Source organism: Rhodoferax antarcticus ANT.BR (assembly GCF_001938565.1).
Classification (GTDB): domain Bacteria; phylum Pseudomonadota; class Gammaproteobacteria; order Burkholderiales; family Burkholderiaceae_C; genus Rhodoferax; species Rhodoferax antarcticus.
Genome location: NZ_MSYM01000013.1, coordinates 1,016,769 through 1,059,282 on the forward strand (window position 1 = coordinate 1,016,769; position 42,514 = coordinate 1,059,282).

Genomic DNA, 42,514 nt, shown 5'->3' on the forward strand with positions numbered 1-42,514 from the left:
GCGCAACGCTGCGCCTAAGCTTGCTTGACCCGCAGTTGGTTCTGCAACGCGGCTACGCTTGGCTGAGCGACAACGCTGGCTGCGCTATCACCCGCACGGCACAGACTCACGCTGGGCAATCGATTGCCGCCACCCTCATGGATGGCACGGTTGATTTGACAGTAACGCCACAAAAATCGTTGAAACTTCCTACAATTTGACTTTTCGCAACCCACCCAAGAGGAATCCATGGAACACACTTTGCCCACTCTGCCTTTTGCCATCGACGCGATGGCCCCGCACTACTCCAAAGAAACACTGGAATTCCACCACGGCAAGCACCACAACGCCTATGTGGTGAACCTCAACAACCTGCAAAAAGGCACTGAGTTTGAAGCGATGGATCTGGAATCCATCGTCAAAAAAGCCAGCGGTGGCATCTACAACAACGCCGCTCAAGTGTGGAACCACACCTTCTTCTGGAACTGCATGACCCCCAATGGCGGCGGCGAGCCCACCGGCGCATTGGCTACTGCCATCACCGCCAAGTGGGGCAGCTACGCGGCTTTCCGTGAAGCGTTTGTGAAATCGGCCGTGGGCAACTTTGGCTCTGGCTGGACCTGGCTGGTGAAAAAAGCCGACGGCTCGCTCGACATCGTCAACATGGGCGCCGCTGGCACCCCGCTGACCACCGGCGACACCGCCATCCTGACCGTGGACGTGTGGGAGCACGCCTACTACATCGACTACCGCAATGCGCGCCCGAAGTTTGTCGAAACCTACCTCGACAAGATGGTGAACTGGCCTTTTGCACAAGCCAACTTCGCCTGATCTGGTCTGATGGCCACCAAAAAAGCCACTATAAGGTGGCTTTTTTATATGCATTTTTGGCCTCTAACCCTTATGGAATAAGCGCTAATAGCTTCATTTATAATAGCATTATTGACCGCTAAACGGCACGCCACCCAGCTTCGCGCCGGCCTTGATACCTTTTTTCTCGAACCAACCCTGGTTCATTTCCAGCACATAACGCACCGGTTTTTTGGAGCAGTGCGAGTCGGTGGTCTGCGGCTTCATGTCGGCCAAATTGACAATCGTGCCGTCGTCCGCCACAAAAGCGGCCGTCAGCGGCAGCAGGGTATTTTTCATCCAGAAACATTGCTCGCCGGGCCGATCAAACACAAACAGCATGCCTTCGCCTTGGGGCATGTTCGCGCGGTGCATCAGGCCGATCTCGCGCTGCTCGGGGGTGGCGGCCACCTGGGTATCAATCAAATACATGCCGGCGCTGAGTTTGGTACGCAGCAAATCAAGCTGTGGCGCCCCTTGTGCCCAAGCGGCGCTGGCAGCCAGCCAGCAGGTGAGGGTGATGAGTAAAGTCTTCATGGCTGTATTTTCTCTGCAAACGACAGAGGTGGTTATTGCTGAGTGGTGCAGGGCGAACGTGCAGTGGCGCTGATAGTGACGAACAACTATTGCGACTAGAATGATTTTTCGGCTCATGCCCGGGTGCATGGGCCGTGTTTTTTGATCCATTCACGGAGACATATTTCAATGTACCAGCACATCAAGGTTCCATCAGAAGGCCAAAAAATCACCGTCAACAGCGACTATTCGTTGAACGTTCCTGATCAGCCGATCATCCCGTTCATTGAGGGTGACGGTATTGGCCAAGACATCACCCCGGTGATGATGAAGGTGGTGGACGCCGCAGTGGCAAAGGCCTACGGCGGCGCAAAAAAAATCCATTGGATGGAAGTTTACGCCGGCGAAAAATCCACCAAAATTTATGGCCCCGATGTCTGGCTGCCCGAAGAAACCCTGGCTGCACTGCGCGAGTACGTGGTGTCCATCAAGGGCCCGCTGACCACGCCCGTGGGCGGCGGCATTCGCTCGCTGAACGTGGCGCTGCGCCAAGAACTCGATTTGTATGTCTGCCTGCGCCCCATTCAGTACTTTGAAGGCGTGCCCAGCCCCGTGAAAGAGCCGCACAAGACCAACATGGTGATCTTCCGCGAGAACTCGGAAGACATTTACGCCGGCATCGAATTTGAAGCCGAGTCGCCCAAGGCGCTCAAGATCATCAAATTCCTGCAGGAGGAAATGGGTGTCACCAAGATCCGTTTTCCCGACACCTCGGGCATTGGCATCAAGCCGGTGTCACGCGAAGGCACCGAGCGCTTGATGCGCAAAGCCGTGCAATACGCCATTGACAACGACAAGCCCAGCGTAACTATCGTGCACAAGGGCAACATCATGAAGTTCACCGAAGGCGGCTTCCGTGACTGGGCCTATGGGCTGGCACAAAAAGAGTTTGGCGCCGAACTGATTGACGGCGGCCCCTGGTGCGCGTTCAAAAACCCGAAAACGGGCAAAGAAATCACCATCAAGGACAGCATTGCTGATGCCTTCCTGCAGCAAATCTTGCTGCGCCCGGCTGAGTATTCTGTGATCGCCACGCTCAACCTGAACGGCGACTACATCTCTGACGCACTGGCCGCGCAAGTGGGCGGCATCGGTATCGCACCCGGCGCCAACCTGTCTGACTCGGTGGCCTGCTTTGAAGCCACCCACGGCACGGCTCCCAAGTACGCTGGCAAAGATTACGTGAACCCGGGGTCGGAGATTTTGTCCGCTGAAATGATGCTGCGCCACATGGGCTGGACCGAAGCCGCTGACGCCATCATTCACTCAATGGAGCGATCCATCAAGAGCAAGAAGGTCACCTATGACTTCGCCCGATTGATGGACGGCGCTACCCAAGTGAGCTGCTCCGGCTTTGGCCAGGTGATGATCGACCACATGTAAGTCCGTCTGCAACAGCGCTGGCGCTGTTCGCGGTTCAAAAAGCCCGGCTCTGGTCGGGCTTTTTTTATGGGCGCTTTGCGCTTGATGCGGGCGGACCGCACTCAGGCGGTGTCGCGCATCAGGTTCATCAGCAGACCATGGCGTAAACCCCCTTGTGCCTGCTCAAGCCGGGTTATGTTGAGCAGCGCAAACAGCGCGCGCAGCACACTCAAGCCGCCGCCAATGATGGCTTTGCGGTCCTCGCGCAGTCCCATCATGCTGAGCTGACCGGCACTGTGCGCCAGCAGTAGCTTGGCCAGCAGCCAGTCCAGCCCACCTTGGCTGAGGTGTCCCGCTGGCCACCCAGCGGCGGCCAAAACGTCGACAACGGCATTCACCGTGCCCGCCGAGCCGTAGGCCACATCCCACTGGTGCGGTGCACAAAATGCGCAGGCCGGGGTCAGTACCGCCCTGGCAGCTTCTTCGGCCGTAGCAAAGGCGGCTGCGGTCAAGTCGCCTTTAGGAAAATACAACATGGACCAGATAACGCTGCCCACTGGGTAAGACGCCATCTGCTGTATGCGGGCACCGTTGCCGACAATCAATTCGGTAGAGCGCCCGCCAATATCTATGACTAGGCGGCGCTCATGGGCGTCAGGCAGCGCTTGCACCACGCCCTGGTAGATCAGGCGGGCCTCTTCGTCCCCAGAAATGGTTTCGATCCGGAATCCCAGCAGTTCGCTGGCTTGGTTAAGAAATTCAGCGCGGTTGCTGGCTTCGCGCAGGGTTTGTGTGGCTACCGCGCTGACAGCCTGCGGGGAAAATGCGCGCAACCGTTCACCGAATCGCGCCATGCAGTCCCAACCTTTGCGCATGGCCTGGGGCGTCAACCGCGACTGATTGTCCAGCCCGCTGCCCAGGCGCACGGTTTCTTTCAGATAATCCGAGCGGGCAAACTGGCCAGCCGCCGCCTGAACGATTTCAAGGCGAAAACTGTTGGAGCCCAAATCCACCGCTGCCAGGCGTGATCCATCTTGCATGTTGATTTTTTAAGTCGTTTCAGGCTGCCAGCATAGCATCCGAAACAACTGCGCTGCGGACTGCCGCGGCTTGACGTGCAGGGGTCAGCGCTGATCCGCACCAATCCGCACTGAGTCAGGCTTTTGCAGGCGGCTGGGGTGGGGTGTTGGCTGCGTTGAATTCCTGGACAAAGGTGCTGGAGTCGATCAGGCGTAGTTTGCTGGCGTAGTGCCTGTCCAGCCGCCACTCGTCGAGTATTTCCAGAGCCAGCTTAAAGCGTTTGTCATCGAGTTTGTACAGTTGGGCCACCGAGATGCTGGTTTCACTCTCAAGCGCCAACACCAGTGCGGTAATGATTTGTGCTGCTGGCTCGCCAGGGTTGGCTTCGATGAGTTTGCGGGCTTTCTTGATGGCGAGCATGTCAATTTCCAATGGCTATGGTTAATGCAGATGTCCAAACGCGTTGGCAATCGCTATAGGTTAGCTCAGCAGGGGCGGAATTTTGATGACGATGGCGTGACAGACACATGAAGTATCCAAAACGCCAGACACGAATGTCTGTTATGTCACAGTATTGACACATTGATGTCTTAAATTCACTGTTGTGCAGGACGCACATCCTGAGTTTCACTCTCAACTTTTATAGGATCTTTCATGATGACAAATGCATTCAAGTCCGTTTTGGCAACCTCAACTTTGGCCTTTTTTGGCGCTCTGTCGGTCTCCAGCCTGGCCAATGCCCAGGAAATCACTGGCGCAGGCGCCAGCTTTCCAGCACCTCTGTACTCCAAGTGGGCGGCTGACTACAACAAGGCCACCGGTGTCAAGGTGAACTACCAGTCGGTGGGCTCGGGCGCTGGCATCAAGCAGATTGATTCCAAAACAGTGGATTTCGGCGCGTCCGACATGCCCCAGACAGATGAAGTGCTGCAAAAAAAGGGTCAGTTCCAGTTCCCTACCGTGATCGGTGGCACGGTGCCGGTGATCAACATCAAAGGGATTGCACCAGGGCAAATGAAGCTTGACGGTCAGGTTCTTGGTGATATTTACCTAGGCAAGATCACCAAGTGGAATGACGCCGCCATCAAGGCGCTGAATCCTGGCCTGGCGCTGCCAGATGCTGACATTGCCCCGGTGCGCCGCGCTGACGGCTCTGGTACCACTTTCAACTTCACCAACTATCTGAGCAGTGTCCACCCCGAGTGGAAAACCAAGGTGGGCGAAGGCACCGCGGTGAACTGGCCAGTGGGTGCAGGTGGCAAAGGCAATGAAGGCGTGGCCTCGTTCGTCAACCGCCTGCCCAATTCAATTGGCTACGTGGAATATTCCTACGTCAAGCAAAACAAAATGACTTACGTCATGATGAAAAACAAGGACGGTTCTTTTGTTGAGCCCAGCGAAGAGGCTTTCAAGGCTGCTGCTGCCGGTGCTGACTGGAACAAAACTTTCTACCAGTTGATCGTCAATCAGCCTGGCAAGGGCACTTGGCCCATTTCTACGGCGACCTTTATCCTGATGCACAACGTGCAGGATAAACCCGCCAACGCCACCGAAGCCTTCAAGTTTTTTGCCTGGGCGTTTAAGAACGGCGACAAAGCTGCTGGTGATCTGGACTATGTTGCACTGCCTGATTCAGTGGTTGCCACCATCGAAAAGGGTTGGGCCAATGTCAAGGATGCTTCCGGCAAGCCGGTTGCTTTGAAGTAATGTGTGGTTGGGCCTGGGTTTGCCGGAAGAAGGAGAATTAAAACGTGGCAGCTACACTTTCGCCAAAGGCACCCTCAGGCCCAACACCAACTGCGGTTTCGCGTGACATGATCAAACCTCCACCGATGAAACAGGCGCGGTCTGGCCCATTGGCCGACCGCATCTTTGGCTGGCTGGCTCAAGGGTCAGCCTGGTTGACTTTGGGCACGCTGCTGGCCATTTTGGTGTCGCTAACCATCAGTGCCTGGCCAGCCATCCAGAAATACGGACTCGGCTTTTTGACTTCTACCACCTGGGATCCGGTCAAAGAGGATTTTGGTGGCCTGGTGATGATTTATGGCACGTTGATGACCTCATTCATCGCGCTGTTGATTGCCGTACCGATCAGTTTTGGTATTGCACTGTTTTTGACCGAGTTGTCACCTGCATGGCTGAAACGGCCCTTGGGAACAGCTATCGAGTTGCTGGCGGCCATTCCGTCCATCGTTTACGGCATGTGGGGTTTGCTGGTCTTTGGCCCGATTCTGGCCACTTACGTGCAGCAGCCGCTACAAAAAATGTTCAAGGGCGTGCCCTACCTGGAAGCGCTGTTTTCTGGTCCACCTGTCGGCATCGGCATTTTGTCCGCGGGCATTATTTTGGCGATCATGATTATTCCGTTCATCGCGGCCGTGATGCGCGATGTGTTTGAGGTGACGCCGACTTTGCTGAAGGAATCCGCTTACGGGCTAGGGGCCACCACGTGGGAAGTGGTTTCCACGGTGGTGCTGCCTTACACCAAAGCGGGTGTGGTTGGCGGCATCATGTTGGGCTTGGGGCGCGCCATTGGGGAAACCATGGCGGTGACGTTTGTGATTGGTAATTTCAACCAGCTTGACTCGCTGAGTCTGTTTCAGGCGGCCAACAGCATCACCTCCGCGCTGGCCAACGAATTTGCCGAGGCCGGTGAAGGGCTACACCAGGCATCACTGATGTACCTGGGTCTTATCCTGTTTTTCATCACCTTTGTGGTGTTGTCGCTGTCCAAGTTGTTGCTCTCCCAACTGCGCAAAAGCGAAGGAGCTAAAACATGACCACCGGTGAAGAACTTTTGCAGGCTCAAGAACTCACGCAAATGCGTGCCAGTCTCTATGCCAAACGCAAGACGGTCAATATCGTCGCGCTGGTGTTGTCGCTCTCGGCCATGGCCTTTGGCTTGTTCTGGTTGTTCTGGATTTTGTATGAGACCGTGCGGTTGGGCACCGCCGGGCTGACCATCGCCACTTTGACGCAGATGACCCCAGGGCCCAATGATGAGGGTGGCCTGCTCAACGCGATTTACGGCTCTTTCCTGATGGTGATGTTGGCGACGTTTGTCGGCACGCCCATCGGGGTGATGGCGGGCATCTATCTTGCCGAGTTCAAGACCAAAGGCTGGCTCGCCAATACCACGCGGTTTGTCAACGATATTTTGTTGTCTGCGCCATCGATTGTGATTGGACTGTTTGTTTATTCTGTGGTGGTGTCCCGATTTAAATCGTTTTCGGGCTATGCCGGCATCCTGGCGTTGGCGCTGATCGTGATCCCCGTGGTGATCCGCACCACCGAAAACATGTTGCAGTTGGTACCGCCGGGCCTGCGTGAAGCGGCTTACGCCCTGGGTGCACCCAAGTGGAAGGTGATTTTGAGCATCACCATGCGAGCGGCTCGAGCCGGGGTGGTGACCGGCGTGCTGCTGGCAGTAGCGCGGATTGCGGGTGAGACAGCACCGTTACTGTTTACCGCCCTGAGTAACCAGTTCTGGACTTCCAATCTGAGCGGACCTATCGCCAGCTTGCCGGTTACCATCTTTAAATTCGCTATGAGCCCGTATGAAAACTGGCAGCAACTGGCTTGGGCCGGTGTGTTTTTGATCACTCTTGCGGTGCTGGGGCTGAATATTCTGGCGCGGGTGTTAACGCGCCAAAAGATCTAGGCTCGCTAATAAACTCTATCCATAAGGCTTGCAAACCATGCTGACCGACACTGAAAAAGTATCCCCTGTCAAGATCGCGGTGAAAAACCTTGATTTTTACTATGGCAAATTTCATGCGCTCAAAAATATCAACCTGGATATTCCTGAAAAGAAAGTCACGGCTTTTATCGGTCCGTCGGGCTGTGGCAAGTCCACACTGTTGCGGGTTTTTAACCGTATGTTTGAGTTGTATCCCGAGCAGCGCGCCCAAGGCGAAGTCGTGCTGGATGGCGAGAACCTGCTGACCAGCAAACAAGACGTGGCTTTGCTGCGTGCCAAGGTTGGCATGGTGTTTCAAAAACCGACGCCGTTTCCGATGTCTATCTTTGACAACATTGCTTTTGGCGTCAAACTCTTTGAAAAACTCAGCGCAACCGATATGGAAGAGCGGGTGGAGTGGGCCTTGCGCAAATCGGCACTTTGGAATGAAGTCAAGGACAAGCTCAAGCAAAGCGGCTCCAGCCTGTCTGGCGGTCAGCAGCAGCGGCTATGTATTGCGCGCGGTGTGGCCATCAAGCCGGAAGTCATTTTGCTGGACGAACCGTGCTCTGCGCTGGACCCGATCTCAACCGCCAAGGTGGAAGAATTGATCGTTGAACTCAAACAGGATTACACCGTGGTCATCGTCACCCACAACATGCAGCAGGCAGCGCGCTGCAGCGACTACACCGCTTATATGTATTTGGGCGACCTGATGGAGTTTGGTGCCACCGAGCAAATTTTCTTCAAGCCGAACCGGCAGGAAACTGAAGACTACATCACCGGCCGGTTTGGCTAGTCACCTTTGAGGTAAACCCATGTCTGATAAACACTTGTCTTCCCAATTTGACAGCGAATTGGGTTCCGTTTCTTCGCGTGTCATGGAGTTGGGTGGTCTGGTGGAGTCGCAAATCCGACAGGCCATCTACGCCCTGTCAGAGTTCAGCGTCGAAGCCGCCAATCAGGTCACCGCTTCCGAGGCCAAAGTCAATGCGATGGAAATCGAAATTGACCGCGAACTCTCCAGCATCATTGCCCGGCGCCAACCCACCGCCCGCGATCTGCGCTTGCTTATCGCCATCTCCAAGGCCACCGCCAATCTGGAACGGGTGGGTGATGAAGCCGAAAAAATCGCCCGCATGGTCTTGTCCATCATTGGTACTGGCGCGCCGCGCGCTTTGCCATCGCTGGAGCTCAGGGTGGCTGCCGATCTGGCATCGGGCTTGCTGCGCAAGGCATTGGATGCTTTCGCCCGACTCGACACCGCCGCAGCGCTGGCTATCCTGAAGGAAGATGACCTGATCGACAAAGAGTTCGACGGTTTTGTGCGCAAGCTGATCACCTACATGATGGAAGATCCGCGCATGATCTCCCCCAGCCTTGACTTGCTGTTTCTGGCCAAGGCCATCGAGCGCATTGGCGACCATGCCAAAAACATTGCCGAGTTGATCATCTACATTGTCAAGGGTGCTGATGTGCGGCATTCGCCTTTGGACCAGATCGAGCTGGTGGTGAAATGAGGCGAGTGCCCGCGGTTCTGATCGTAGAGGACGAGCCTGCGATTGCTGAGTTGATCTCGGTGAATTTACGTCACAGCGGTTTTCGGCCCATATGGGCGATGGATAGCTTAACCGCCCAGGCTGAGCTGGATGCGGTTCTACCAGACGTGATATTGCTGGACTGGATGCTGCCAGGCGAGTCTGGGCTTGTCCTGGCCAAGCGCTGGCGGGCACATCCGCGAACCAAAAGTATCCCGATCATCATGCTTACCGCGCGCGGCGACGAGTCTGACCGGGTGGCCGGGCTGGACGCTGGCGCAGACGATTACATCAGCAAGCCTTTTTCGACCAAGGAACTGCTGGCACGCATTCGCGCGGTGTTGCGCCGGCGTGCCCCAGAGCAGGAGCCCACGCTGGTGATCATGGGGCAGCTCAGCCTGGATGCTGCGACCTACCGGGTCGCGTTTGATGATCAGCCAGTGAAGCTGGGCCCCACCGAGTTTAAGTTGCTGCACTATTTGATGACCCATGCCGAGCGCGTGCACAGCCGCTCGCAGCTGTTGGATCAGGTCTGGGGCGACCATGTGTTCATTGAAGAACGCACAGTTGATGTGCATGTCAAGCGCCTGCGTGAAGCCCTGGGCGAGCGCGCTGCGGTCATGCTTGAGACCGTGCGCGGCGCCGGATACCGCATCACGACACAGACGCAAGGAGTGGTGAGTGTTTCGCCAGCGGCATAGCCTTTAAGACACCATCGCGCCTGATGTTTTTGCGAATTGTCAGTTTTTTGGTCGTCCAGTTGCTGGGGGCAGGCCTAGGACTGTGGTTGGGACTGTCCTGGACTGACCGCTACGTGGATGCGCTGTGGGGGGCTTTGCTGGCAGCCACTCTTTGGTTTGTACTGGACAGTGTGCGTGCCGGGCGTGCCTTGGCTTGGCTGATACCCGAAAGGCCCCCGCTGTTGCCGCTGAAATCCGGCGTCTGGGGCGAAGCACTGGAGCGCACGCAACGCTTGTTACGCAACAAAGACAACCTCATCAATGACAGTAACACCCGTCTGCAGGATTTTCTGTTGGCGTTGCAGGCCTCTCCCAACGGGGTCATTTTGCTGGATGGTGAGAGCCGTATCGAGTGGTGCAACCATACCGCCGCAACCCACTTTGGTCTGGACGCAGTGCGTGACTTGGCGCAAGTTGTTGGCAATCTGGTACGTGACCCGGGATTTGTCTCCTATCTCGCCGTAAAACAGTTTGACCGGGAACTGCTGATGTCTGGGCGCGAGAGCACGGCAACGCGCCCGGTTCGCCTGTCGGTGCAGCTTTACCCCTATGGTGGTGGCCGCAAGTTGCTGCTGTCCCGGGACGTGACGGCCGTGGAGCAGGCTGAGGCCATGCGGCGCGATTTTGTCGCCAATGTTTCGCACGAAATTCGCACACCCCTAACGGTGTTGAGCGGTTTTGTGGAAACCCTGCAGACTCTGGAACTTGAGCCGTTGGAGCGAGACAGTTACCTCGACCTGATGGCTCAGCAGGGGCGGCGCATGCAAAGCCTGGTGGATGATTTGCTGACGCTCTCCAAACTCGAAGGCAGCCCCAGCCCGGGGGTGGATGTTTGGAGCTCAGTACTCACCCTGATGCGGCAACTGGCACAGGACGCCCATTCGCTGACGCGTGTGATCAACATTGACGGCAAAGCTTTACATGACCTGAAGTTTGAATGTCTTTTTCAGGGCGAGATCGCAGGGGTGGCGGCTGAGCTGCACAGTGCGATGGGTAATTTGGTGAGCAACGCTATTCGCTACACCCCACCAGGGGGTCAAATTTGGGTTAGTTTCAAGCGTTTGCCAGGCGGTCAGGCTACTTTTGAAGTGCTTGACTCCGGCGCCGGCATTGCACCGGAGCACTTACCTCGCCTGACCGAGCGCTTTTACCGGGTTGATCGCAGCCGCTCGCGTGAAACAGGTGGCACTGGTTTGGGATTGGCGATTGTTAAGCATGTCGCGCAGCGCCATGGAGGCTATTTGACCGTTGAGAGCCGGCTGGGCAAAGGCTCCAGTTTTCGGATCACCTTTCCGGCAGAGCGCTTGCGAGAAGCAGCTTACTGAGCCTGCCGCTCGAAGATATACACTTTTTCGTCGCGGTCTGCTGGGTGCCGGATAGTTGCTCGCAACAGCCAGGGTTTACCGGATACAAAGCCCGCAGTGGTTCGGGGATCTTCACCGTCAGCGATCAGCCACGGGCAATTGGCGCCTGTTTCTGAGGGTCTGAGCGGCAGCTGCCCGTGAAACTTGAAGGCGGCCATCTGACTGCGGCTCAGCCCCAGTGTGGAAACACAGACCGGATTGGCGGGCAAAACGGTGGCTGCCTGCTGCACCAATGGGGCATAACTGCGCACAAAGTCCAGCAGCGGCAGCCATAGGGTCATGAGCAGCAGCCAGCACAATGCTGCCCCGCCAGCCGGTAAAACCACACTTTTCCAAAGTGTTGCGCGGTGCCGGCCTACACGCCATTTGACCAGCCAAGCCCATGTCAGGCTTGCGCCTGCTGCTATTAAAAAAGGTATAAATGAAAAGCTGTGAACAAAGCCGGGAGCAAGCCTCGCGACGTTCATGGCGGGCTGCGCTGGAACCCCGGTTTGCATCGAGATCCACACCACCCAGATGATCACCGCGCAGCCGCTGAAAAAGATCAGCGTGAACCAGTCAATCAAAGCGCCCACGCTTCGCTCCAGCGTGGGCAGTGCGAAGGCCGCCAGCGCCGCCAGTGTCGGCAACGCTAGCAACAAGGAGCGCTGCGCCGAACTGGTGGTGAGGGTTGCTGCAACCGCCACCAGTACAAACCACAGCGGCAGCCACAGATGTCGGCTGCTCAGACGTGCGCCCAGCAACTGATGCCGCCAGCGCCAAAGTGTCCAGATAGCCAGCGGCCAGGCTGGCCAGGCAAACCACAGGAAAAGACGCCCCAAGCTTTGCCAGTCGGCCCAATTTGCCTTGGGTAGCTGAATGCGCCACTGCCAGAGATTCAGCCATGTGGCAAGCGTCGCGCAGAGCAGGGTGATGCCCAGCAAGCCAGCAGCCCGGCGTTTTTGGCGCTGTGGCTCAGCTGACTCCGAACCGGATTCCAGCAGGTAAATGGCGGCGCAGCCTGTGCCCAGAGCCATGGCCAGGCTTGGGGCGCCAGAGAGTGTCAGACCCACCAGGCCGGTGACAGCAGCCAAGCCGGGGGTGTAGGTGCGGTAAGGTAGCGCCGCTGTGGCATAGAAGAGTAGTGCTGTGAAAGACAACTGCGCTAGCGCTGGTGTAGTCTCATGACCCAATTGGGCCAGCCCCAGGCAGGCGATAAGCGCCAGCAAGCCACCGTCAGCGATGGCGCGCGCGTAGTCAGTCGGCTGGGCCTCACCACCGAAGGCAAACGCCACTGGCTGAGCCAGTGGGCTACGGGCCAGGTAGTAAACCCCATACCATGTGGCCACCAGCGTCGTCATCAGCATGAGCATGAAGGGCAAGCGCGCCGCCCAGTCGGCACTCAGCCAGGTCGGAGCAGCTTGTATGGCCCAGGCGCCTAGCCAGTAGGGCAGCAGGGCGTCGACATCTGGGCTGCGTCCACCCAATGTTGGGCGCCACCAATCGGCCGTGCCACGGGCCAGTTCCAGCATGTAGCCCAGGGCGGTGATGTCCTCGCGCTTCCACGGGCCGCGCCCGAGAAAACCCGGCAGCACATAAGCGGCACAAAACAGCCACAGTGCCAGCCGCGGCAAGCGCCGCACAGCGCCTTGTGCCACGATGGCTGGGGTGGGCTGGTTCATGGCTTAAGACGGGCGCAGGGTGCGGTCATTGCGCACAAGAAAAAGGCAGCTCGGAATAACCCGGCTGCCTTTGGCAGAGCGCTAAAAGTGCTTACTTGGCGGCAGTTTTGCCGAAGCGGTTGCGGAAGCGCTCGACGCGCCCACCCATGTTGTCCACAGACTTTTGTGTGCCGGTGTAGAAGGGGTGCGACTCGCTGGAGGTGTCGAGCTTGTACAAGGGCAGTTCACGGCCGTCTTCCAAGGTGATCTTTTCTTTGGCGCTGACACAAGAGCGGGTGACGAATTTAAAGCCGTTGGACAAGTCCTGGAAGCAGACTTCGCGGTAATTGGGGTGAATGCCTTTTTTCATGTGATCTCCATCAGTTGCGTTAGCCGCGTCAGCCCTTGCACAAACCCGATGTGCAATTCAAAGCCGCTCGTACTTATCGCGAAAAGCCTCAGATTATAAACCAGCCAAATGATTAGCCGCCACGACGCATCATGTCGAAAAACTCGCTGTTGTTCTTGGTGGCCTTCATTTGTTTTAAGACCATTTCCATGGACTCTATTTCGTCCATGTTGTATAAAAACTGACGCAGGATGCGGGTTTTTTGCAGAATTTCCGGTTGCAGCAGCAACTCTTCGCGGCGCGTGCCACTGCGGTTGAGTTGGATCGACGGGAACACGCGCTTTTCATACAGGCGGCGGTCCAAGTGGATTTCCGAGTTGCCCGTACCCTTGAATTCTTCAAAAATCACTTCGTCCATGCGGCTGCCGGTGTCAATCAGCGCGGTGGCGATGATGGTCAGCGAGCCGCCTTCTTCCACATTGCGCGCGGCACCCAGGAAGCGCTTGGGGCGTTGCAGCGCGTTGGAATCCACACCGCCGGTCAGCACCTTGCCACTGGACGGCACCACGTTGTTGTAAGCGCGGGCCAGTCGGGTGATGGAATCCAGCAGAATCACCACGTCTTTTTTCAGCTCGACCAGACGTTTGGCGCGTTCGATCACCATCTCGGCCACATGCACATGGCGTGCAGCGGGTTCGTCAAAAGTCGAGGCGATCACCTCGCCTTTGACGGTACGCTGCATCTCAGTCACTTCCTCGGGGCGCTCATCCACCAGCAGCACCATCATGTGAATATCAGGATAGTTGGCCGAAATGGCGTGGGCAATGTGCTGCATCATCACCGTTTTTCCGCTCTTGGGCGGTGCCACCAGCAGGGCGCGCTGGCCTTTGCCGATGGGCGCAATGATGTCGATGATGCGCCCGGTGATGTTTTCTTCGGTCTTCAAGCCATCCTGCTCCAAGCGCATTTGCACCTTGGGAAACAGCGGCGTCAGGTTTTCAAACATCACCTTGTGTTTGTTTTCCTCGGGGCCGCCGCCGTTGACCTTTTCCAGCTTGTTCAAGGCAAAGTAGCGCTCGCCGTCTTTCGGCGTGCGCACTTCGCCTTCAATCATGTCGCCGGTGTGCAGGTTAAAGCGGCGCACCTGGCTGGGGCTGATGTAGATGTCATCGGTGCTGGCGGTGTAGCTGGTGTCGGGGCTGCGCAGGAAACCAAAACCGTCGGGCAGAATTTCGAGCACGCCGTCGGCAAAAATCTGCTCACCCGCACGGGCGCGCTTTTTGATGATGGCAAACATCAGCTCCTGTTTGCGCATGCGCCCAGTGTTTTCAATCTCAAGATCTTCAGCTTGCTTGAGGACTTCTGACACGTGCAGTGCCTTGAGTTCATTTAAATGCATGGAATGACGCTGTAAGGGAGGGGAGGTGCAAAAACGGGGGAGGGTTGGCGGCTGGACTTGGTGTGTTGAAGTCGCATGAGCCTCTGCCGCAGACTTTGCGTAACCCTTGTTGGGGGTAGGCAAGTCGATGAATTATGACAGGAAAAATCCCTGCTTTGGCGCGCCGGGTGCGCGCAGGCCCGCTGGGCCTGCCTTCACAAAAACATCAAACCAGTTGCTGGTCGATGAAAGCGGTGAGTTGTGACTTGCTCAGGGCGCCAACCTTGGTGGCGGCAAGTTGGCCGTTCTTGAACAGCATCAGCGTCGGAATGCCGCGGATACCAAACTTGGCGGGAATGTCGCGGTTCTCGTCGACATTCATTTTGGCGATCCGCACTTTGCCTTCATAAGCGATCGATACTTCGTCCAAAATCGGCGCGATCATTTTGCAGGGACCGCACCACTCAGCCCAATAGTCCACCAGCACTGGGAGGGTGGATTGCAGGACATCGTTTTCGAACGACGCGTCAGACACATGTTTGATCAGTTCACTGGCCATGTTTTTTCCTCTTGAATATAAAAAGTAGCGTTTGTTGAAATTGTGACAGAAATCATTTTTAGAAAGTTATTAGAAAGATGAAGCATGCAATCGTGGTGGGCGCGGGGCCAGCTGGCCTGATGGCTGCCAGTGTTTTAGCGCGCAATAGCGTGGCTGTGAGTGTCTATGACGCCATGCCCAGCGTAGGGCGCAAGTTTTTACTGGCGGGCAAAGGCGGGCTGAATCTGACCCATTCGGAGCCAGCCGACCGGTTTGCAGCACGCTACGGCGAGCGGCGGAACCAGCTGGAGGCCATCTTCAACACCCTGGATGCGAGCGGCATACGCGCCTGGGCGCTGGCGCTGGGTATTGAAACCTATGTTGGCAGCTCCGGGCGGGTGTTCCCGGTGGATATGAAGGCTGCGCCTCTGTTGCGCGCCTGGCTGCACCAGCTTCGCCATCCGCAAAGTGGCTCTGCCGTGCAATTTCTCATGCGCCATCGCTGGACCGGATGGCGCACCGATGGTGTGGATGCCACCCACCTGCAGTTTGAGACCCCAGAAGGCCCCAAAAACGTGCAGGCCGATGCCGTGGTGTTGGCCCTGGGCGGTGGCAGCTGGGCGCGCCTGGGTTCCAACGGCGCCTGGGTGCCCTGGTTGCGTGACAAAGGTGTGGCGGTGGCACCGCTGCTGCCCGCCAATTGCGGCTTTGACGTGCAAGGCGGCTGGAGCAGCTACTTTGCCAGCCGCTTTGCCGGGCAGCCGTTCAAGTCGGTGGCGATCAAGCTGACCACCGCCAACGGGGTGAGCTTTCAGCGCCGCGGCGAGTTTGTGGCCACCGAGACCGGTGTCGAGGGCAGTCTGATCTACGCTGTCGCGCACCTGCTGCGCGACGACATCATCGCCCGGGGCGAGGTGACGTTTGCACTGGACTTGTTGCCGGACCGCTCCGCCGAGTGGGTGCTGGCCGAGGTGTCGCACCCACGCGGTGCGCGCTCGCTCTCAAGCCACCTGAAAAGCCGGTTGCACATTGATGGCATCAAGGCGGCGATTTTGCATGAGCGTCTATCCAAAGAGCAGATGCATGACCCTGCGCAGTTGGCCACTGCCATCAAGGCCTTGCCGGTGACATTGCAGGCCACGCGACCCATCGACGAGGCCATCAGCACCGCTGGCGGCGTGCTGTTTGAAGCCATGAACCCGCAACTCATGCTGCAGGCGCTACCGGGTGTCTTTTGCGCCGGTGAGATGCTCGACTGGGAGGCCCCCACCGGCGGCTACCTGCTCACCGCCTGCCTGGCCAGTGGTGCTCATGCGGGGCAGGGTGTGCTTGAGTATTTACAAGTAAAATAGCCTTCTAGCCCTTATGTCATAAGCGCCAATAGCTATATTATTTGTAGCTATTGGCGAACCTTCGACTTATTGCGCTACGCAGCCGCCATCCATATTCCAGGCTGCGCCGCGTGCGCCGTTGTTGATCAACCAGGACGACATCACGGTGACGAGTCTGCCCGCTGGGCGTGAGCTGGCTTGCACGGTACGGTGACAAGATCACAGGGCAACAAGCGAACTTCAATGGCTTGCGGCGCAACGCTGGCCGACCAGGCTTGGCGCAAGCAGGCCACCAGACGGCGACCGGCCCCCTCGCAGGCATCACGGTCTTCCTCGTGTAACAGGAAAAAATCGTTTTTCAGATTTGGGTCTGGTATGAGCGTCCAGCCGCGTTTTACAAAAGTCATCCACGTCTCAAACGCATCCCGCGTCCGGCCATCGGGGAGAAGTCGGGTTGGCCAACTTCCGCCATGCTGACCGTTTATGAAGTAACACTCGTCGCCCACAAAACCAAATTCCAGAAGGCTACCGGGCGGCAACACAGGCACCAGAGGAAGCCTTGACAGGTGTTGCAGCGCAGGCCGTAGCGGCTCGAACTGATGCCAACCCGCGGGCTGAAGCTCATAGACCTGCAAGTCGAGATCGGCCGCCTCAACCTCGCGCCACATGGCAAACAGGTCAGCCTCGTACTGAGCACGTTCAAAGTGCAGCTCCAGCCCTCTGCCACACCGGGGCATGTCGGGGTGGATGTGAATGTCGTATTTTTCCCAGTCCAGATACCAGACGATCAGGTCAGCGCCGGGGTGCGACACATAGACACATTCGTTGATCTCAGCGTCCGGGCCATACCCACAACTGGAGGTCAGCACGTCATACCCACCTGGCGTTTTGGCGCTATACAGCAGTTGCACCAAGTCAAGTACCACCTCGGTGTCCGCAGGTGCCAGCCAGGGCATGCTTGGCAAAAAGCGGATGATTTGCTCGTTGCCCACATCGGGTTGCTTGGCATCGGTGTACATCAACAGCTCCCGGTCGAGCTTCCAGCCCAAGCGCGTAGGCAGGGGTACCGGGTCAGGTGCGGGTGTAGTGGTAGCTGGCATGGTCAATTGGCTTGGAATCAGAAGACTGCAGGTCTGTGTTCAGCAGGGCCAATGCTATGCTTTAAAAAGCATGCTGTCTTTTAAAAATATGGGCTAGAGCATATTTTCATTCCTGACTTTAGCCTCAGTCGGCTCCTTGTTAGCGATCCCGCGGGCGGCGTTTTGGCTTATCGGTGGGTAGCCGGCTGGTGAGTTTCTGGTACATCTCGAAAAGGAAGGCCACGCGCTCGGCGTCGCTTTTATAGTTTTTTTTGCCACCACTGGCCTCGTAGACCTTGTCCACGGCGGCGTCGAGTTTCTGGTGCGCCTTGAGCAACTCGGGCGGCATGGTCAGGGGGTCATACAAATCCGCCAGTGTGGCAGGCTGCGGCCCGGACTGGAACTGGGCGCGGGCATCGAGCACGGCTTGCGCTGCAGTTTCAATAGCTGCTTGCGCTTTATCTATATGGGCTAGAGGCTGATTTTACTCTGAACTTTGTGCTAGATCGGGCCAGGGGAAGTTGTTGTAGACGATGGTGTTGGAGTAGCGGTAGTCGCTTTTCAGACGACCGCAGGTAAAACGCATCCATGCGTTGTGCATGGTGCATGACAGGATGCCAAAGTGGAAAAGGGTGGCGTCAGGCAAGCTGTAAACCAGATTGCTGACGATGACTTCTGCACTGATGAAGCCAATGGGCACGTAAGTTCGCCGTTCGGATGACACGCTGGGAACCAGCAGGTAGTCGCTTTGCGGCTGTCGTAATTCCGCAAACAAAGCGGGTACTTTCGCGTTTTCACGCGTCGCCACCTTTGAACTCGCTGCTCGCATAGCTTTGACAGCTTGCACGCGTCGCACGACTTCTGGCAATTGCCGAAGCTCGCTGGGCGGACAATCGACGAGCCACAAGCACCAACGCGCTGTCCCATTGATAAATTCGTCGGCACCCAAGAATGGTCGAACCCACTTTTCGGCTTTTGGTTCAATGACGATGAGGCGGTTTTTATCCTCATCGGACAAAACCAAATTGCCTGCATCGGTTGGCTTGCTGCCATTTACCAACTCGATAACCTCACAAATCGGTGTTCGACGCTTACTGAGCGCCACATTTGGCGCATCGACCAAATAAGGGTTGATATTGGCTACCGCAACCGCGTGTGGGGCACCTCGGATGTCGTCGTATTCAAAAATGACTTTGTCTGGTCGGTCTTGCAAGCCAAAGCCGATGATGACGCAATGGACAGCGGCGTTGCCCAAGGCTTCGTTGCTCCAGCTGAATGTGCGGTGCGCAAAGTGGATGTGCACACCCTGCGCCAGCAGCCAACCCCACAACCCCACAACACGCCTACCTGTTCACCTTGGGTGATGCTGTTGGTCGAGACAAAGGCGCACCGGCCTTGGCTGTCTGGCAGAGCCAACTCCTGAGGTGTGGGTGGTGCGGATGTCGGGGGCGATTTCAAAAAGCGAAGCGTATGAGCCCCCGGCATCTGCGCCGCCCGCGCCGGTGCGGCCACATGCAAATACTTCGCCGCTTTCACATACCAAGCTGCAACATAGTCTAGGTCTCCTGCGCCATTGATCCCGTGCATCACCAGTTCAAGGTCCGTCTTTTGGCCTTTGGACTGGTAGGACTTGCCCAAAAACGGCGGATTCCCCAGCACAAAGCTACACCGCTGCGCTGGCAACACCTCATTCCAATCCAACGTGAGCGCATTACCATGCACAACATGCGGCGTGGTCTTGAGGGGAATACGCGCAAAGTACAGGCCAAACTCCTCACTCACCCGTAGGTTCATCTGGTGGTCCATCAGCCACAAGGCTACCTGCGCAATCTGCGCCGCAAACTCTTCAATCTCGATACCGTAAAACTGATCGACGTTGACACCAATCAGGCTGTGCACGTCCAGCGTCTGCTGGCCCGAGGTGTCACTGGCGCGCAGCACGGCCAACTCCAGCTCGCGTAACTCGCGGTAACTGATCACCAGAAAATTGCCACACCCGCAGGCCGGGTCAAAAAATGTCAGCGTGCGCAGCTTCTTGTGAAACTCAAATAGCTTGTTCTTGTTGCCCTTGACCTTCTCAAATTCTGCCCACAGCTCATCCAGAAACAGCGGCTTGATCAGCTTGAGAATGTTTTCCTCAGACGTGTAGTGCGCGCCCAGGTTGCGGCGGGCCTTGTCGTCCATGATGCTCTGGAACAGGCAGCCGAAAATAGCCGGGCTGATGGCTGACCAGTCCAGCGCGCAGGCATCCAGCAGGGCTTCGCGCATGGCCGTGGTGAAGTCGGCCATCGGCAAGGGTTCTTCAAACAGCTTGCCGTTGATGTAGGGAAAGCCGCCACCTGTTCGTCTAGCGCCTGGCTGCGCTTGTTGGCTGCGTTGCCAACGCCTGCGGCACCGTCGGGCGTGTTGAGCGTTTGGAAAAGCTGCGCCATGCGCGAGCCCAGGTCTGAGCCGTCGTGCGCGGTGCGCTCTTCAATGAATGTTCGCAGCGCCTGCGCGGGCTGGAAGATGCCGGTGTCGTCGGCAAACAGGCAAAACAGCAGGCGCACCAGCAGCACTTCCAGCGCGTGGCCACTGTAGCCGCTGGCCTTGAGCGCGTCGTGTAACTTGCCCATGCGTTCGGCGGCTTTGATGTTGACCGGGTTTTGCGGCTGGATGGTCTGCACCTTGTAACCCGCTACAAAACCAAACAGTTTGATGTGTTTGTGCAGGTCTTTCAGGGTGAACTCAACGGTCTCGCCGGTGGACAGGTGGTGCACCCGAAACCGGGCAAAGTCGCAGACGATGACGATTTGCGGCAAGTCACGCTCGGCAATGCCCGGGAAAGTACGACAGCGCCTGCGTCAGCGCAGCGTCCAAATTTTTGCCGCGCGACTTTTGTTCGACCAGCAGCATGCCGGGCCAGAAGAGGTCGACAAAACCGTCGGTTCTGGCGTGTTGGCCGGGCAGCTTTTTAACCGCATGCTCGAAGGTGGCGACACGTTTGTTGGTGATGCCAAAGATTTCAAAGAAATCAAGCCAGAACGGCTTGCCCTGGCTGTCTTCATTGGCCGTGTCAGCCCAGGTGCGGCTGAACGCATGCGCGCGGGACTTAATTTCGTTCCAGGAGAGGGGCACAGAATTTTATTAACAAAATATGGCTCTAGCCCTTATGCAATATGCGCTAGAAGCTATCTTAAAGATAGCTTCTAGGCACACCTTCAGCTTACTGCGCCACCCAGCCGCCATCCATGTTCCAGGCCACGCCGCGCACGTTGTTGCCGGCTGGCGAACAGAAAAACACCGCCAGCGCACCCAGCTCTTCGGGCGTGGTGAACTGCATCGACGGCTCTTTTTCGCCCAGAATCGCTTTGATGGCGTCGTCGTTGGACACGCCCAGCGCAGCAGCCTTGGCATCCACCTGTTTTTGCACCAGCGGGGTCAGCACCCAGCCCGGGCAGATGGCGTTGCAGGTGACACCGGTGGTGGCGTTTTCCAGCGCCGTCACTTTGGTCAGGCCCACTACACCGTGTTTGGCCGCCACGTAAGCTGACTTTTCTGCCGAGGCAACCAGCCCGTGGACAGAGGCCACGTTGATGATGCGGCCCCAGCCTGCGGCCTGCATGGCGGGCAACGCCAGGCGGGTGGCGTGGAAGGCGCTGCTTAAATTGATGGCCATGATGGCGTCCCAGCGCTCAGGTGCAAAGTTCTCGATGCGTGACACATGCTGGATACCCGCGTTATTGACCAAAATATCCACCCGGCCAAACTGCGCTGCGGCATAGGTCAGCATGTCAGCGATCTCAGCGGGTTTGCTCATATCGGCGCCGTGGTAGGCCACCTGCGCGCCCAGTGCGGCCACCTCGGCTTTGGGGCCGTCCACATCGCCAAAACCGTTCAGCACGATGTTGGCCCCTTGTGCCGCCAGGGCCTTGGCTAGCCCCAAACCAATGCCGCTGGTGGAGCCGGTGACAAGCGCTGTTTTACCTTTGAGCATAAGGTGTTTCTCCGAAAAAGAATTGATGGGTTGGCGTGCGCAAAAGCGGGGCGGCTGGCCGGTTTGAATTAGGATGCAGACATTATCCAGTGATGCCCACCATGCCCGATCCCACTCTTGAATTTGTTCACTGTACCGATGCCCACGGCGGCCATCGCATGGCCTATTGGCACTGGGGCAACCCGGCTAGCCGTCATGTGGTGCTGTGTGTGCACGGCCTGACGCGCCAAGGGCGCGACTTTGACACGCTGGCGCAAGCCTTGTGTGACAAGGCGGGTGGTGACATCCGGGTGGTGTGCCCAGACGTGGCCGGTCGCGGCCAAAGCGACTGGCTAAAAGATCCGCAGGGCTACCAGATTCCGTTTTACGCGGCCGACATGCTGGCGCTGCTGGCACATTTGCAGCCCACCACACTGGACTGGGTCGGCACCAGCATGGGTGGACTGATTGGTTTGGTGGTGGCGGGCCAGCCCGAGCTGCCAGCGTTTGCCAAAGTGCGCCGACTGGTGCTCAACGACGTGGGGCCGGTGATTGAATGGCAGGCGTTACAACGCATTGGCGAGTACCTGGGAAAAGTGCCGGTGTTTGATACCGAGCAGCAGGCCGCAGACGCCCTGTGGGCCATTGCCAGCAGCTTCGGCCCACATACGCCAGAGCAGTGGCTGGCACTTACACGCCCGCAAGTCAAGCCGTTGGACGACGATTCCGGGCGGCTCACCCTGCGTTACGACCCGGCGCTGGCTGAGCCGTTCAAAGCGGTCACGGCCGAGTCTGCTGCGCAAGGTGAGGCGATGTTGTGGCAGGCCTACGACCAGATCACCGCGCAGACACTGCTGGTACGCGGTAGCGACTCCGATTTGTTGTCGGTGGCTACGGCGCAGGCCATGACGCAGCGCGGCCCGAAGGCACAACTGGTGGAATTTGCCGGTGTCGGCCATGCGCCCACCTTTGTCGCCCACGATCAGGTGGATGCGGTAATGTCTTTTCTTTTGGGTTGATCCCGGCACTTAGAGCAAGGCCAGACGTTTTTCATGAAAATTTCAGTTTCCGAGGTGGCACCCATCAAGGCGGCAAAATCCGTGCTGCCGGTGGTGGCCGCTATAGCCGAAAGCTTGCCCGAGCAGCCGCTGGCGTTGACACGCGCCCGCGCATTTGCCGAGCCGTTGCTGTCCTGCGAAACCCTGGATACCGGTGAAAACACGCTATCCCATGCAGATGCGGTGGCGGTCATCCTGAAAGGCATTGGCGGCTCTGATGCCATGCAGGCGGCGTGTTACCTGGTGTATACCTGCGCCTATCTGAACAAGCCCCAAGAAGTGATCACCAAAGCGTTTGGCGAGAACTTTGCCGCGCTGGCGCTGGAGACCACCAAGCTGGTGCGCGTGCAGACCCAGGCGCGCCAGGCCAAGGCCGCCAAAGCCGCCAAGGCCACCGTTGCCACCGATACCCCGGCGGCGCAACAAGCCGCCGCCGTGCAGACCGAAAACGTGCGCAAGATGTTGCTGGCCTTCTCGCGCGACCTGCGGGTGGTCATGTTGCGACTGGCCTCGCGCCTGCAGACCCTGCGTTTTTTTGCTGCCACCAAACTACCCGTGCCCGATGGCATTGCGGCCGAATCCCTGCAGGTGTTTGCGCCGCTGGCCAACCGGCTGGGCATCTGGGAAATCAAGTGGGAGATGGAAGATCTGGCCTTTCGCTTTCTCGAGCCCGACACCTACAAGGAAGTGGCCCGGTTGATCGATAAAAAGCGTATCGCGCGTGAGGCGACGGTAGAGGGTATGCGCAGCCAGTTGGAGCAGAACTTGCGGGCCAACGGCATGCACGCCAAGGTGTCGGGGCGACCCAAACACATCTACAGCATTGTCAAAAAGATGCGCGGCAAGTCGCTGGACTTCGAGAAGGTGTATGACTTGCGCGCGCTGCGCATTCTGGTGGCCAGTGTGCCCGAGTGCTACGGCGCCCTGAGCTGGGTGCACGACCATTACACCCCCATCAGCGAGGAGTTTGACGACTACATCGCCAAACCGAAGGTCAACGGCTACCAGTCTTTGCACACCGTGGTGCGCGATGACGCCGGCTTGGCGATCGAGATCCAGATCCGCACCCAAGCCATGCACGACCATGCCGAGAACGGCGTGGCTGCCCACTGGGCCTACAAAGAGGCTGGCGCCAAGGGCTATGCCGGTGTGTCGGCCACCGGGAGCTACGACGCCAAGATTGCCGTGTTGCGCCAGCTACTGGCGTGGGAGCGCGATTTGTCGGGCGTGCAACCGGAAAACCTGCTGGACGACCGCATCTACGTGCTGACGCCGGACGCCGCCATTGTTGAGCTGCCGCAAGGCGCGACCGCGGTGGACTTTGCCTACACCGTGCACACCGACCTCGGCCACCGCTGCCGGGGCGCGCGGGTCGACGGCGCCATGGTGCCCCTCAATACACCTTTGAAAAACGGCCAGACGGTCGAAATCTCTGCGGCCAAAGAGGGCGGCCCGTCGCGTGACTGGCTCAATACCGAGCTGGGCTACTTGGCCAGCCACCGCGCCCGCACCAAAGTGCGTGCCTGGTTCAACGCGCTGGCGCTCAATGAAACCATCGCCAAAGGCCGCGAAACGGTTGAAAAGCTGCTGCAGCGTGAAGGCAAAACCGCTGTCAAGCTCGACGATCTGGCGGTGCAACTGGGTTTTACCAATGCCTCCGCGCTGTTTGAAGATGTTGGCAAGGATGAGTTTTCGCTGCGCAGCATTGAGCAGGTGCTGCGCCCACCCGAAGCCCCGCAGCTTGACACCAACGCGCCACTGATGCGCAAACCGCGCTCGGGGGACAACCCGACCAAGGGTGGGCTGCTGGTGGTGGGCGTGGATTCGCTCATGACGCAAATGGCCAAATGCTGCAAACCAGCCCCGCCGGATGCGATTTGCGGCTTTGTCACCCGCGGTAAAGGTGTCAGCGTGCACCGCAAGGATTGCAGCAACCTGAAAGAAATGGTGGCCAAAAATGGCGAACGGCTGATCGAGGTGGAGTGGGGTGTGGCGCAGGCCGTGTCGGGCTCGGTTTATCCGGTGGATGTGGCCGTGCAGGCACATGACCGCCAGGGCCTGCTGCGCGATATCTCTGAGGTGTTTACCAAAGAAAAGATGAACGTGATTGGCGTGCAGACGCAGTCCATCAAGGGCACGGCGTGGATGACCTTTACCGTGGAGGTATCGGACTCGGGCCGCCTGCACAAGGTGTTGGGCCTGGTGGCCGAGCTGCCGGGGGTGAACTCTGCGCGGCGCAAGTAGAGCGGTCATTTTCATATAAAAAACATGCTCTAGCCCTTATAAATAAAGCGCTGATAGCTCTTAAAATCATAGAAGACTTCAACCCATAAGCATGCCACACACTTTTCTCTGGCACGACTACGAAACCTTTGGCGCCAACACCCGCAGCACCCGCCCGGCACAGTTTGCCGCTATCCGAACCGACGCCGATCTGAATGAGCTGGGCGAGCCAGTGATGCTGTACTGCCAGCCTGCCAACGACTTTTTGCCAGAGCCTGAGGCCTGCCTGATCACCGGCATTACCCCGCAGGAATGTCTGGCAAAGGGCATCCCGGAATACCAGTTTGCCGCGCAGATCGAGCAGTTGCTGGCTTGGCCCGCTACCGTGGGCGTGGGCTACAACAGCATCCGTTTTGACGACGAGATCACCCGCTTCATGTTCTGGCGCAGCCTGATCGACCCTTACGCCCGGGAGTGGCAAAACGACTGCGGCCGCTGGGACATGTTGGACGTGGTGCGCACTGCCTATGCGCTGCGGCCTGACGGCATCGCCTGGCCGACCAAGCCCGATGGCAAACCCAGTTTCAAACTCACCGACCTGACCGCTGCCAACGGCCTGGCGCACGAGTCCGCGCACGACGCGCTGAGCGACGTGCGCGCCACCATCGCCCTGGCACGCCTGGTCAAAACCGCGCAGCCCCGCCTGTTTGACTTCTGCTTTGGGCTGCACAAAAAAGACCGGGTGCTGGCGGAGCTGGGCTTGCCCGCAACCCAAGCCAATGCCCGGCCGTTTTGGCATATTTCGGGCATGTTCGCCCCCGAGCGCGGTTGCCTGGCGCTGATGTGGCCGCTGGCCATGCACCCGGGCAATAAAAACGAGCTGCTGGCCTGGGATTTGTCACAAGACCCGGGTGAGCTGGCCAGCCTGAACGCTGCGCAGATCAAGCAGCGCTTATTCACCCGAACCGCCAATCTGCCTGAAGGCATGGCGCGCCTGCCCATCAAATCCGTGCATTTGAATAAATCACCCATGGTGATGAGCAACCTGAAAGTGCTCAGCGAGCCCATGGCGCAGCGCTGGGGCATCAACGTGCAGGCGCAAATGCAACATGCGGCCACGGCCCGTGACCTGGCGGACATGAGCGCCATCTGGGCCGAGGTTTTCAAGCGTGACGCTTATGGCCCGGTGGACGTGGACGAAGACCTGTACGGCGGCTTCATCGGCAACGCCGACCGCCGCCGCCTCAACGATCTGCGCCAAAGCAGCCCGGAGCAGCTTGCCAAAGCACGCCCGGCGTTTGATGACGCCCGTTTGAGCGAATTGCTTTGGCGCTACCGTGCCCGCAACTTCCCGCCAAGCCTGACAGCCGAAGAACAAGCCCGCTGGGACACCCACCGCGCCGCGCGCTTGCTGGTGGGTGAGGGCGGCGCGCTGACAGTTACAACCTTGTTCGACCAGCTCGACACACTGGCTGAGACGGCTGACGCGCGTGGTGAAGACGTTTTGAGCGCGTTGTATGACTACGCGGAAATGATTGCGCCTCAGGCAGACTGAACGGCACTCGCGACACGCATTTTTTTAAGGAAAAGCAGCATGTCAGTACAAGAAGCCTACGCACAGAAAAAAATGACCGCCAGCGATGCGATGCGCCTGATCAAAGACGGTGATGAGATCGTGGTGCCCACGGGTGTGGGCGAGCCGCCCGCCTTGCTCACGGCGTTGTCTGAGCAGCGCCGCAGCTTTAAGGGTGTCAAGGTAGCGCAAATTCTGGCCATTCGCAAGTATGCTTACCTGGACCCCGAGACGGTGGACAACATTCGCCACGTCGCGCTGTTTTATGGTGCGGCGACCCGCACCGGCGGGCAAGAGGGCTGGATTGACTTTTTGCCCAACTATTTCTCGGAAATTCCGTGCCTGATCCGGCGCGGCCTGATGCCCGCTGACGTGGTATTCAGCATGGCCTCGCCCATGGACGCGCACGGCTACTTTTCGATCAGCCTGGGTGCCGACTACACCATGGCCGCAGTCGCCCGGGCCCGCGCCGTGCTGCTGGAAGTCAACCCGAACGTGCCGTTTGCTTATGGCAACTGCCATGTGCATATTTCACAAGTGGCTGGTCTCGTTGAGAGCGACGAGCCGGTGATGGAAGTAGGCTTGCCCAGCATCGGCCCGGTGCAGGAAGCCATTGGCAAGTATGTGGCCGAGCTGATTGACGATGGCGCCACGCTGCAAATTGGCTACGGCGGCATCCCGGATGCGGTGGTGATGCAGCTCACCACCAAGCATGACCTGGGCATCCACACCGAGATGATTGGCGACGGCATCCTTACCCTGCTGGAGGCCGGTGCGGTGACCAACCGGCGCAAAAACTACTTGCCGGGCAAGATGGTGGCCACCTTTGCACTGGGCTCTAAAAAGCTTTACACGTTCATGGACCGTAACCCGGCGCTGGAAATTCACCCGGTGGATTACACCAACTCGCCCACGCTGGCGGGCCAAAACGACAACCTAGTCGCCATCAACGCCACGCTGCAAATTGATCTGCTGGGCCAGTGCGGGTCGGAGAGCCTGGGGCACGTGCTGCATTCGGGCACTGGTGGCCAGGCGGACTTTGTGCGCGCCGCCAACCTGTCCCGTGGCGGCAAGGCCTTCATCGTGCTGCCGTCTACCGCCAAACATGTCACCATTTCACGCATCGTGCCGGTGCTTTCGCCAGGCACCCATGTGAGTACCAGCAAAAACGACGTCAACTATGTGGTGACCGAGTACGGCGTGGCGCAGTTGCGTGGCAAGTCGGCCAAACAACGTGCGCTTGAACTGATCAGCATTGCCCACCCCAAGTTTCGCGCGGAGCTTGCCGAGCAGGCCCGCGTGATGAAGTTGATGTGAAACCCGGTTTCAGGCCAAAGCGTCAACCCGCCGGATGGCTGCAGGCCCGGGCGGGTTAAAAACTGGGTCAACCACCTTCAGACGACGTGTGCGCGGGCTTTTGGGGCTTGCTCTCGACATAGGTCCAAAAGTTGTCGCTCACCTGGTATTGTGGGTAAGCCGCCTTGTGTTGCTCGGCCAGATGGTAAAGGGCCATCATCACATCGGTTTGAAAGCCGCGCCGGGTGCCTTCACGCGTACCGTGCAGCAGGCCTTCCATGTACGGCACGAAGCTGGCAAGCCCCCAATACGCTTTGATTTTTTCGCCGATGTGGGGAAATGTCTGGTTCAAGACCTTGAATTGCGGGTTGTTGTCAAGCATGGTTGAAATTCTCCGGTAGAGGCTGCATCTGTCATTTCATTCAAAACTTTGAAAGCTGGTAAATGTATAGCTGCCAGCCCTTTTTTGTAAGAGGCTTGAGGTCAATTTTGTTGGTAAATCGCGCAGATCAATGCTAGCTCAGGGTGGGGTCAGCCTGGATCAGGCTGATCCTTGAACCGGCTTTGGTATGCAAGGCGCTGGAACTGCCAACAGCCTTGGCGAGTGCGTTGTCATGGGTGGCGCAGCGGCATCAAGGGGGAGGCCCAGCGGGCCGGAGGACAGCCGCGTAGCTACCCATGGCAGCGCGCCCGTTAGCAAACCATTAAACACCTGACATTTGGCCCCGAAGCTCGCAGCCGGTCAGCACTGGTATCTAAGATAATACAAAATAAATAGCTACCCGCGCTTATAACGTAAGGGCTAGAGGGCTAAAACGCTTGTAACTTACTGCGTGCCAAAAATCCGGTCGCCCGCATCACCAAGGCCCGGCAAGATATAGCCGTGGTCGTTAAGTTGGCGGTCGATGGCGGCGGTGAAAATCTGCACATCCGGGTGCGCCGCACGCAGCGCTTTCACGCCTTCGGGGCAGGTCAGCAGGCAGACAAACTTGATCGAACGGGGGCTCAAAGCCTTGATGCGGGTGATGGCGGCAATGGCCGAGTGGCCGGTGGCCAACATCGGGTCGACTACGATCACGTCGCGCTCGGGCATGTCCTTGGGCATCTTGAAGTAGTACTCCACCGCCTGCAGCGTGGCCGGGTCGCGGTACAGGCCAACGTGGCCTACGCGTGCGCCGGGTACCACGGCCAGAAAGCCGTCGAGCAGCCCGTTGCCCGCGCGCAGGATGGAGGCCAGTGCCAGCTTCTTGCCGTCAATCATCGTGGCAGTCATGGTTTCCAGCGGGGTCTCAATCTCCACCTCTTGGGTGGGCATGTCGCGCGTCACTTCGTAGGCCATCAGCATCGCCAGCTCATTGAGCAGCGTGCGAAAACTGGTGGTGCTGGCAGTTTTGCAGCGCATCAAGGTCAGCTTGTGCTGCACCAGCGGGTGGTCAATGACATGGACCATGGGATCATTTGTGTTCATGAGAATGCTTCAAAAATATGAGTAAGGTGTTCAGGCTGACTCAGCGCTTTCCACCAAAAATGCCACCCAAAACACCGCGAATGATCTGCCGACCCACCTCGCGTCCGATGGAACTGGCAGCGCTCTTGAAAAGTTGTTCCCCGGCCGAGGTGCGCCGGCCATTGCCACCGCCCAGCAGGCTGCCCAGGCCCGAGCCCAGGCTGCCGAGAAAGCCGCCCTCTTCAGCGGCAGGCTCTCCTGCCTTGCCAGGCGCTGTTTTGGTATCGGCATGCGCTTGCTCCGTGCGGGCGCTGGTGCGGCCCTTGATCTTTTCATAGGCTGATTCGCGGTCCAGCGTCTTTTCATACACACCGGCCACCATGGAGTCGGCCAACAAGACTTGGCGCTGCTCTGTGGTGATCGGGCCGATCTGGCTGGCGGGTGGGAAGACGTAGACGCGCTCGGTGGGGCAGGGGCGGCCTTTCTCATCGAGAAAGCTGACCAGCGCTTCGCCCACCGCCAGTTCGGTGATGGCCGCGCCAATGTCCAGCCCGGGGTTGGGGCGCATGGTGTCGGCGGCGGATTTGACCGCTTTCTGGTCACGCGGGGTGAAGGCGCGCAGGGCGTGTTGCACCCGGTTGCCCAGTTGCGCCAGTACGCTGTCGGGGATATCCAGCGGGTTCTGCGTCACGAAATACACGCCGACGCCCTTGCTGCGCACCAGCCGCACCACCAACTCAATGCGCTCGACCAGCACCTTGGGCGCGTCGTTGAACAGCAGGTGCGCCTCGTCAAAGAAAAACACCAGCTTGGGTTTGTCCAGGTCGCCCACCTCGGGCAGCATCTCAAACAGTTCGCTGAGCATCCACAGCAAAAAAGTGCTGTACAGGCGCGGCGAGTTCATCAGTTTGTCAGCGGCCAGGATGTTGATCATGCCGCGCCCCCCACCACTTGCGGTGGTTCCAAGTCTCGTGTCGGTTTGCATGAAGTCTGCAATGTTGAGCATGGGCTCGCCAAAGAACTTATCGCCGCCTTGCGCCTCAATCTGCATCAGCCCGCGCTGAATGGCACCAATGCTGGCGGCGCTGATGTTGCCGTATTCGGTGGTGTAACTCGACGCGTTGTCGCCCACGTCCTGGCACATGGCGCGCAGGTCTTTCATGTCCAGCAGCAGCAGGCCAGCATCGTCAGCAATCTTGAACACCAGTTGCAACACCCCTGCTTGGGTATCGTTAAGGTTCAGCATGCGCGACAGCAGCAGCGGGCCCAAATCACTCACCGTGGCGCGCACCGGGTGGCCTTGCTCGCCAAACACATCCCAAAGTGTGGTGGTGAATGCTGCGTATTCAGGAGCATCTAGCCCACGTTCGGCAAGGACTTTGGCCAGTTTTGGCGTAGAACTTCCGGGCTGTGAGATGCCGGTCAGGTCGCCCTTGATGTCGGCCATGAACACCGGCACACCGAGTTTGGCAAAACCTTCGGCCAGGGTTTGCAGGGTGATGGTTTTGCCAGTGCCGGTGGCGCCAGTGATCAGCCCGTGGCGGTTGGCCTTGTCAGGCTGCAGGAAACACTGGGTCTGCCCATGTTGGGCAATCAGGATCGGTTCGGGCATATCGGGCTCAAAAAGTACAATTGAGGCAATAGCGTAACGAATTTTTAAAGGATTTCCCGTGGCAGGACATAGTAAATGGGCCAATATTCAGCACCGAAAAGGCCGCCAGGACGAGAAGCGCGGCAAGATCTGGACACGCATCATCCGTGAAATCACCGTGGCGGCGCGTGCCGGTGGCGGTGATTTGTCGACCAACCCGCGCCTACGTCTGGCCATTGACCGCGCCAAGGCGGCCAACATGCCAGCCGACCGCATCAAATACAACATCGAAAAAGCCACCGGCACGCTCGATGGCATCAGCTACGAAGAAATCCGCTATGAAGGGTACGGCATTGGCGGCGCGGCCATCATCGTTGACACCATGACCGACAACAAGGTGCGCACCGTGGCTGAAGTGCGCCACGCGTTTTCCAAGTTTGGCGGCAACATGGGCACCGAGGGTTCCGTGGCGTTCCAGTTCAAACACTGTGGTCAGATTATTTTTGCTCCGGGCGTGAGTGAAGACAAGGTCATGGAAGTGGCGCTGGACGCCGGTGCCGACGACGTGATCACCGGCGAAGACGGCGCGATTGAAGTCATCACCTCAGCGGCTGATTTTGAAGCGGTCAAAGATGCGCTGATCGCCGCCGGCCTGACGCCCGATGATGCCGAGGTCACCATGCGCCCGGAAAACCCGATCGAAGTCAGTGGCGACGATGCAGCTCGTATGCAAAAGCTGCTCGATGCCCTGGAAGACCTGGACGATGTGCAAGCGGTGTTTCATAACGCCGAACTCGATACGGAGGTCGTATGAAAATCCTCGTCATTGGCGGCGGTGGCCGCGAACACGCGCTGGCCTGGAAGCTGGCCCAGTCCCCCAAAACCCACAAGATCTATGTCGCACCGGGCAACGGTGGTACCGCAACCGACCCGCTGTTTGAGAACGTCAACATCACTGATGTGAAGCAACTCCGGGAGTGGGCTGCAGCAAAAAAGATAGCGCTCACCGTGGTGGGCCCGGAAGTACCGCTGGCCGCTGGCGTGGTAGACGAGTTCCGCAAACACGGTCTGCGCATTTTTGGCCCCACCCAAGCAGCCGCCCAGCTGGAAAGCTCCAAGGCGTTTTCCAAGGCGTTCATGAAGCGCCACAACATTCCCACCGCCGAGTTTGAAACCTTTTCTGACCCGGCACTGGCGCATGCCTACATCGACCAAAAGGGCGCGCCCATCGTCGTCAAGGCCGATGGTCTGGCGGCAGGCAAAGGTGTGGTGGTGGCGCAGACTTTGGCGCAGGCGCATGAGGCGGTGGATTTCATGCTGGTCGACAACACGCTGGGTGTGAGCCACAACGCTGGCGGCGCGCGCGTCGTCATTGAAGAATTTCTGGCCGGCGAAGAAGCCAGCTTTATCGTCATGGTGGACGGCAAGAATGTGCTGCCGCTGGCTACCAGTCAGGACCACAAACGCCTGCTTAATGGTGACCAGGGTCCTAACACCGGTGGCATGGGCGCTTATTCACCCGCGCCCATCGTCACGCCAGATGTGCATGCGCGCGCCATGCGAGAGATCATCTTGCCGACGATTCGCGGCATGGAAAAAGACGGCATTCAGTTCACTGGCTTTCTGTACGCCGGGCTGATGATCGACGCGCAAGGCAAGCCCAAGACGCTTGAATTCAACTGCCGCATGGGCGACCCCGAGACCCAGCCGATCATGATGCGCCTGAAAACCGATCTGGTGGATGTGATGCTGGCCGCCACCGAACCCGGCCCACATGGCAAGCTCGACCAAATCGAACTGCATTGGGACCGCCGCACCGCGTTGGGTGTGGTGCTGGCCGCCCACGGCTACCCGCTGCAGCCACGCAAGGGCGATGTGATCACTGGCATCCCTAAGCCGCAGGAGGACGCGGTGGTGTTCCAGGCCGCAACCGTGCTGGTGCCTGGTGAAACTGGCGACGTGGCCGAGCTGCAAACCTCTGGCGGGCGCGTGTTGTGTGTGACCGTGCTGGCCGACAACGTGCGCCTGGCGCAGCAGCGCGCTTATGAAGTGGCCGCCGGCATACGCTTTGACGGCATGCAGTACCGCACTGACATTGGCTACCGCGCTATCAAAGCGGCTGCAATATGAGCGCAGAAGTAGCGAACCCCGCCAGCGCGACCGCAGAGGTGGGTGCTTATCTGCGCGGCCTGCAGGCGCGCATCACCGGTGCCATTACTGAACTCGACGGCACGGCTTTTCTAACGGACGCCTGGCAAAAGGCCCCTGGCGACAAGCTGCAGGGGCAGGGCATCACGCAGATTCTGGAGGGTGGCCCGCTGTTTGAGCGCGCTGGTTGCGGCTTTTCGCATGTGCGCGGGCCAAGCCTGCCGCCATCGGCCACGCAGCACCGCCCAGGGCTGGTCGGCGTGCCGTTTGAGGCGATGGGTGTGTCGCTGGTGTTTCACCCGCGAAATCCGTATGTGCCCACGGTGCACATGAATGTGCGCATGATTTCGGCCACCGCCAGCGATGGCTCGGTGGTGTGCTGGTTTGGCGGCGGCATGGACCTGACACCGTATTATGGTTTTGAAGAAGACGCAGTGCATTTCCACCAAAGCTGCAAGACCGCCTTGGCACCATTTGGCGACGACAAATACCCGCGCTTCAAACTTTGGTGTGACGAGTATTTTTGCAACAAGCACCGATCGGAGCAGCGTGGCGTGGGCGGCATTTTTTTTGACGACTTTCAGGAGCTGGGCTTTGAGCGCAGCCTGGCCATGATGCAGTCGGTAGCGGACAGTTTTCTGGGTGCTTACCTGCCCATCGTGCAACGGCGCAAAGACACGCCTTACGGTGAGCGTGAGCGCAACTTTCAGTTGTACCGGCGCGGCCGCTATGTGGAGTTCAACCTGGTGTGGGACCGCGGCACGCACTTTGGCTTGCAGTCGAGTGGCCGCACCGAGTCGATTTTGCTGTCGATGCCGCCGCTGGTGAGCTGGTCTTACAACAAGCTGCCTGAGCCGGGCTCGCCCGAGGCAGCGCTGACCAGCCAGTTTTTGGTGCGCCGGGACTGGGTTTGACCTTGGCCGGAGCAGCGGTGCAGCGCGTCGGCATCCTGGGCGGGGCGTTTGACCCGCCGCATCTGGCGCATCTGGCGCTGGCCCGGGTGGCTGTCGCGCAACTGCAGCTCGACCAGCTTCGCATCATCCCCACCGGCCAGGCCTGGCACAAACCCCGCACGCTCACGCCGGCGCAGCATCGCCTGGCGATGGCGCAACTGGCCTTTGCCGAAGTACCCCAGGCGATGGTGGATGCGCGTGAAACCTGCCGCAGCGGGCCCAGCTACACCATTGACACTTTGCGCGAACTGCGTGCTGAGGTGGCAGGCGCGCAACTGTTCCTGATCATTGGCGCAGACCAGGCACAAGCCCTGACCAGCTGGCACGGGTGCCAGGAGATTCTTCAATCAGCTACAATATGTGTAGCTGATCGCCCTCATTCAACGGGGGCTAGGACCGTATTTGATGCAGAAAGCGCTTTTCCCCAGCGTTTTTTTCACCTGCAAATGCCTGCGATGGCCCTCAGCGCAACCGACATTCGTTCTGCTGTTTCCACCCACCAAAATGTGACGGCACTGGTGGGCGAGAGCGTTGCGCGTTATATTGCCGCCCACCACCTTTACTCAATCCCTTGATGACTACCAAAACCACTGTACCGACCGCTGCTAAAAGCGCCACCAAACGCGCCGCCAAAACCACCACCAAGCCTGCTGTCAAATCCACGGCCCGGGCGGCCACTCAGGCAGCAACGCCAGCCGAGGCCGAAGAGCGCCAGCGCGCCGTCACCAAGCCAGCCATCCGGCCTGCCGCCAAAGCTGCCGTCAAAGCTGCCACTAACCCAGACGGTAAAAAAGACGTGCAAAAGCTGCAGCGTGCGATTGTGGACGGGCTCGAAGATGTCAAGGCGCAGGAAATTGTGGTGTTTGACACCGAGGAACTGTCGTCGCTGTTTGAGCGGGTGATCATTGCCTCGGGCACCTCCAACCGCCAGACCAAGGCGCTGGCCATGAGTGTGGTGGACGCGGTGCGCGAAGCGGGTTTCCCCAAGCCACGCGTCGAAGGTGAAGCCAATGGCGAGTGGATCATTGTCGATTGCGGCCAGGCCGTGGTGCATGTGATGCAGCCCACCTACCGCACTTATTACAACCTGGAAGAGCTGTGGGGCGAGAAGCCGGTGCGCCTGAAGCTGGGTGCGCCCAAGCCGGTAGTTGCCAAAGCTGCCAAGCTGCCCGCCGCGCCGACGCAGCCAACGCGTGCCGCCAAGCCTGAGACCAGCCTGCGCCGCTCCAGCGCCGCCAAGAAGGGCGTGGAGGACGCTTTCCCCTCCAAAGCCCAGTTGAAGAAGCAGGAAGAAGCCAAGGCATCTGCTGCAAAAAAAGCAGCAGCCAAGGCAGCACCAACAAAGGCTAGAGGTCCAAAAGATGCTGAGGTTGTGACCAAACCGCGCATCAAGACACTGGTGGTGAATGCGCCTGGCAAACCAGCGGCGAAGAAATCAGCTGCCAAACCTGCGGCCCGCGCGCCAGCCAAAAAGACCAGCATACGCGCTGCCAGTTAAGCCAAATTGTGCGTCTGCTGATTGTGGCCGTGGGCCAGCGCGTGCCGGACTGGGCGCAAACCGCTTGGGACGACTACGCCAAGCGTTTTCCGTTTGAGATCAAGGTTGAGCTGAAGGCCGTCAAGACCGAGCCGCGCGCCTGCAAATCGCTGGAAACCATTTACGCCGCCGAACGTGCCCGCATTGAGGCCGCCATTCCCAAAGGCTGCCGCATCGTGGCGCTGGATGAGCGCGGCACCACGCTCACCACCATGGCGCTGGCGGGCAAGCTGACAGACTGGCAGCTCTCGGGTGGCGATGTGGCGTTGGTGATTGGTGGCCCGGACGGGCTGGACCCGGCTTTCAGGCAGGCGGCGCATGAGCGTATTCGCTTGTCTGATTTGACGCTGCCGCATGCTTTTGTGCGGGTGCTGCTGGTGGAGCAGTTGTACCGCGCGTGGTCGGTCAACGCCAACCACCCCTACCACCGCGAATGATGCCAAGCCCAAATCATCCCTGTCGTCGTTGTACCGCCTTGCCGTACGCTTGTACTGTCTGCGGCTCGACGCCTAGACCCAAGCGATTCAGACATGAAACATCCATTCATCATGCCATTTGTCTATTTGGCCTCCCAAAGCCCCCGGCGCCGGCAGTTGCTGGAGCAACTCGGCATCGCGCATGAGCTGCTGCTGCCTGCCGCCGATGAAGACGCTGAAAGTCTGGAGGTCGTCTTGCCGCGCGAGGCACCCCTGGCGTATGTGCAACGCGTCACGCAGCTCAAGCTGGATGCCGCATTGCAGCGACTGGCCAAGCGCGGCCTACCCAAAGCACCCGTGCTGTGTTCAGACACCACCGTGGCGCTGGGTCGGGTGATTTTGGGCAAGCCTGCAGATCGCGCCGATGCCGCGCACATGCTGACGCAACTGTCTGGCAAAACCCATCGGGTACTGACGGCGGTGGCAGTTGGCACCCACGCGCAGCGCTTGCAGACCGTGTCGGCATCAAGGGTGACGTTTGCGCCGATGAGCCACGCGCAGATTCAGGCCTATGTGGCCACCGGCGAGCCCATGGGCAAAGCCGGTGCGTACGCGGTGCAGGGCAGGGCGGCAGCACACATCGCACAATTGAGTGGCAGTTACACCGGTATCATGGGCCTCCCGCTGTTTGAGACCGCACAGTTGTTGCGTCAACTGGGTTTTAATTGCTAGTTTTTATATAGCTGTCTGCGCTTTATCTATAAGGGCTAGAAGCACTTTTCTTCTATAACAATAATGCAAGAAGATATTTTGATCAACTGGTCGCCGCAAGAGACGCGGGTGGCCATCGTCGAAGGTGGGGCGCTGCAGGAGTTGCACGTCGAGCGCGCGCTGGAGCGTGGCCTGGTCAGCAACGTCTATCTGGGCAAAGTGGCGCGTGTGTTGCCGGGCATGCAATCCGCCTTCATCGACATTGGCTTGGAGCGCGCGGCTTTTTTGCATGTGGCCGATGTTTGGCACCCGCCCGCCGAGGGTGAGACGATTTCCAACGCGCGTGCGGCGGCCGCGCAGATACCGATCGAAAAACAGGTGTTTGAAGGCCAAAGCCTGATGGTGCAGGTCATCAAAGACCCGATTGGCACCAAGGGCGCGCGCTTGTCCACGCAAATCAGCATCGCCGGGCGCATGCTGGTATTTTTGCCGCAGGACGACCACATTGGCGTGTCGCAAAAAATTCCACCTGCCCAGCGCGAAGCCTTGCGCCAGCGCGTGCAGACGCTGGCGGGTGATCTGGGTGGCGGCTTCATTTTGCGCACCAACGCCGAAGACGCCATAGATCAGGAACTGGCTGACGACGTTGCCTACTTGCGCAAAGCCTGGAAGCGCATTCGCGAGGCCGCAACCAAGTTGCCGGCTGGATCCTTGTTGCATCAGGATCTGAGCCTGTTGCAGCGCGTGCTGCGAGACATGGTGGGCGAGCGCACCGCATCAATCCGGGTGGACTCACAGGAGCAGTTTGAGACGTTAAAGGCGTTTGGCCTGGAGTTCATGCCTGCAGCGGCACAAAAACTGCAGCACTACAAAGGCGAGCGGCCGATCTTTGACCTGCATTCCATCGACGACGACATCGCCAAGGCGCTGGGCCGACGGGTGGAATTGAAGTCGGGCGGCTACTTGATCGTTGACCAGACCGAAGCGCTGACCACGGTCGATGTCAACACCGGCGGTTTTGTCGGTGCGCGCAATTTTGACGATACCATTTTCAAGACCAATTTAGAGGCGGCCCAAGCCATCGCCCGCCAATTGCGGCTGCGTAATCTGGGCGGCATCATCGTGGTGGATTTCATCGACATGGAGCGCGAAGACCACCGCCTGGCGGTATTGACCGAGATGCGCAAACAACTGGCGCGCGACCGTGTCAAAACCATGTGCGGCGGCTTTTCGCAACTGGGGCTGGTCGAGATGACGCGCAAACGCACCCGCGAGTCGCTGGCGCACATGTTGTGTGAAGCCTGCCCGCTGTGCCAGGGCAAAGGTATGGTGAAAACCGCACGCAGCGTCGCCTACGATATTTTTCGCGAAATTTTGCGTGAGGCACGCCAGTTCAACCCAAAAGAATTCCGCGTGGTGGCCTCGCCCAAGGTGATCGAGCTGTTTCTGGACGAAGAAAGCCAGCACTTGGCCGGCCTCTCAGAGTTCATCGGCAAGCCGGTGTCGCTGCAAAGCGAGGGCGCGATGGGGCAGGAGCAGTACGATATTGTGTTGATGTGAGTCGCATTTTTTGTTCATCCCTGCGTTACCTAGCGCGGGTTCAAATTAACTGAATTTTTTCAATTGGGATCCTGTTGCGGTACCCGCAGCACAAGATTTGCATCCATCATGTTAGGGTCAGCCCCATGAAGCTCAGCAGTACGCAGCTTTATTTACGTCTTCTCGGTTACGTCAAACCTTATTGGCGCATCTTTGCGCTGTCCATCCTGGGCATGGCCATCACCGCAGCAACCGAACCGCTGTTGCCAGCCTTGCTCAAGCCGATGCTGGATGGTGCGTTCATCCAAAAAGACAATGCTGTCATCAAATTTGCACCGCTGATCATCTTGGCGATTTTCTTCGTGCGGGGCATCGCGTCCTTCATGGGAACGTATGCCATTGCATGGGTAGGAAACAAAATCGTGATGGATTTACGGGAAGAAATGTTTCACAAGCTGCTGACACTGCCCACACCCTTTTATGACGACCATGCCACCGGCAATCTGATCTCCAAACTGACCTTTGACGTGGCACAGGTGACCGCTGCTGCGACCAGTGTGGTTACAGTTGTTGTGCGCGATTCCATCATCATTGTTGGATTGTTGGGCTGGCTGTTTTACTTAGATTGGAAACTCACCCTGCTCAGTTTGGTGATGGTGCCTGTGATCGCTTTCATACTCAGAATAATCAACGCGCGCTTGCGCAACGCCAGCCGCGATTCACAGCAAGCGATGGGCGATATCACGCAGGTCATAGAGGAAAGCATCGCTGCACACAAAGTGGTCAAACTCTTTGGCGGACAACACTATGAGCGCACGCGTTTTAGCGACCAGGTGAACTGGGTGCGGCGCTACAACATGAAGCAGGCTATGGCAGCTTCGAGCAACGTGCCCATCGTGCAAATGATTGCTGCGGTTGCACTGGCTGCTATCGTTTACCTTGCCACGTTGCAATCAGACGGTGATGCAACCACCGTTGGCGGATTCCTGTCATTCATCGCCGCGATGCTCATGCTTACCGCCCCAATCAAGCGACTGACAGGCGTGAGTGAGCACTTACAGCGCGGCTTGGCGGCGTCAGAAAGCGTGTTTGATTTGCTCGATACCCCTGGTGAAGTCAATGCTGGGGAAAGGGACATTGGTCGCGCAAACGGTGGTATTGCGTTTGAGCATGTCAGCTTGTCCTATGAGCGCGACAACAGGCTGGCGCTGCGCGACATCTGCTTAAAGATTGCGGCAGGGCAAACTGTCGCACTGGTTGGCGCATCCGGTAGCGGCAAAAGCACTTTGGCCAATCTGGTCCCCCGCTTCTACTTGCCAGATGTCGGGCGCATCACCTTGGACGCCCAGAACATAGCCGAGTTGTCGCTGTCAAGCCTGCGCGCCAACATTGCGTTGGTGAGCCAAGAAGTTGTGTTGTTCAACACGACGGTCGCCGCCAACATCGCCTACGGCCAAATGCGTGAAGTGCCCGAGGCGGAGATCATCGCCGCAGCGCAAGCCGCACATGCAATGGAGTTCATCCTAGAGATGCCGCAGGGGTTGCAGACGTTAGTGGGTGAGCGCGGCGTGAAACTATCTGGCGGCCAACGCCAGCGCATTGCTATTGCACGCGCTATTCTTAAGAATGCGCCCATTCTCATTCTTGACGAAGCCACCTCCGCACTGGACAGTGAATCAGAACGTCACGTGCAAGCCGCACTGGAAACCCTGATGCAAGGGCGAACTTCATTGGTGATTGCACACCGACTGTCCACCATCGAAAAAGCCGACCGTATTGTTGTGCTGCAAAAGGGCGAGATTGTTGAAACCGGAACACACGCTGAATTGCTGGCTAAGAATGGGGTGTATGCGCAGTTGCATCATATCCAATTTGGCGGTGCCGGCAACCTGCAAGAAGCGCAGTAAATGACGCAGATTCACACGCCACGACCCGTCATCATCAAAAGAAGCATTCGATATGAAAATTAGCGCATTTACGTTTATTAGAAATGGAACTTTGTTAGGGTATCCATTCATAGAAAGTATCTGCTCAGCATTACCACTCTGTGACGAATTTGTTATTGCAGTGGGCGATAGTGAAGATGACACGCTGGAACGCATCCAAGCGATTAAGTCGGACAAAATTGTCATCATTCCAACTTTTTGGAATGAAAAAATGCAGGACCGAGGATTTGTCTACGCGCAACAGAAGATGATTGCGCAATATAACTGCACAGGCGACTGGGCTTTCTACCTCGAAGGGGATGAGGTTCTTCATGAAGATGATTTACCAAAAATCCGTGCGGCCATGGAAAATAATTTCAACAATCAAGATGTAGAAGCTTTAGCATTTGATTATTTTCACTTTTTTGGTAGCCCTGACTGGTTGGCAACGAGTCCAGCTTGGTACAGACAAGAATGCCGAATAATAAGAAACACCATTCGAAGCTTTGCGCCTGACGGACTCTTTTGGGTGGTTATGAATAAAAATAGCCGAGGTCGCTACCCTAAAGCAGCACTTGTTGGTGCCCCTATATATCACTATGGACACGTTAGAAGTATTGCCGCCATGCAGGCTAAAAATCAGCGGGTTGGAAAATACTGGGGTCATGATCACCCTCTCTTCAACGGTTATCAAATCGACCCAGAGGCTGTTTGTCGATTTTCGGGAAAACATCCGGCAATCGTTGTTGATTGGCTTGTTAATGAAGCAGAAAAAAATTTTGCACCAGATGCTAATTATCAAGCCAGCAAAAAGAGAGTTAAAACACCGTTGGGTCATGAAAATAGAAAGACTTTTTGGCTTGGAACTGAGTAAAAAACACTTCAAATGAAAATAAAATAACAAAAATAAATTATGCGAAATCTTTATCTGACTTACGCTGAGAAAACGCAGCTTTATCTGATCATATTTGCGTGTTTTAGCATTGCATTATCAACAGCCTTTATGAGTATCTCAATGGGTTTGTTTGTTATAGCATGGGTGCTCTCAGATTAATTTTAATGAAAAGTTTCAAAAAATAAAAAGCCATCCAGCAGCAGTTGTTTCGATTATCTTCTTCTGTTTGTATGGAGTTGGAATGCTTTATTCCAGCGCATCATGGGAGATGAGATTATCTTGGTGGTTAAAATACCACAAATTGCTTTATATCCCATTGATTATCAGCGTATTATATCAGGAGAAATATAGAAGTCTCGCACTCAAGGCATTTTTGGCCGGCATGATCATGGTATTGGTTATTTCATATTTAAAATGGCTAGGTGTCGTGCCGCATAAAGATATAGGACAAGGTTATTTTGTCTTCAAAGGAAGAATTGCTCATAATATTTTTATGGCATTCACTATGTATCTCACACTCCATTTTGCCGTAAAGTCGGCTGGTATGAAGCGCTGGATTTGGATTTCTGTAAGCTTGCTTGCTATTCTGAATATACTATTTTTGGTGAATGGACGATCCGGTCAGGTTATTATGGTTATCTTGTTGATCTGGTTCAGCTGGGAAACATGGGGCTGGAGATCGCTTCGATGGTTAACAGCCTTGGTCGTGGCTATTGTTGCCATCTATTCGTTGACCAACGCGATGCCTAACAGTCGCCTGATGGACATTAAGCAAGAAGTTTTGAGTCACAAGCCAAATCAAGCACCTACGTCGTCTGGCTTAAGACTGGAATTTTATTCAAATGCAATGTCTCTCATCAAAGAGAATCCGTTTATCGGTGGTGGTACCGGGAGTTTTGAGAACGATTATCGTCTGTTGGCAGAAACTCAAAAAACACTATCAACCTATGTTCCCAATCCCCACAATGAATTTTTGTTAACTGGACAAGAACTAGGCATTGTGGGGCTTGTATGTTTAATCGCTTTTTTTGTTGTTCCTTGGGTATTGACATATCGTCTTGATTCCGCTGAAGAAGATGTTGACTATTATGGATATGCTTTACGTGGTCTTATCCTAACGATTGTTGTTGGTTCTTTATTTAACTCGTTGCTCTTAGATTCTGGTGAAGGAAAATTCTACTGTGTATTGGCTGGTGTGTTTATGAGTGCCTACCGATCAAGTACGAACTCAAGCATTCGAAATTCACTCTAGTAGTTAAATCGATAGCTATGTTTATGATTAAATAGACGTATATTTCTAATTCTGTTGATTCTATTAATCAAGTAAGTGAAAGTATTCTAATAGATTTATACTGTACTGGAAATGCTATTTTCCTTCTTGTAAGTCCAAAAGTAATTACTGAGATAATATTATCTTGAAGTCGCATAAAGTTTTAGCCATACAATTTAAATATCTTGGTGATGCCGTCATTCTGACGCCTGCACTCAAGGCAATTGCAATGCAAATACCAAATGTTGAATTGCATGTATTGGTAGCTTCTGAAATAGCGCCACTTTTGGAAAACATACCATGGATCACCAAAGTGTGGGCGATGCCTCGTCAAAGAGGGAAGCTAAAATTGATGGTTACATTACCATTTATTTTAGCCTTGCGTCGGGAAGAGTTTGATCAATCCATTGACTTTGGTGGTAATGATCGCGGCGCACTATTGAGCTATTTAAGCGGTGCGCAAAAGCGTTTGGGTCCCATTGAACATGGTGATCCAAAATGGATGCAAAGAATTTGTTATACGGAAATAAAATCTCGGGAAAATCCAGTCGCGTC

The 42,514-nt window shown here is 57.2% G+C and carries 43 protein-coding genes and 2 pseudogenes (1 of these 45 running past the window's edge); 27 read left to right on the forward strand and 18 right to left on the reverse strand.

Annotated features, from left to right (window positions below; all coding sequences use genetic code 11):
• Together xseA and BLL52_RS13575 are read left to right on the forward strand one after the other, a co-directional pair.
• Positions 1–200, forward strand: partial view of an exodeoxyribonuclease VII large subunit gene (xseA, locus tag BLL52_RS13570; RefSeq protein WP_075587113.1) — the end only. The gene continues 1,165 nt to the left of window position 1, outside the view; only the last 200 of its 1,365 coding nucleotides appear in the window; its start codon lies beyond the left edge, outside the window; it ends in the stop codon at positions 198–200.
• Positions 201–228: 28 nt separating this feature from the next.
• Positions 229–810: a superoxide dismutase gene (locus tag BLL52_RS13575; protein ID WP_075587114.1), complete on the forward strand. Its 582-nt coding sequence runs from the start codon at positions 229–231 to the stop codon at positions 808–810.
• 108 nt (positions 811–918) lie between these two features.
• Here the strand turns inward: BLL52_RS13575 and BLL52_RS13580 are convergent, their stop codons facing one another.
• Positions 919–1,365, reverse strand: a complete 447-nt coding sequence (locus BLL52_RS13580) for a DUF192 domain-containing protein (protein WP_075587115.1) — start codon at positions 1,363–1,365, stop codon at positions 919–921.
• Positions 1,366–1,527: 162 nt separating this feature from the next.
• Here BLL52_RS13580 and icd point away from each other — a divergent pair, with 162 nt between their 5' ends.
• Entirely contained in the window at positions 1,528–2,787 is a 1,260-nt protein-coding gene (icd, locus tag BLL52_RS13585) for an NADP-dependent isocitrate dehydrogenase (RefSeq protein ID WP_075587274.1), read from the forward strand.
• A gap of 101 nt (positions 2,788–2,888) precedes the next feature.
• Here the strand turns inward: icd and BLL52_RS13590 are convergent, their stop codons facing one another.
• A complete protein-coding gene (locus BLL52_RS13590; RefSeq protein WP_075587116.1) occupies positions 2,889–3,806 on the reverse strand; it encodes a Ppx/GppA family phosphatase in 918 nt (305 codons plus the stop codon).
• Positions 3,807–3,921: 115 nt separating this feature from the next.
• Complete coding sequence (locus BLL52_RS13595) at positions 3,922–4,206, reverse strand: hypothetical protein (protein WP_075587275.1); 285 nt, start codon at positions 4,204–4,206, stop codon at positions 3,922–3,924.
• 237 nt (positions 4,207–4,443) lie between these two features.
• On the opposite strand from BLL52_RS13595, the gene pstS reads away from it, so the two are divergent.
• From pstS to phoR, 7 genes are all read left to right on the forward strand, one after another.
• A complete protein-coding gene (pstS, locus tag BLL52_RS13600) occupies positions 4,444–5,493 on the forward strand; it encodes a phosphate ABC transporter substrate-binding protein PstS (protein ID WP_075587276.1) in 1,050 nt (349 codons plus the stop codon).
• 107 nt (positions 5,494–5,600) lie between these two features.
• Positions 5,601–6,566 (forward strand): phosphate ABC transporter permease subunit PstC, encoded by a 966-nt coding sequence (pstC, locus tag BLL52_RS13605; RefSeq protein WP_075587117.1) that lies wholly within the window; start codon positions 5,601–5,603, stop codon positions 6,564–6,566.
• Positions 6,563–7,447 (forward strand): phosphate ABC transporter permease PstA, encoded by an 885-nt coding sequence (pstA, locus tag BLL52_RS13610; RefSeq protein WP_075587118.1) that lies wholly within the window; start codon positions 6,563–6,565, stop codon positions 7,445–7,447. The genes pstC and pstA overlap by 4 nt, the downstream gene beginning before the upstream one ends.
• Positions 7,448–7,484: 37 nt before the next feature.
• Positions 7,485–8,264, forward strand: coding sequence for a phosphate ABC transporter ATP-binding protein PstB (gene pstB / locus BLL52_RS13615; protein WP_075587119.1), 780 nt, complete (start codon positions 7,485–7,487; stop codon positions 8,262–8,264).
• A 19-nt stretch (positions 8,265–8,283) separates the two neighbouring features.
• A complete protein-coding gene (gene phoU / locus BLL52_RS13620; protein ID WP_075587120.1) occupies positions 8,284–8,985 on the forward strand; it encodes a phosphate signaling complex protein PhoU in 702 nt (233 codons plus the stop codon).
• Positions 8,982–9,704 carry a phosphate regulon transcriptional regulator PhoB gene (gene phoB, locus BLL52_RS13625; protein ID WP_075587121.1) on the forward strand — a complete coding sequence of 241 codons (723 nt, stop codon included), beginning with the start codon at positions 8,982–8,984 and terminating at the stop codon, positions 9,702–9,704. Before phoU ends, phoB begins: the two co-directional genes overlap by 4 nt.
• 23 nt (positions 9,705–9,727) lie before the next feature.
• Positions 9,728–11,068: a phosphate regulon sensor histidine kinase PhoR gene (phoR, locus tag BLL52_RS13630; protein ID WP_075587122.1), complete on the forward strand. Its 1,341-nt coding sequence runs from the start codon at positions 9,728–9,730 to the stop codon at positions 11,066–11,068.
• On the opposite strand, the gene BLL52_RS13635 is transcribed toward phoR, so the two are convergent.
• From BLL52_RS13635 to trxA, 4 genes are all read right to left on the reverse strand, one after another.
• Positions 11,062–12,768 (reverse strand): hypothetical protein, encoded by a 1,707-nt coding sequence (locus BLL52_RS13635; RefSeq protein ID WP_075587123.1) that lies wholly within the window; start codon positions 12,766–12,768, stop codon positions 11,062–11,064. The two genes, phoR and BLL52_RS13635, sit on opposite strands and share 7 nt — an antisense overlap.
• A 91-nt stretch (positions 12,769–12,859) precedes the next feature.
• On the reverse strand, positions 12,860–13,117 hold the full coding sequence (locus BLL52_RS13640) for a type B 50S ribosomal protein L31 (protein ID WP_075587124.1): 258 nt from the start codon (positions 13,115–13,117) through the stop codon (positions 12,860–12,862).
• 112 nt (positions 13,118–13,229) lie between these two features.
• Entirely contained in the window at positions 13,230–14,495 is a 1,266-nt protein-coding gene (gene rho, locus BLL52_RS13645; protein ID WP_075587125.1) for a transcription termination factor Rho, read from the reverse strand.
• Positions 14,496–14,700: 205 nt separating this feature from the next.
• Positions 14,701–15,033, reverse strand: a complete 333-nt coding sequence (trxA, locus tag BLL52_RS13650; protein WP_075587126.1) for a thioredoxin TrxA — start codon at positions 15,031–15,033, stop codon at positions 14,701–14,703.
• Positions 15,034–15,110: 77 nt separating this feature from the next.
• On the opposite strand from trxA, the gene BLL52_RS13655 reads away from it, so the two are divergent.
• Positions 15,111–16,364: a TIGR03862 family flavoprotein gene (locus tag BLL52_RS13655; protein WP_075587127.1), complete on the forward strand. Its 1,254-nt coding sequence runs from the start codon at positions 15,111–15,113 to the stop codon at positions 16,362–16,364.
• A 140-nt stretch (positions 16,365–16,504) separates the two neighbouring features.
• Here BLL52_RS13655 and BLL52_RS13660 read toward each other — a convergent pair whose 3' ends face one another.
• The 8 genes and pseudogenes from BLL52_RS13660 to BLL52_RS13685 all read right to left on the reverse strand — a co-directional run bounded on the left by BLL52_RS13660 (position 16,505) and on the right by BLL52_RS13685 (position 21,398).
• Positions 16,505–17,443 (reverse strand): hypothetical protein, encoded by a 939-nt coding sequence (locus tag BLL52_RS13660; RefSeq protein ID WP_139313388.1) that lies wholly within the window; start codon positions 17,441–17,443, stop codon positions 16,505–16,507.
• A gap of 139 nt (positions 17,444–17,582) precedes the next feature.
• Complete coding sequence (locus tag BLL52_RS21475; protein ID WP_241839150.1) at positions 17,583–17,846, reverse strand: type IIL restriction-modification enzyme MmeI; 264 nt, start codon at positions 17,844–17,846, stop codon at positions 17,583–17,585.
• A 60-nt stretch (positions 17,847–17,906) separates the two neighbouring features.
• Positions 17,907–18,635: a type IIL restriction-modification enzyme MmeI gene (locus BLL52_RS21480; protein ID WP_241839151.1), complete on the reverse strand. Its 729-nt coding sequence runs from the start codon at positions 18,633–18,635 to the stop codon at positions 17,907–17,909.
• Positions 18,636–18,665: 30 nt separating this feature from the next.
• A pseudogene (locus tag BLL52_RS21865) lies at positions 18,666–18,758 on the reverse strand (DNA methyltransferase); the annotation flags it as partial.
• Between the two features lie 233 nt (positions 18,759–18,991).
• Positions 18,992–19,606 (reverse strand): annotated as a pseudogene (locus BLL52_RS21870) (DNA methyltransferase); the annotation flags it as partial.
• A complete protein-coding gene (locus BLL52_RS21875) occupies positions 19,540–20,223 on the reverse strand; it encodes a type IIL restriction-modification enzyme MmeI (protein ID WP_075587130.1) in 684 nt (227 codons plus the stop codon). The pseudogene BLL52_RS21870 and the gene BLL52_RS21875, both read right to left, overlap by 67 nt.
• A 1-nt stretch (position 20,224) precedes the next feature.
• The gene (locus BLL52_RS21490) at positions 20,225–20,539 is read right to left on the reverse strand and encodes a type IIL restriction-modification enzyme MmeI (RefSeq protein WP_075587131.1); all 315 of its coding nucleotides are present in this window, start codon (positions 20,537–20,539) and stop codon (positions 20,225–20,227) included.
• Between the two features lie 88 nt (positions 20,540–20,627).
• A complete protein-coding gene (locus BLL52_RS13685; protein WP_075587132.1) occupies positions 20,628–21,398 on the reverse strand; it encodes a 3-hydroxybutyrate dehydrogenase in 771 nt (256 codons plus the stop codon).
• A gap of 101 nt (positions 21,399–21,499) precedes the next feature.
• On the opposite strand from BLL52_RS13685, the gene BLL52_RS13690 reads away from it, so the two are divergent.
• The 4 genes from BLL52_RS13690 (at position 21,500) to BLL52_RS13705 (ending at position 27,548) form a co-directional block, all read left to right on the forward strand.
• Positions 21,500–22,396: an alpha/beta fold hydrolase gene (locus BLL52_RS13690; protein WP_075587277.1), complete on the forward strand. Its 897-nt coding sequence runs from the start codon at positions 21,500–21,502 to the stop codon at positions 22,394–22,396.
• Between the two features lie 33 nt (positions 22,397–22,429).
• Positions 22,430–24,679, forward strand: a complete 2,250-nt coding sequence (locus BLL52_RS13695; protein WP_075587133.1) for a RelA/SpoT family protein — start codon at positions 22,430–22,432, stop codon at positions 24,677–24,679.
• A gap of 91 nt (positions 24,680–24,770) precedes the next feature.
• A complete protein-coding gene (gene sbcB / locus BLL52_RS13700) occupies positions 24,771–26,213 on the forward strand; it encodes an exodeoxyribonuclease I (RefSeq protein WP_075587134.1) in 1,443 nt (480 codons plus the stop codon).
• Between the two features lie 39 nt (positions 26,214–26,252).
• Positions 26,253–27,548: an acetyl-CoA hydrolase/transferase family protein gene (locus BLL52_RS13705; protein ID WP_075587135.1), complete on the forward strand. Its 1,296-nt coding sequence runs from the start codon at positions 26,253–26,255 to the stop codon at positions 27,546–27,548.
• Between the two features lie 67 nt (positions 27,549–27,615).
• Here BLL52_RS13705 and BLL52_RS13710 read toward each other — a convergent pair whose 3' ends face one another.
• The 3 genes from BLL52_RS13710 to BLL52_RS13720 all read right to left on the reverse strand — a co-directional run bounded on the left by BLL52_RS13710 (position 27,616) and on the right by BLL52_RS13720 (position 30,586).
• Complete coding sequence (locus BLL52_RS13710) at positions 27,616–27,909, reverse strand: hypothetical protein (RefSeq protein ID WP_075587136.1); 294 nt, start codon at positions 27,907–27,909, stop codon at positions 27,616–27,618.
• Between the two features lie 444 nt (positions 27,910–28,353).
• Positions 28,354–28,995: a uracil phosphoribosyltransferase gene (gene upp / locus BLL52_RS13715; RefSeq protein WP_083633941.1), complete on the reverse strand. Its 642-nt coding sequence runs from the start codon at positions 28,993–28,995 to the stop codon at positions 28,354–28,356.
• A 40-nt stretch (positions 28,996–29,035) separates the two neighbouring features.
• Entirely contained in the window at positions 29,036–30,586 is a 1,551-nt protein-coding gene (locus tag BLL52_RS13720) for a helicase HerA-like domain-containing protein (protein ID WP_075587137.1), read from the reverse strand.
• 58 nt (positions 30,587–30,644) lie between these two features.
• On the opposite strand from BLL52_RS13720, the gene BLL52_RS13725 reads away from it, so the two are divergent.
• The 12 genes from BLL52_RS13725 to BLL52_RS20420 all read left to right on the forward strand — a co-directional run.
• Positions 30,645–31,379, forward strand: a complete 735-nt coding sequence (locus BLL52_RS13725; protein ID WP_075587138.1) for a YebC/PmpR family DNA-binding transcriptional regulator — start codon at positions 30,645–30,647, stop codon at positions 31,377–31,379.
• Positions 31,376–32,695 carry a phosphoribosylamine--glycine ligase gene (purD, locus tag BLL52_RS13730; protein WP_075587139.1) on the forward strand — a complete coding sequence of 440 codons (1,320 nt, stop codon included), beginning with the start codon at positions 31,376–31,378 and terminating at the stop codon, positions 32,693–32,695. Before BLL52_RS13725 ends, purD begins: the two co-directional genes overlap by 4 nt.
• The gene (gene hemF, locus BLL52_RS13735) at positions 32,692–33,627 is read left to right on the forward strand and encodes an oxygen-dependent coproporphyrinogen oxidase (protein ID WP_075587140.1); all 936 of its coding nucleotides are present in this window, start codon (positions 32,692–32,694) and stop codon (positions 33,625–33,627) included. The genes purD and hemF overlap by 4 nt, the downstream gene beginning before the upstream one ends.
• 2 nt (positions 33,628–33,629) lie before the next feature.
• Entirely contained in the window at positions 33,630–34,241 is a 612-nt protein-coding gene (nadD, locus tag BLL52_RS13740; protein WP_338065742.1) for a nicotinate (nicotinamide) nucleotide adenylyltransferase, read from the forward strand.
• Positions 34,242–34,402: 161 nt separating this feature from the next.
• Positions 34,403–35,164, forward strand: a complete 762-nt coding sequence (gene rsfS / locus BLL52_RS13745) for a ribosome silencing factor (RefSeq protein ID WP_075587279.1) — start codon at positions 34,403–34,405, stop codon at positions 35,162–35,164.
• An 8-nt stretch (positions 35,165–35,172) separates the two neighbouring features.
• Complete coding sequence (rlmH, locus tag BLL52_RS13750; protein ID WP_075587142.1) at positions 35,173–35,640, forward strand: 23S rRNA (pseudouridine(1915)-N(3))-methyltransferase RlmH; 468 nt, start codon at positions 35,173–35,175, stop codon at positions 35,638–35,640.
• A 111-nt stretch (positions 35,641–35,751) separates the two neighbouring features.
• Positions 35,752–36,351: a Maf family protein gene (locus tag BLL52_RS13755; RefSeq protein WP_075587280.1), complete on the forward strand. Its 600-nt coding sequence runs from the start codon at positions 35,752–35,754 to the stop codon at positions 36,349–36,351.
• 63 nt (positions 36,352–36,414) lie between these two features.
• Positions 36,415–37,890: a ribonuclease G gene (gene rng, locus BLL52_RS13760; RefSeq protein ID WP_075587143.1), complete on the forward strand. Its 1,476-nt coding sequence runs from the start codon at positions 36,415–36,417 to the stop codon at positions 37,888–37,890.
• Positions 37,891–38,015: 125 nt separating this feature from the next.
• Positions 38,016–39,776, forward strand: a complete 1,761-nt coding sequence (gene msbA, locus BLL52_RS13765; protein WP_075587144.1) for a lipid A export permease/ATP-binding protein MsbA — start codon at positions 38,016–38,018, stop codon at positions 39,774–39,776.
• 52 nt (positions 39,777–39,828) lie between these two features.
• Positions 39,829–40,668 (forward strand): glycosyltransferase family protein, encoded by an 840-nt coding sequence (locus BLL52_RS13770; protein WP_241839156.1) that lies wholly within the window; start codon positions 39,829–39,831, stop codon positions 40,666–40,668.
• A 262-nt stretch (positions 40,669–40,930) separates the two neighbouring features.
• Positions 40,931–41,941, forward strand: coding sequence for an O-antigen ligase family protein (locus BLL52_RS13775; RefSeq protein ID WP_075587145.1), 1,011 nt, complete (start codon positions 40,931–40,933; stop codon positions 41,939–41,941).
• A gap of 163 nt (positions 41,942–42,104) precedes the next feature.
• Positions 42,105–42,514 (forward strand): glycosyltransferase family 9 protein (locus tag BLL52_RS20420; RefSeq protein WP_139313389.1); only part of this gene is annotated, 410 nt, incomplete at its 3' end.

Excerpts from the sequence above, each read along its gene's own strand:
- phoU (WP_075587120.1), top strand. The coding sequence starts at position 8,284 with ATGTCTGATAAACACTTGTCTTCCCAATTTGACAGCGAATTGGGTTCC.
- BLL52_RS13590 (WP_075587116.1), bottom strand. The coding sequence starts at position 3,806 with ATGCAAGATGGATCACGCCTGGCAGCGGTGGATTTGGGCTCCAACAGT.
- BLL52_RS13685 (WP_075587132.1), bottom strand. The coding sequence starts at position 21,398 with ATGCTCAAAGGTAAAACAGCGCTTGTCACCGGCTCCACCAGCGGCATT.
- pstS (WP_075587276.1), top strand. The coding sequence starts at position 4,444 with ATGACAAATGCATTCAAGTCCGTTTTGGCAACCTCAACTTTGGCCTTT.
- BLL52_RS13705 (WP_075587135.1), top strand. The coding sequence starts at position 26,253 with ATGTCAGTACAAGAAGCCTACGCACAGAAAAAAATGACCGCCAGCGAT.
- rho (WP_075587125.1), bottom strand. The coding sequence starts at position 14,495 with ATGCATTTAAATGAACTCAAGGCACTGCACGTGTCAGAAGTCCTCAAG.
- purD (WP_075587139.1), top strand. The coding sequence starts at position 31,376 with ATGAAAATCCTCGTCATTGGCGGCGGTGGCCGCGAACACGCGCTGGCC.
- BLL52_RS13770 (WP_241839156.1), top strand. The coding sequence starts at position 39,829 with ATGAAAATTAGCGCATTTACGTTTATTAGAAATGGAACTTTGTTAGGG.
- phoR (WP_075587122.1), top strand. The coding sequence starts at position 9,728 with ATGTTTTTGCGAATTGTCAGTTTTTTGGTCGTCCAGTTGCTGGGGGCA.
- hemF (WP_075587140.1), top strand. The coding sequence starts at position 32,692 with ATGAGCGCAGAAGTAGCGAACCCCGCCAGCGCGACCGCAGAGGTGGGT.
- rng (WP_075587143.1), top strand. The coding sequence starts at position 36,415 with ATGCAAGAAGATATTTTGATCAACTGGTCGCCGCAAGAGACGCGGGTG.
- BLL52_RS13695 (WP_075587133.1), top strand. The coding sequence starts at position 22,430 with ATGAAAATTTCAGTTTCCGAGGTGGCACCCATCAAGGCGGCAAAATCC.
- msbA (WP_075587144.1), top strand. The coding sequence starts at position 38,016 with ATGAAGCTCAGCAGTACGCAGCTTTATTTACGTCTTCTCGGTTACGTC.
- pstA (WP_075587118.1), top strand. The coding sequence starts at position 6,563 with ATGACCACCGGTGAAGAACTTTTGCAGGCTCAAGAACTCACGCAAATG.
- BLL52_RS13655 (WP_075587127.1), top strand. The coding sequence starts at position 15,111 with ATGAAGCATGCAATCGTGGTGGGCGCGGGGCCAGCTGGCCTGATGGCT.
- pstC (WP_075587117.1), top strand. The coding sequence starts at position 5,601 with ATGATCAAACCTCCACCGATGAAACAGGCGCGGTCTGGCCCATTGGCC.
- BLL52_RS13640 (WP_075587124.1), bottom strand. The coding sequence starts at position 13,117 with ATGAAAAAAGGCATTCACCCCAATTACCGCGAAGTCTGCTTCCAGGAC.
- BLL52_RS13755 (WP_075587280.1), top strand. The coding sequence starts at position 35,752 with ATGCCATTTGTCTATTTGGCCTCCCAAAGCCCCCGGCGCCGGCAGTTG.
- BLL52_RS13595 (WP_075587275.1), bottom strand. The coding sequence starts at position 4,206 with ATGCTCGCCATCAAGAAAGCCCGCAAACTCATCGAAGCCAACCCTGGC.
- upp (WP_083633941.1), bottom strand. The coding sequence starts at position 28,995 with ATGAACACAAATGATCCCATGGTCCATGTCATTGACCACCCGCTGGTG.
- trxA (WP_075587126.1), bottom strand. The coding sequence starts at position 15,033 with ATGGCCAGTGAACTGATCAAACATGTGTCTGACGCGTCGTTCGAAAAC.
- BLL52_RS13710 (WP_075587136.1), bottom strand. The coding sequence starts at position 27,909 with ATGCTTGACAACAACCCGCAATTCAAGGTCTTGAACCAGACATTTCCC.
- BLL52_RS13690 (WP_075587277.1), top strand. The coding sequence starts at position 21,500 with ATGCCCGATCCCACTCTTGAATTTGTTCACTGTACCGATGCCCACGGC.
- BLL52_RS13635 (WP_075587123.1), bottom strand. The coding sequence starts at position 12,768 with ATGAACCAGCCCACCCCAGCCATCGTGGCACAAGGCGCTGTGCGGCGC.
- sbcB (WP_075587134.1), top strand. The coding sequence starts at position 24,771 with ATGCCACACACTTTTCTCTGGCACGACTACGAAACCTTTGGCGCCAAC.
- phoB (WP_075587121.1), top strand. The coding sequence starts at position 8,982 with ATGAGGCGAGTGCCCGCGGTTCTGATCGTAGAGGACGAGCCTGCGATT.
- BLL52_RS13775 (WP_075587145.1), top strand. The coding sequence starts at position 40,931 with ATGCTTTATTCCAGCGCATCATGGGAGATGAGATTATCTTGGTGGTTA.
- BLL52_RS13720 (WP_075587137.1), bottom strand. The coding sequence starts at position 30,586 with ATGCCCGAACCGATCCTGATTGCCCAACATGGGCAGACCCAGTGTTTC.
- BLL52_RS13575 (WP_075587114.1), top strand. The coding sequence starts at position 229 with ATGGAACACACTTTGCCCACTCTGCCTTTTGCCATCGACGCGATGGCC.
- BLL52_RS13580 (WP_075587115.1), bottom strand. The coding sequence starts at position 1,365 with ATGAAGACTTTACTCATCACCCTCACCTGCTGGCTGGCTGCCAGCGCC.
- BLL52_RS13660 (WP_139313388.1), bottom strand. The coding sequence starts at position 17,443 with ATGCCAGCTACCACTACACCCGCACCTGACCCGGTACCCCTGCCTACG.
- pstB (WP_075587119.1), top strand. The coding sequence starts at position 7,485 with ATGCTGACCGACACTGAAAAAGTATCCCCTGTCAAGATCGCGGTGAAA.